Source organism: Phormidium tenue FACHB-1050, assembly GCF_014696925.1.
Lineage (GTDB): Bacteria > Cyanobacteriota > Cyanobacteriia > Pseudanabaenales > Pseudanabaenaceae > Pseudanabaena.
The window spans coordinates 1-56722 of the sequence record NZ_JACJQY010000028.1 but is presented as its reverse complement, the minus strand read 5'-3'; the positions used below and the strand labels follow the sequence as shown (position 1 = coordinate 56722).

Sequence of the window (56722 nt, the reverse complement as noted above, 5' to 3'; positions counted from 1 at the left end):
AGGCATAACTTCGGGTGGCGAGATGATATCAAATAGCTTACTTTCTTGAATGCTAAGTTGCCGATCGCATATTTGCTGATAAACCTGATCAAGATCATCAACGGTCATCGATAACAAAAATGGATTACCGCTAATCATCTGCTTGCCACGATCGCCAAATAATTTTGGCAACCAACTGCGATCATAAATGCCAATTTTTAGTCTGCCGCTGTAGCCCTCCACGCCATCAGGTTTGGCAGGTTTGTCAAAGCGAAAACCTAAAATATCACGATAAAAAATCAGCGATCGCGTCACATCTGACACAAATAAAGCAATGTAATCTATTTCCATAAATTTAAGAACGTAAGTGGCGGCGCTTCGCGCCGCCACTTACTTATTTTAAGAATGCAACTAATTCTTCTGCTTTTGACCATGCTGCACCACTTTTGAGAATTTCAGAAGCAAGACTGACACCTTCTGCCCAAGTACTCGCCGCACCACCAATTCGTAAAGCTAAGCCACTATTGAGGGCAACACAATCAGTTTGCGCTTGGCTTCCTTTACCTTGCAAAACAGCCCGTAAAATATCAGCATTTTCCTGAACATTACCACCCTTAAGGCTTTCGATTGGAGCAGGAGTTAATCCTAACTCTTGGGGAGCGATCGCCTCTTCCGTCACCACCCCATCACACAAAAATGAGATATCTGTCAGATCTCCTAAACCTGCTTCATCCATCCCTTCTCGACTATGGAGAACCACAGCTTGCTGGCGATCAAGTAAACGCAAAGCTTCAGCTACGGTATGCGTTAGTTGCTTATTGTAAACTCCTAAAACTTGAGCCGTAGGATGAAGAGGATTGACCAGTGGTCCAATCAAGTTAAATACAGTGCGAACTCCTAAACTACGACGAATTGCACCAACCGCTTTCATGGCAGGATGCCAACTTGGAGCAAATAGGAAGGTAATCCCCACCGCAGGTAAAGCTTCGTAAATTTTTTCTGTGGATGTACCAAGATGAATCCCGATCGCTTCCAAAACATCTGCCGAGCCAGAGCGACTCGAAACCGCCCGATTTCCATGCTTCGCTACGGGAATTCCTGCCGAGGCAACTACAAACGCAACAGAGGTAGAAATATTAAACGTCGATGCACCATCGCCACCCGTGCCACAAGTATCAATCAAAGGTTTAGTGCGATCAACAATATGACCAAATTGATCTTTAAACTTTTGCCCTTCACTCTGAGATTGCAGCACATTCGCCATGGCAGCTAATTCAGAAGCCTCAATCCCCTTAAATTGCAGAGCCGTCAAAATAGCCCCCGATAGCTCTGGGGCGATCGCTCCTTCTAGCCAACCCTGCATCAGCGCTTTAGCCTGTTCGCTCATCAGGGTTTGTCTATCCATAAGCTGCTTTAGCAGTTGTGACCAATTCTGTTCCATAATCTCTTCTCTACAGGTACTGTGTGTTGCTTAAAAGGATACAACGCTTTAGACTTTAGTGCTTTGCCCTGAGATAATCACTAGCAATTTGTGAGGGGTTTCCAGCGCCGAAGGCGCTGGAAACCCCCAAATCGGCTTTTAAAAAACCGATTTTTATAATGAGAATTTCTGGATAATCACCACAATATTTTTATTGAAAGTAGAGCTTTGCATCACTCTCAATAAAAATATTGTAGCTCCCTCGATTTCAGATTCATGAGTTTTCTGTTGACTATACCGCCTTATTCTTTTTATCAAATAGAACCATAAAAGTTTGGACAATCAATTTGAGATCGTACCAAATACTCCAATTTTTACGATACTCAATATCATAGTTAACCACTTCCCCAAAGGTTCTCACATTAGATCGTCCATTTACTTGCCACACACCAGTAATCCCTGGTCTAACATCTAGACGATTCCATTCTGTATAGCGCTCATCATGATACTCAACTTCCAATTCATAGGAGTTAATCTCATCAAAGGTAGGGGGGCGAGTTCCTACTAAGCTCATATCTCCAACTAATACATTCCAAAATTGTGGGAATTCATCGAGACTAGTCTTTCTTAGGAATTTACCAACTCTGGTTACTCGCGGGTCGTCGGCATTCTTAAAAAACTTACCACTTGTAGTTGTATCATCTCCACCAATAATAGGAACAGTTGAACTTGCCTCAACCTGGTTCTCCACCTTGATTTTAAGTTGCTCGGCATTCTTTACCATTGATCGAAACTTCCAAATTTTGAACGGCTTGCTCAATAGCCCACAACGAATTTGCCCAAACAAAACATTACCTTTACTCTCTAGCATAATCGCAAGAGCGATCGGGACAAATAGAATAGCAGTAAAACTTAGCCCAATTAAAGAACCAACTATATCAATGATTCTTTTAATGGGATTACGTACTGAAGGATGCACAGGCACGCTAGGATCGATGTCAATGAAAGGAAAAAGGAATTTGAGAATTGGATAGAAGATTCTTAGTATAGGAATCTTTCTGAGTAGTAGCTGAGTCCGAAATAGCAATAAACCAAACATCGTAATATTACTAACTTTGGTTCTTTGGATGGAATTAGAAAATCTAAACGTGTTACTAGTTGGCTCGACTATAAATAAATTACTAATTGAAGATAAGCCAATCAAAGCACTGACAGCATCACTAACGCTCCATAAGGCTAATTGAGTCTTGTTTGCTGTAGCCATTCGTAGGCAATTGGTTAAAGCGCCTAGCCCCGCACTATCCATAACTGTGGTGTGACTCATATCGATCACAACCTTTTTATAAGATTCATCGATATTACAAATAGATTGAAAATCAAGCAAAAATTCTCTAGCGGTAGAAAATACGAGCCGTTCAGGGCTAAATATAAATGCGACTTCGTCAAAGGTAACTATTGAAGCTTGTTTATAATCCCGATTTTGCTTAGTTTTATCACTAAGACTGTCACTAACTGGGATATAGACAGCTTCGGGATACAAATTCGCGATCGCCTTACTTCTCACCACAATGAGGTCAAGCACTCTTAATTTCATGAGTACCCACGCTGGCAAACCTATTTTTTGAAAGCGCGTTTTCGATTCGATAAAAACGACTTTACTCCCACACAGAAACTTCGCAATTAATAGATAAGGAAGAGAAAAACCTGAACCTGTAGAAATAACTAGATCTGGTTTATAGCGCGGTACGGCTCTAAAAGCTAGAACTAAATTACGAATAATATTTAGTAAATTATCTTTTATAGGAACGTATCCCCAATAACGATTACTATCTTCGATCTCACGCTCAGTGATACTGGTTCGTACTGATATCCATAGACGCTCGTTATAGTTTTCCCAAAAACCTTGGAGGCTTTGCATATAGCGAAAGTATCCTCCCGCAGCACAAACAAGCATCAACTTTTTTTGAGATTTATATCGATCTTTTAAATATTCACATAATTGAGCCTCGGATACTTTAGAGCTTACCGAGGATGTCTGTCGTAATTTGATAAATTTAACTAGATCCCCAGGGGATCTAGCGATCGGAATGCCTCGACGTTCAAAATCATCAGCAACTTCCATTTGATGATTATCAATAAATTCTCTAAACCTATGTAAACGAGGTACAAGAACATAAGGCGTGTCTTTATCTTCTAAAAGTTGGGCAATATCTTCATCACAGTGACTAATGATTAAGTTAGCGCTTTCTACAAAATTCAAAAATTCTTGCTCAGACAAATTTCGATAAGCTTTAGCCCCATCGGGTAAATGTGTTGAAGCCCCATATTGTACTAATACATCTTCGTTAATTAGTTGGTATTTTGACAACAATTCTATCCAATGCATTAGCGCATTAAATTGATATTGTTCTGTCCCAACTGTGATTAAAAGCATGTCTCAAGCCTTACTACATCAAAACTAAACAACTTTCAGCATTTCTAGTATTCTATACCTAGAGAGTTATAGTAACGCTAAAGTTGACTAGCTGAGTCTATCAAACATTACAATAACAAATAAAATAATTGTAAAAGTCTCAAGTTTATGCCAAAAGCTATTTGGAATGGTGTTGTTCTTGCAGAAAGCGATCGCTGCGAAGTGGTGGAGGGTAATCAGTATTTCCCTGCGGATTCACTGAATGTGGAATATTTTAAACCTAGTAATACTCATACAACTTGTGGTTGGAAGGGTGTTGCTAGCTATTACAGTATCGAAGTTAATGGCGAAACTAATAAGGATGCGGCGTGGTACTACCCTGAGCCAAAGGATGCGGCTAAGCAAATCAAAGGCTACATAGCCTTTTGGCGGGGTGTAAAAGTCCAGTCTTAGAAAACAAACGCGCCAAGCGCGTTTGTTTTTATTTGTTTAGAAGCCCTACGCGCTTGGCGCGTGGGGCTTTGTTTTTCATGAGTTAATAGCCTTGATATGAGCTTGGCGAGACGTAGGTGAGTTCACTCGATATATAGCGCTACGGGGTAAGACCCGCAAAATTTCTTCGGTTGTGGTTATACCCGCATTTAATTTATCGATCGCCGCAAGTCGGAATGAATTAAAGTCAATTTCATTAAGATAACGATTCATTTGGGTGATTGTACCTTCATAAATCATTTGCCGAAAAGCATCATCAATATCGATTAATTCAACAATAGCTTCACGCCCAATATAGCCAGTAAAAAAGCATTTCTCACAACCTTTACCTTTACGCCAATGACTGGGATCGATATCTTCGCGTTCTAGTCTCAGGGATTGCAGTTCCGCCAATGTAGGCTGATGGGGCGCGGAGCAATGCGGACAGTTTTTGCGAATTAGACGCTGAGCGACCACACCTAATAAAGCATCACTAATCAATCCTGGATCTGGGCCTAAATCCTTAAGTCGTGGGATGGCGCTAGCAGCATCGTTCGTATGCATTGTGGATAAGACTAAATGCCCTGTGAGCGCAGCCCGCACGACAGTTTCCGCAGTTTCGGGATCGCGGACTTCACCCACCATTACAATATCGGGATCTTGGCGTAAAATCGCTCGTAATCCTGCCGCAAAGGTCATGCCTGCGGGTTCACAAACTTGAGTTTGGGTGATATTTGGCAAGATATATTCAACGGGATCTTCAACGGTGATTACATTGACATGTTCTTGGGCGATCGCTTGCAAACTGGTGTAAAGAGTACTGGTTTTTCCTGAACCCGTAGGACCAGTCATGATGATCAATCCTTGGGGTTGCCGTAGCCAACTATCATAAATTTTGAGAGGGCGATCGCTAAATCCTAAACATTCCAAATGATTAGAAAAAGGGTTGTCACGGGGCAATAATCGAATTACAGCTTTTTCGCCACATACACAGGGTAAGGTACTCACCCGCATATCAAGATTTAGGTGTAGACTTTCATCACTGGTGTATTCTTTGCCAATGCGTCCGTCTTGAGGGCGACGACTATCGGCGATATCCATATCCGACATCACCTTGAGGGCAACAATCATCTTGCGGCTGATTTCGAGAGGTAGGGTTTTGATGTCGCGCAAAATACCATCAATGCGAAAGCGAACTCGTAAACCTGTAGGCGTTGGCTCTAGGTGAATGTCACTAGCACGATGCTGCAAAGCGATCGAAATTAAAGCGTTAATGCGGCGGGTCTGATCTACAGCTTGCGACAAATACAAATCGGTAACTTCACCAATATCTACCTGTTCAGCCTCCCCTGTGAGTGGATTAATCGCCTGTGCTGAATGAATCTGATTAGGATTAGGAATATTTTGATGACGAAACCATTTGCGATAGCTATCGGTAGTAATCTTGATCACTTTGATCTCGGTCAAGGTGCGATCGCTGATCAGCTTGATGTGGTCATCGTTTAGAGTTTTTGGGCTGCCAACATAAAAGCAATTACGCCATAGTAATAATGGAATTACAGGCTGCAATATACTACGGTCTTCAAATACTCGAAAGAAACGGTGAGTTAGATCTTGGTCAAGCCAATCCAAATTCACATTTCCTTCAATATTTACTAGAAATTGTAATGCTTCTTCGCAGGTTGCAATGTTGCCATGACGCAGTCTTTTCCAGACTGATTCCCCTACTGACTGCTCAGATGTTTGACTCATATTTTATAAGCTCTGTGTTAGAAGCTTTCCCTATTTTAATAATAAGGGCTTTGCCCTAATCACAAAATGGCAGCGCCATTTTGTGATCTTCAAACCATTACTGGGTTGGTTTTTTAATTCATTTGGTCGTATTTTTTATTGAACATTTTTTTAGCTTGATCGTAAATCTCGACTGTAATTGGCGAGAAACTATTATCTTGAGCATATTTTTCAATCTTTTTACGGGCGAAAGGACGCACAAAAAAAGGAATATCTTTTAGCTTAGCTTCAGCTTCAGCAGTCCATACAATCTTGTCGCTCATTGATTTTTATAGTCTATTTGGATTTTTAGTTTTACTTAAAGTTTAACCTAGCGATCCGCGATCGCCACTCTAAAAACCAAAAGGATAGTTGTGGCTTTGCCACAACTATCCTTTCATAACTAAATCTTCAAATCTATAGCAAAAAAAGAGTTAGCTAGTACAAACCAAAACCACAGAATCGAGTGGCGGCACGAAGCGCCACCACTCGATAGCAAAACTTGCTTTGCTATAGCTGTAGTCAAGTGTATTAGGCCAAATAGTGTGAGGCGGCGCGAAGCGCCGCCTCACACTATTTGGGTTTTATGTCCTAACAAGAATGGCGACAGCTATATAAGATTGAATCGAGATCCTTGTCTGCTTCCAAATTTGTCTTTTGAGTTATTGCCAAGTACCCAGAATCTCCAAGGTTTCATCGCACCAATCGATCCAACCTTTTTCAAAGTTAATCCCTCGTCGGAGTGTTAAATAGGCAAAACGAGACTCTTTAGGACAATCTTGAGGTGAACTAAAAAAGTTACGCTCGATCGCTTGATAAATTTCCAGTTGTTGTTGATGTAGTTGGCGATGATCTTTGATTTTTTGGGCGATCGCCTCTTCAGGGATTAAATACCCAGCATAAATTTTAAGCAAAAACTCATCTTTTACAGGTGCAACGTCACTAGATTGCAGTAGCCATATTTTTAGATGCGACAAACCTAAATCTGTAACTGAAAATATTTTTTTGTCTGGTCGTCCCTCTTGGGCGATCGCTTCGGCAGAGATAAGACTTTGCTGCTCTAGTTTGGTTAGCTCTCGATAAATCTGCTGGTGAGTAGCTTGCCAGAAAAATCCCACCGATCCATCAAATTGTTTGGCGAGGTCATAACCACTTTTCGGTTCCTGAACCAGTGAAACCAAGAGAGCGTAAGCAAGGGACATGTTTTTTGAAATTAACGATAATCAGGGTTGACATATGCACTTAGTTGAGTATACATTATTGAATATATTCAACTAAGTGCATATTAGCTTAGTTGAATACTACAGACAATTCAAAAAACAGGGCTTCGACTTCGCTCAGCCGACGGTACAAGCTGGCTGAGCGAAGTCGAAGCCCTCCACAAACTATTGAAGATTGCCATATCACTATCTTGTTACAGGAGACTCAAATCATGAACGCTTCTCGGGACGGACTTCACGTTATTTTTGGTACAGGTGCATTGGGCATGGCGATCGCCCATCAACTGATCGCGCAGGGCAAAAAAGTGCGAATGGTCAATCGCCATAATCAAGTACAGTTGCCTCAAGGAATAGTGCTAGAGATTGGTGATGCAACTAATCCCAGCTTTACGCAGAGAGTTTGCCAAGGTGCAGAGGTGATTTATCACTGTGCGGGGCCAAAGTATAACTTCAAAGCTTGGGTTCAGGAATTTCCACCATTGCAGCAAGGAATTCTCGCTGGGGCGATCGCTAGCGGCGCGAAGTTGATATATGGCGATAGTCTCTATGGCTACGGCAAGGTCAAAGAACCAATGCATGAAGATCTTCCCTATACAGCGCATACCAATAAGGGCAAAATGCGGGCGGCTCTTGCGGAAACCTTGATGTCGGCTCATCGTGAAGGCAAAGCCAAAGTAGCGATCGCCAGATCCTCTGATTTTTATGGTGAAGGTGTTCTCAATTCTGTATTTGGCGATCGCGTGTTTATTCCTGCAATTCAAGGCAAAACAGCAGAAGCGATCGGGAACTTGGATTTGCCCCATACCTATACCTATATCCGAGATTTTGCTAGAGCGATGATCATTTTGGGAGAGCGTGACGAGGCGATCGGGCAAGTCTGGCATGTGCCTAATGCACCAACAATCTCCACAAGGGAAATGTTGAATATTCTCTTTGAGGAATTGGAATTGCCAGCAAAAATGAATGGCATGGGCAAATTGATGATGCGAATCGGTGCTGTTTTTATTCCTGAAGCTGCGGAATCAATCGAGATGATGTATCAGTTTGAGAATCCCTTTGTTGTTGATAGTTCTAAGTTTGTCAGGGTCTTTGGTGATATTGCCACACCGCATCGTGAAGCAATTCGCCATACAATTGCGTGGTATCGCCAACATCTTTTGGCGCAAGACAGTTTAAAACAAGGTTTTAGAATGTATGAACAACCAAATCTCACAACTAATTAACAAACATAATTTAGGTCTGTTTGCCGATCGCATCGAATCAGAAATCAAGCCAGCTATTCATGTTTCCAAAGTGGATTTTCAAGAAGGCGTAATTGGTATTTCTCGCTTTGGTGGTTTACCTGATGTGCCAGCAGATTTTCAATGGGTGTTATGGCAAGAACGTCCGCTTAGCTTTTTAGCTCAGATCAACTGTGCGGACTTACAGGGCTTTGGTTCTGCAAAGGATCTACCGAATTCTGGAATGCTTTACTTCTTTTACGATGCGATCGAGCAACCTTGGGGGTTTGATCCAAGCGATCGGGGAAGTTCTGCAATTATTTATCATCCTTCCACTGACAATCTAATTCCGTCTTCATTGCCAGAAGGTGCAGACATCGACAATGGCTGGCTATTCTCTCCTTATGCTCTGCAATTTCGTGAAGTATTATCTCTACCTAGCTATGATTCTTTAGCATTTGAGCAAATGGCGATTCCTCAAGATAGTTTAGATAATTATCTAAACCTAATTGAAGATGTTGGCAAAGTGATGTCAGGAGATGCACCAATGCATCAGTTTTTTGGACATTCAGCGAATATTCAAGGAGATATGCAACTAGAATGCCAACTTACTTCCCAAGGGCTTAACTATGGTGATGCAAGTGAAAACAATGATCTGATTGCTAAAGACTTGGAGGCTAGTGCTTCTGATTGGGTGCTTCTACTTCAGTTAGATTCTGATGACGATGTAGAGATGATGTGGGGAGATATGGGAAGGCTCTATTTCTGGATTCGAGAATCATCACTTCCATCAAAACGATTTGATGAATTATGGACTATTCTCCAATGCTATTGATGAACTAAACCCAATTGATGAACCCATCACTATGACTATCATCGATCCTAATCAATTACCTAGCCGCACAGGTTCTAACTATCCCGATCGCTTCAAACCAGTAGTTTCTGGACGTGAAAAAAAGCGTTTAGGTGAGGCAACAGGACTAAAAAACTTTGGTGTAAATTTGACCACCCTGTCCCCAAAATCTCGATCTGCTCTGCGTCACTGGCACACCAAGCAAGATGAGTTTATCTATGTATTATCAGGAGAGCTAACCCTGATTACCGAAGCTGGAGAATCAATTTTACAAACGGGACAAGCGGCGGGATTTCCTGCGGGTGAGGCTAATGGGCATTGTCTCTATAACCATAGTGACGAAGTTGCTACTTATCTAGAAATAGGCGATCGCACTCCTGATGATTCCGCAACCTATCCCGATGATGATCTGATTGCGATCGCTTCAGAGCAAGGCTGGCAATTTACCCATAAGAATGGAATTCCTTATCTCTCTTAATCACTGATGTTACGTGGAACGCACATGATGAATCTCTTGCTGGTAGCGAAGCAGGGCAACCACGGGGGGATTGCCCCTACTCCAAAATTCAAAGATTCTCGTAGGGGCTGTGCCCCCGTGGTTGCCCCAAACCTATGCCATTATAGGAATTCCTTCCACGTAACATCAATTAATCAATAGAAATTTATTCATTGGAGAATATCATGACTACAACTACTCAAAGACAAACATCTTGGGCAAAGGCGATCGCGAAACCAGCTACAGAATTCCCGCTCACCCAACTCTCAACTATTTCTGGCAAGATTCCTGAATCTCTTAAAGGTTCTCTTTATCGTAATGGTCCTGCACGATTAGAACGTGGCGGATTAAAAGTGGGACATTGGTTTGATGGTGATGGTGCAATTCTTGCCGTACATTTTGCAGAAGGACAAGCTCGTGCTACCTATCGCTATGTGCAAACTGAAGGATATTTAGAAGAAGAACGCGCCAATAAATTAATTTATGGCAATTACGGCATGGTTGCCACTGGTTCGTGGCTACAACGTTTCGGTAAGTCATCTAAGAATGTGGCGAATACTTCCGTTTTAGCATTACCCGACAAGCTACTTGCCCTTTGGGAAGGGGGCTTACCCCATGCTTTAGACTTAGAGACTCTCGAAACCTATGGTTTAGAAAATCTAGAAGGACTGGAAAATCGGTTGCCTTATTCGGCTCATCCGAAGCGTGATCCTCTTACAGGCGAGATTTTCAATTTTGGACTTTCCTATGGAAAGAATGCGACGTTACATATTTACCGTAGCGATCGCACAGGTAAGCTGCTAAAAAAGAATCAGGTAACTTTGCATGGAATACCAATGATTCATGACTTTGTACTAGCTGGAGATTACCTGATCTTTTGCGTACCACCTTTGCGGATGAATCCATTTCCTGTATTGCTAAACTTACAGAGTTACAGCGAGTCATTGCAATGGAAGCCCCAAGAAGGGACTGAAATTTTAGTATTCAATCGTCATAATCTTGAATTGGTTAGTCGTAACGTTGCTGAGCATTGGTTTCAATGGCATTTTGGTAATGGCTATAGTGATCGCGATGGCAATGTAGTCTTTGATTTAATCCGCTATCCTGATTTCACCACCAATCAATTTCTTAAAGAAGTTGCCTCTGGACAAACTAAAACCAAAGCCAAAGGCACTCTCTGGCAAATGCGACTCGATCCGCAAACAGGTGAATTTCTCGAAGCTTCGCAATTGCTAGATCGCGGTTCTGAGTTTCCTAGTGTGGCTCCTGCTGAAGTTGGTCAAAACTCTCGCTACACCTATCTCTCAATTCAGCGTCCTGATGCGGTGATTAATCAAGAGCTATTTGGAGCGATCGCTCGTTACGATTACCAAACGCATACTCTCATCGAAGCTGATCTGGGTGCAAATTGCTATCCGATGGAGCCATTATTTGCCCCTGATTCCAGCAATCCCGATCGCGGTTATGTAATTACAGTTGTGTTTGATGGCGATCGCCAATGTTCAGAAGTATGGGTATTTGATAGCGATCGCCTAGATTCCGAACCGATTTGTCGTTTAGCTCTGCCCAGTATTGTGCCAATGGGCTTTCATGGTACTTGGCGATCGTAGCAAGCAAAAAAAGAGGTGCAAAGCACCTCTTTTTTTGCTTAGTATATAGAAGCGGTGGCGACGCGAAGCGCCGCCACCGCTTCTTAGGTTTTAAGAGTAGCTATAGCTACTCTTGGCGTTGCCAATTTTGACGATAGATTAGCTCTAACTGATTGCCAAACTTCATAAATAGCTTGCTTTGCTGATCTTGGAGAGCCAAAAATAAACGGTGAAATGCCGAAGCAAAAATGGCAATAATTAGCCCTGCCGCAGTCGTAATTAACGCTTCAGCAATACCTTCGGTTAGTGAACCCGACTTCGCATTAGCCGCAACATCACCAATTTTCAGAGAACCAAAGGAAGCAATCAGCCCTGTTACAGTTCCTAGCAGCCCCAACAAAGGCGCGAGTGTAATTGCTGCTTCTAGTAATTTTTCACCCTTGAGCATTCCTGATAGTTCTTCATCAGCCTTACTTTCAAGCGCGAGGCGAAAAAGCTCAGGTTCAGGATTTTCTAAAGCTAGAGGAGCATGTAAAAACCTTGCCACAGGGACTTTTAAGGACTGCTCAGCCGCCACTGCGGCGAGTTTTAAATCTTGACGAGCGATCGCCAAAATATTCTCAGCAGTTTTTTGTTCTTGCTTAATGATGTCGAACCAAAAAATTAGCCTCTCCATGATCCCAGCCAAAGCAAACACTGATAGCGCTATGAGTGGGTACATGATCGGCCCACCCGCCTTGATCAACTCAATCACTGGGGTTCGACTCCTTTTCTTCACGTTCACGGCTGAGTTGATTGATGAGAGACAGCACCTTCACACCACGTTCAAAGGAGCGATCTTCATGGAAGACAACTTCAGGCACACGGCGCAAGGCTAGTCTTTGACCAACTTCACGTTTGATAAACCCCGTAGCTGAGGCTAAGGCTTCCATAGTTTGCTGTCTTGCTTCTTCAGTACCGTAAATACTGACAAAAATTTTCACATGTTGGAGATCGCCTGATAGTTCGGCATCGGTGACACTGACCATGCCCATACCTACGCGATCGTCTTTAATATCTTTGAGCAACATATTGCTGACTTCTCGCTTAATTAATTCAGCAACACGCGCAACTCGTCTTGTAGTAGCCATAGATTTGTACTTATCACAGTAAACTTTAAACTTTAATTTTTGAAATTGCGCCCTTTACCCCTCCCTAGCCCTCCCCTTGCAAAGGGGAGGGAACAAAATTTCTAGTCTTCCCCCTTGGCAAGGGGGAATTAAAGGGGGTTTTGGGACTTGTGTATACAGAGTAGCCCCATAGTAGAGGGGCTAGAGGTGAGGGCTTAGAACCTCTGATCATAGACTGTCGTAATGCCGACAATCTTGGCAGGGACCACTAGGATTGATCGCACAGCGAATATATGGCGATCGCGCATTGTATTTGCAACTAACCTTGCCAATCACATAACCAAACCCATCAATGCAGGTCATATCGGCGGGTGGCAAGGCTTTTAGGCTTAGGGTTATAGGAGTTGCATTTACTGTTGTATTTACAGCCGAATTTATTTGCCGATAGTGAGCTTGGGTACGATGAAGTATCCACAGAGACAAGATTGGTGGCGCTACACCCACTAATAAGATGATGACGATATCTAACATATTGCTGAACATGGTGATATTTCAACATGTGGCGAAGTTGCGGCTCGGAATCGAATCTGGGTGAGAAGAGCTTCTAAGCGATGTCTAGTCCTAGCATAGCTCTTAATACTAGTGATACGCCAATAAATCCACTAACGATCGCGGTAATCATGGCGATCGCGGTTACTGGTTGTTTAAGTAATGGAATAATTGGGGCAATCACCACAGACAAAACGCCGCCAATGATGAGGACTAAAAATTGGGGATAGCGGAGCAAATTTTGGATAAAGTTTTTCATAGGTTTTCGGATCTACAAGATGGACAGCGATCAAATGGTGTACATCTTGTTGGATATAGGGCGAAGTTTTAATTTTTTGGTAGTTTAGTTAAATACATTATCCGACAAAAGCTTTGATATAAGTAGGTCATCAAAAGAAACCTGTAAATGAACAGCTCCCCGACTTTTTCTGAGCAAGCAAGGACTATTTGCAACTTTGCAAAATAAAGTCAGGAATCTTAGACCATCGCTTTTTAAGTTTTCTTCTTATGTATAGCGTTTATCAGTCTAGTGAAGTACGGGTTTGTTTCCCCGCCTTCGGCGGGGAAACAAACCTTTGTACCTCGCTTACTTGAAAAACGCTATATAGCTTTAACATTGCAAATTCCTTTATATAGCAAAGCAAGTTTTGCTTAGGACATAAAACCCAAGAAGCGCCGCTACTCGCTTCTTGGGTTTTGGTTTGTACTAGCTAACTCTTTTTTTGCTATAAATCAAATTAAAAATTTACGTTTCCAGAAAAATCCATGCAAAGAAAATCCATTAGCGATCGCCGATCAATTATTAGCATTCTCTTAGGTGTGGCGCTGACCTTATCAGAAGTTGGCATAAATTCTATCTATGTGGTTGCACAAAATCTTGATCAAAAAACTGCCAGTACATCTGCTAGCTCAGTAGATGCAATATTACAAAAAGCTGAGCGTCTATTTGATCAGGGAAAGTATCAGGATGCTCTGACACAATATCAACAGGGCTTGAATATTTATCGTCAACAAGGCGATCGCTTAGGAGAAGCCATTACCCTAACGTGGATCGGGGCAGTGCAGATCGGCTTAAGACAGGAAAAACAAGCACTCAACACTTTACTCGAAGCCAACTTAATTTTACAAAGGGGCTTGCAAAACTCGACTGTCTCAGACAAGCAACTCTATCGCAAAGCTGAAGGGGAAAATCAGTATCAATTTGGTCGAGCCTATCTCAATCTGGAAGAATACGCCAATGGGTTAAAGATTCTGGAGAATTCCCTATCAATTCGGAGAGAAGTAGGCGATCGCTACCGTGAGGGCAAAACTCTTACGGCGATCGCTATTTATTACGTTAAAAAATCTGATTTTCCAAAAGCGTTAGAATATTTAGAAAAAGCGCTCCAAATCAATCAGACTGAGAAAAATCAAGCTGCTGAAGCTCAGAACCTATTTTTTTTAGCTTCTGTCTATGGGCTTCTCGGTCAGAAAGATAAAGCATTAGCATTTACACAACAAAGTGCGATCGCCTATCAGGCTCTCGGCAACCTCTTAGGACAAGCCAATGTCCTAAATCTAGAGGCAAATATTTTAAGTTTATCGTTGAACTATACAAAGGTTGTGCAGTTAAACCTCAAAGCTCTTGAGCTAGTGCGTCAGACTGGCGATCGCGCTCTCGAAGCTGAGCAATTAAATGCTGTTGCGGTATCCTATCGAAATCTTAGTGAATATACCAAAGCGATTGAGTTCTTATTGCAAGCCGAAAAGATTTATCAGGCTTTGGGCGATCGCACTGGTGAAGCAAGCAACTTAAAAAATATTGCAGAAATTCGTCTTGCTCAAGGTCAGAACCGTGAAGCCTTGGCTCTCTTCAGTCAAGCAAAGGCAATTTATCAAGATTTGACCAATGTTCCCAATCCTAAACCTAGCGATCAGCAAACTTTAGCCAGTATTCTCGTTGATGAAGGTAGCCTCTATACCTTACTTAGCCAATATCCTAAGGCTATAAGTACATTGCAAGAAGCAAAATCTATTTATCGCTCCGTAGGCAATAAGTTGGGCGAAGGTGTGGCAGCAATGTATTTAGCAGGAGTCTATCTGCAATTGGGTGAGACAGAAAAAGTTACAGAAATTTTGAAACTGCTACCATCCCTAACCCAAAACTCGCCACAACTACAACAGATGGGACAGATTTTGCTGACCATGTTTAGCAACAATCCTGACTCATCCAATCCTCAAAGCCAATTAAACTCAGCGCTGAGTTTACTAGAATTTTTTAAACAATCAGGCAATCGCACCACAGAAGCAGGTATGCTTTCGCAGATTGGTGCTTTGTATTCGGAGCTAAAACAACCAGACAAAGCGATCGCCTCTCACCAACAAGCGTTAGATATCTATCGGGCGATCGGAGATCTCTCAGGTGTAGGAAATTCACTTTATAGTCTGGGCTTAGTCTATGCGTTATCAAATCAGAGCGATAAAGCCTTTACCGCCTTTCAAACTTCACTCCAATTTGCTCGTAAGGTCGGCAATCGCAATCAGGAAAGCAAACTCATCGGCAATTTGGGCTTACTAGTCCAACGTCAATACCCTGAACTAGCGATCGCCTTTTACAAACAATCCGTGAATATCACTGAAGCAATTCGTAAAGAATTACAGGTACTAGAGATCGAGCAGCAAAAGTCCTATCAGCAAACAGTTGCGGGAAACTATCGGACTTTAGCAGATTTACTATTACAAAAAGGGCGCGTAATGGAAGCGTTACAAGTTCTTGATTTGCTCAAAGTCCAAGAGTTACAAGACTATTTGCAAAATGTGAAAGGAAATGAGCGCACTGCTCAAGGAGTGTACATGTTTCCTGAAGAAGATGTGCAAACTAAAGCGATCGCCAGTCAGCCATTACAATCTTCGCAAACTCTGATTGATAGCAATCAAAAAATCGCCCAGCAGTTAAGTAAAATCCCTCAAGCACAACTCAATCAAGTTCCCGAATACTTACAAAAATTGCCTCAAGGTCACGCACTGCTATATCCTCTGATTTTAGACGATCGTTTAGAACTAATTCTATTTATCCCCGATAAAACACCAATTCATCGATCTGTGGCGATTAAAGAAGCAGATGTCACCCAATTAGTGATGGATTTTAAAGTAGGACTACGCGATCCTAACTCTCTAGATGTAATCGAACCTGCAACCAAACTCTACAATTTACTCATTAAGCCAATCGAAGCCGATCTAGCTAATACAAATACTATTCTCTATTCCCCTGATGGACTACTACGCTATGTCCCGATCGCATCTCTCTATGATGGCAACCAATGGCTAGTGGAGAAGTATCGTGTCAACAATTTGGTTTCCTACAGTCTGAGTGATTTCACGCCAAAAACACCAAAGCCACTAAGTATTTTTGCAGGGGCATTTGGCGGCGCACAAAACACTACCAAGTTTGGTCAGATTGGACTACCTGCCACAGTTACCGAAGTTCAATCTATTTTTGAGGCTCTACCCAATACAACCAAGCTAGTAGCCAATGATTTCAGTCGTAAAGCAACTGAATCTCAAATGCAAAATAAAAATATTGTCCATTTGGCGACCCATGCCGAGTTTAACTCTGGTAAGCCTGAAGATTCATTCCTAATTTTTGGCAATGGCGATAAGGTTCTGCTCAGCGAAATGAAGGATTTACCAATGTCCAATGTCGATTTGATTGTTCTCAGTGCTTGCCAGACAGGTGTGGGGAAGTTAGGCAATGGCATCGAGGTTTTAGGCTTTGGCTATCAGGTGCAAAGGGCTGGCGCAAAGGCGGCGATCGCTTCTCTTTGGCAAGTTAGCGATGAGGGTACACAAGCTTTAATGCAGGCCTTTTACAATGATGTGAAAAAAGGCGATCGTTCTAAGGCTGAGTCTTTACGCCAAGCGCAAATTGCCACAATTCGCTCTAAAAATTTCTCACATCCTTACTATTGGTCAGCATTTATTTTGATCAGCAATAGTTTATAGCAATTCTCACATAGATGAAAGCGACACTTCGCTTCGCTTTCATCTATGTGAATCTCTGTATTCTTGATTTATAGCTGCCGTCGATTGTGTTAGGACATAAAACCAAAACACAAAATGGCTAAGCCATTTTGTGTTTTTAAACCCCTTACTGGGTTTGGTTTTATACCAATTCACAAAAGTGTGGCAACACTTTTGTGAATTGGTATAAAACCAAAGATCGGCGGTGAGGCGCTTTGCGCCTCACCGCCGATCTTTGGTGCAAATCAAAACCCGTAAAGTTGCGCTTCTGTGGGGGGGCGCAACTTTACGGGTTTTGATTTGCACAGGTACTTATCGTTGAAACTTTTTCAGCACATTAGCCAGATCATCAATTCGTACAGGCTTGCTAATAAAATCATCCATCCCAACCAAAATGCAATTCTCGCGATCTTCTGCCATTGCATTCGCAGTCATCGCTACGATTTTTATCTCGTTAAGGGGCAATGTATCTTTCTCGATTAATCGGATGCGGCGAGTTGTTTCCAACCCATCCATCTCTGGCATCTGCAAATCCATAAAAATTAGATCGTAAGGTTTGAGTTCTATTGCTTTTAAAACCTCTAATCCATTGATAGCACAATCGGCTTGATAACCAAGTTTTGCTAAAAGCCGCAAAGCAATCATTTGATTAAAGGTATTATCTTCAACCAATAAAATTCGCAAAGAAGTGGAAGTTGCTGGTATACTCCCATCTTCTATCATTACTACAGTAGGTTGCTCAAAATCTATTTGCCGATCTGGTTTAATTTCTTGACTAGATAATTGTGTAACTGCAATATCAAACTGAAAAATTGTACCTTTATCCAGCGTGCTATTTACGGTAATATGACCGCCCATAAAATGAGCAAACTGTTGACTGATTACTAATCCCAACCCAGTTCCAGTTTGCGTTGCTCGACCTGAAGCAGTCTGGACAAACGCTTCAAACAGCTTGTCAATCTCTTCTGGTGCAATCCCTAGCCCAGAATCTTCTACTTCAAAATGGATAACAACTTTTGAAGAGACCTCTTCTAGATTCACCTGAGAGACCCGAAGGAGGACATACCCCTTATTTGTGAACTTGATCGCATTTCCCAACAGATTTAATAAAATTTGGCGAATTTTTCTTTCATCCGCTTTGATATACTGAGGGCAATTTGGATGTATGGCAAAAATCAACTGTAAATTTTTATCCTTTGCCTTAATTTGCAACATTTCTTGCAGATTATTTAGAAATAGATAAAAATCAAACTTGGTTTCCTCAAGTACAATCTTTCCAGCTTCAATCTTGGACATCTCTAAAACATCATCAATTAAGTTCAATAGATGTTCACTGCTGTGGCTAATGATACTAACGTATTCCCCAAGAGTCTGAGTCAAAGAATTCTCATGATGCATCAACTGAGTACATCCCAAAATTGCATTGAGAGGAGTCCTCAATTCATGACTCATTCTCGCTAAGAAATTACTTTTAGCCTGACTTGCGACTTTTGCTCTCTCTGCTTCTAACTTGAGAGACTGTTGTGAGAATTCTAGAGCAGCTAGCATAAGTGTGCCTCTCAAATCTAAAGCAGCTTCAGTTTCTACTTCAGTCCAAGGCAAAGACTTAGCTTTGACAGTTTCTTTCCATAGCTCAAATGATCTACGAGGTGATGGCTCAGCATCGTCGTCATCTATATCTAGCAGCTTACTTGGATCGCCAGCCCAGTTAACTGTTTGGATTACTTCTTCTCGGAACCAAATAATATGATAGGAGCTATAATTAAGAGAGATGGAAATAGACAACAATCCACTAGCGCAATCTTTAGCCTGCAAAGCCTCTGGATAGATCTCACTTAAGTAGGTAGTATAAAAGATATCTTGAGATTTAGTCTCTATCCATTTAGTTAATCCAACAATAAACTCACGAGATGGACATATCCCAATCTCAGAGATGTTTTCGCCAAGGCAAACAACCGCCCCTTGGGCATTAACTAAACTCAATAAGCTATCGGGATCTTGGGTAAAAGTATAGTTGATTGATTGGCGATCGCTTAAGATATTTTGCTTTAATTTAGACTGAAGTATGCTAATTTTCTCTTGAGCTTTCTTAATTTGCTGCTCATGTTTGTTAACAATTTCTACAGACATAATTTGCCCTAAAAATTCACAGACTTTTCTGTTCTCATAGTCAATATATCTGGGAGTATAATGATGACAAACAATCAATCCCCACAGCTTTCCTGAACCTATCAATGAAATACTAAAAGAAGCTGCAACTCCCATCTTTTGCAAGTACTTGATATGAAACTTAGAGACACTTCTGAGGGTGCTGTGACTCAAATCAAGATTTGCTTGCGTAAGTGGATTATAGAGAGGAGTGATAGGCACAGGTTGATAGTTGACATCGACGATAAGTCTAAGCCAGTTTTTACAATAAAGGGCCCGCGGAATTTCAGGAATATCTGAGGAGGGGTAATGCAAGCCAAGAAAAGATTCCAAATGCTCAGCTTTGTTTTCAGCAATTACTACACCACTATTGTCCGAGTCAAATTTATAGATGAGTACGCGATCAAATTGAGTAATCTTACGTATCTCTTGCACCAATAGATTTGCCATTTCAGGAAAATCTTTAGCACTACGAATATTAGCCGCAGCAATTTTCGATAAATGGTAAAACTCTAGATTAGAGTCAACATCTTGCGACAAATTCTCTAGCTCCAGAATCAGTAGACCTTCAGAGCGATGGATTACTCCTTGATGATGATGCTTCTTACTTCTAATTTGTGAGGTTAACTTAATTGGATTAAATACTTCTATATCTTTTTGAGAAAGACAAGACTGGAGTTTCTCAATTTGAGCTTGTGGAAATAGAATTGTTAAAGGCTGATTAAGTAAAGAATTAGCAGACAAGCCAAAGAATTTAGCTGTATTTTCACTGACCTGCACAATTCTGAAGTCTGATTCATCAATGCAAATTAGAACTCCATGGGGTTGAATATGTCCGAGCAAATGAATCTGCTCGCGATCGCAATCTTTGTATCCTGTCAATTCAGAAGTATTAGAAGCCTTAGAAAATATTGATTGTGCTGTTTTCATTCTCCACTCTCGCCGCGTAACTTGCTTCACATGAATAAAGTTCAACAATATTTTGGTGTTTCAAGCAAATGCTTTTAACTCCCCCTGAAAATGTCTTACAAAATCCAGACAATCAATTAAGTATCACCAATAAATTGGCTATTTGGTGTATCTCAGACTTCATTTTGCTGTGGGCAAATGAAGTCTCAAAACTCTTATTGGGATTGTTTTTTGTTTTCCAATGAGTACCTACTTATTGGAAAACCCCTATGACATGTACCACTTAAATTAATACATTTAATATACCTTGTGTACAGCCACTGAAAATATGCCTAATGTAATCTATGTGTGAGCCTATTAATATTCTTTGGCAAGTAGCTCACAATGCCAATACACAATATAGGTAGTCCTAAAAAGTAAAGGATTTATATGGTAAAGATGGGCGGAGCTTCGCGCCGTCCTTAGCACTACCCGCAATTAGTGGGTTTTGAATCGGCACAGCGACTTTGCTAGTTTTTTAATTTTTTTTCTAAAACCCATAGACAAAATATCTCACATAGAGTTATGATTGCTAATCATGACTAAAAACAGAAACTAAGAGAAATAAGTCAAGTGCATACTTCCTTAAGTCTGAGTCATGCATTGGTATAGCGATCTAAAGAAACTTAAAAGTCTTTAACCTATAACAACCAACCCAAGAGATTGTGTTTCTCACGTCTAGTATCTAGGCTAGACATCTTCTGTAAGTCGTCTCGAAGTCCATTAAACAGCCTTCAAAACTCATACTTCTTACTAAGATCGAAACCGATCTCTTTTGAGCCTGTCAAAAATCGGCAGAATACATCTGCGCGAAAATTTGAAAGTCAAGCAAGCGGAGCTAATTTTAATGACTGTCGGAATTCTCGGCACAAAACTTGGGATGACCCAAGTATTCGATTCGGATGGCAACGCTGTTCCTGTAACAGTTGTTCTTGCTGGTCCCTGTACAATTACCCAAGTTAAAACTGAAACTAAAGAAGGCTACAAAGCTATTCAAGTCGGTTACGGTAAGACTCGTGAAAAACTCCTCAGCAAGCCAGAGTTAGGACATTTGAAAGTGTCAGGTGCTGAGCCTGTAAAACACCTCCGTGAATATCGCCTCGATAACGTTAGTGATTTCACAATCGGTCAGACTCTAGACGTAAGTCAATTCAAGGATGGCGACATCGTTGATGTGATTGGAACTAGCATCGGTAAAGGTTTCGCTGGTTATCAAAAGCGCCACAACTTTGGTCGCGGTCCGATGGCTCACGGTTCTAAAAACCACAGACAACCTGGTTCGACTGGAGCAGGTACTACCCCAGGTCGTGTTTACCCTGGTAAGCGGATGGCTGGTCGTCTTGGCGGTAAGCAAATCACCGTGAAGAAGCTAACTATAGTCAAAGTCGATGCAGCGAACAATGTGTTGCTAATTAAGGGAGCAGTCCCTGGCAAGCCTGGCGCATTGCTTAACGTCATTCCTACCGTAGTTATCGGCAAGGCTAAATAAAGGCGCAAGTAAAGGCGCGAAATAAAGACTAAGTAGTTTGTTCGTGAGATCGAGAGAATATAAGTTATGCCTACAGTAATAGATTGGACAGGGAATGAGGTTGGTGAAGTAAGCCTAGAACTGCGCGTTGCTAAAGAAGCAAGCGCAAAAGGCTTGGTTCATCGCGCCCTTGTCAGACAGTTAGCCAATGCCCGCCAAGGCACAGCCAGCAGTAAGACTCGCGCCGAAGTTCGTGGTGGTGGTCGTAAGCCTTTTAGACAAAAGGGTACGGGTCGCGCCCGTGCAGGTTCGACAAGATCGCCTTTGACCCGTGGTGGTGGTGCAATTTTTGGACCTAAGCCTAGAGATTACGAAACCAAGATGAACCGCAAGGAGCGTCGTCTTGCCCTTCGTACCGCATTTATCGGTCGTACAGCCGATTTGATTATCGTTGAAGATTTTGCCATAAACCTTACTCAGCCTAAGACCAAGGAACTATGTCAAGCTCTTGAGCGTTGGGGTGTGACTGTTGGCAAAAAGACGCTGATTATCACCGATCGCAAAGATGAAAACATTGTTCTTTCTGCACGTAATATTCAGAACCTACAATTGCTTGCGGCTGATCAGCTCAACATGTTCGACATTTTAAACTCTGAAAAAATTGTGGCAACTCGCTCGGCGATCGCCAGAATTCATGAAGTGTACGGTGGCGATGCAAAGTTAGCAACAGAGATCGTTACGGTCGAAGATGCAGAATAACGGAATCTAAGTAGAAGAAAGAAACACCATGGCTAAGATCCCTACCGAATTCGATCCCCGTCGCTTGCCCGATATCATTCGTCGCCCTCTGCTCAATGAAAAGGCAACCCGACAACTTGAAAGCAACAAATACACATTTGATGTTTTTCATGATGCTACTAAACCTGAGATCAAGGCAGCTATCGAAAGCCTTTTCTCAGTTACGGTCAAAAAAGTGAACACCCATAACCCACCCGCGCAAGCGCGTCGGATTGGTAAGTTTGCAGGCAAACGCGCTCAAATCAAAAGAGCGATCGTCACCCTTGCCGAAGGCAGCAAAATTGATTTGTTCCCCGATGTATAAGCACTAGCTTAAAAAAACCAGAGAACTGTTCTTTAACAAAACCAGACAATTATGGGCGTTCGTGCATATAAACCGTATACCGCAAGTACCAGACAAACTGTTGTCTCGGACTTCTCGGAAATCACTAAATCAGAACCCGAAAAGTCTTTAACAAGCCACGTCCATCGTAAAAGAGGACGCAATAACCGTGGTGTTATCACCAGCCGCAGACGCGGTGGTGGTCATAAGAGACTCTATCGGATTATTGATTTCAAACGCAATAAACGCGACATTATCGCCGAAGTAATTGCGATCGAGTACGATCCCAACCGCACTTCTCGTATTGCACTGTTGCAATACGAAGACGGCGAAAAGAGATACATCCTTGCTCCCAAAGGAATCGCTGTTGGTAACAAGATTCAAGCAGGTACAAGCAATGTACCTTTTGAAATCGGTAACGCAATGCCATTGGTAAACATCCCTCTTGGTACGATTGTTCACAATGTGGAACTCGTCCCTGGTAAAGGTGGGCAAATTGTGCGCTCAGCTGGTGCTGGTGCTCAAATTGCAGCTAAGGAAGGTGATTTCGTCACCCTCAAGCTTCCTTCTAGTGAAGTTCGTTTGATTCGCAAAGATTGTTTCGCCACCATCGGACAAGTTGGCAACCTCGATCACAGCAATACCAGTCTTGGTAAAGCAGGTCGCAGCCGTTGGTTGAACCGTCGTCCTAAAGTCCGTGGTATGGTCATGAACCCCGTCGATCACCCCCATGGTGGTGGTGAAGGTTGCGCCCCCATTGGTCGCAGTGGTCCTGTTACGCCTTGGGGTAAACCAACCTTGGGTTACAAGACTCGCAAGAAGGGTAAACTCAGTGATGCCCTTATTGTTCGTCGCCGTCGCAAGTCCTCGAAGCGCGGTAAGGGCGGACGTAACGCCTAATTTTTTGCTAAGCGACTGCCAATCAGTCGCCTAGCGCGAAGATTTATTTAGAGAATAAAAAATTATGACGCGATCGCTAAAAAAAGGTCCCTTTGTTGCCGATCACTTATTGACCAAAATTGAAAAGCTCAACGCCAAAGGCGAAAAGCAAGTTATCAAAACATGGTCACGCGCTTCCACCATTCTTCCTCAAATGATCGGGCATACCATTGCTTGTCACAACGGAAAACAGCACGTTCCTGTATATGTCACGGAGCAAATGGTAGGACACAAACTCGGTGAGTTTGCCCCTACTCGCACCTTCCGCGGCCATGCCAAGAGCGACAAAAAGGCTAAGAGATAGGTAGACAGGTAGTTAAAAATGATCCTCGCCCAAAACGAAATCCCTGCCGTAGCCAAATATATTCGGATGTCACCCCATAAGGTGCGTCGAGTACTAGACCAAATCCGTGGTCGTAGCTACCGCGAAGCATTGATGATTCTTGAGTTCATGCCTTATCGCTCCTGCGAACCAATTACGAAAGTATTGCGTTCTGCTGTAGCTAATGCTGAACATAACGCAGGACTAGATCCCGCATCTTTAGTAGTTAACCAAGCCTTCGCCGATATGGGACCTAGCCTCAAGCGCTTCCGTCCCCGCGCTCAAGGTCGTGCTTACCAAATCCGTAAGCCAACGTGCCACATTACGATCACCGTCAAACCATCGGAGGAAGAATAGGTATGGGTCAGAAGATTCACCCAACAGGGTTACGCCTCGGCATCACCAAGTCCCATCTTTCTCGTTGGTACGCTGATGTCAATCGCTACGGTGTCTTGGCTGAAGAAGACAGCAAAATCCGTAAGTTTATTGAAAAAACTTTGAGTAATGCTGGTATCGCTGAAATCCTGATTGATCGCAAAGCTGATCAAGTAGATCTCGAAATTCGCACAGCTCGTCCTGGAGTTGTTGTTGGTCGTGGTGGCGCTGGTATCGAGCAATTGCGCGTCGGACTAGTCAAGTATCTCGAACAAGACGGTTCCCTGAAAAAGACAGGTACTAGCCAAGTTCGGATTAACGTCACCGAAGTAACCAGAGTTGATGCGGAAGCGCCTCTCATCGCTGAATACATCGCTCAGCAAATCGAACGTCGTGTTTCCTTCCGTCGTGTTGTTCGTCAAGCTATTCAAAGAGCGCAACGTGCAGGCATCGAAGGCATCAAGGTGCAAATCAGTGGTCGTCTTAACGGTGCTGAAATTGCGAGAACTGAATGGGTTCGTGAAGGTCGTGTTCCTTTGCATACATTGCGAGCGGACATCGACTACAGCTACAAAACTTCCAGAACTATTTATGGTGTCATTGGCATCAAAGTCTGGATCTTTAAAGGCGAAATCATTCAAGGCGAAGAAGCTCCTGCTCCAGCCGCTCAACCCCGTCGTCGCCAGCAACGTCGTCCTCAATTTGAGGATCGTTCTAGCGCTGAAGGATAAATTTCTGTCACCCTTAAGTTTTGAACCATGTTAAGTCCTAAACGTACAAAATTTCGTAAGCAGCAACGCGGTCGGATGGCAGGTCCCGCTACCAGAGGAACTGAAATCAACTTTGGTGATTATGCCATGCAGGCTTTAGAACCTTCTTGGATTACCGCCCGTCAAATCGAAGCTGCCCGTCGTGCCATGAACCGCTACATCCGTCGCGGTGGCAAGATTTGGATTCGCATTTTCCCAGACAAGCCCGTAACAATGCGTCCTGCTGAAACCCGTATGGGTTCTGGTAAAGGTGCTCCCGAGTTTTGGGTATCAGTGGTCAAGCCCGGTCGCATCATGTTTGAAGTTGCTGGCGTAGCCGAAGAAACTGCAAGAGAAGCTATTCGTCTTGCCGCAGCCAAAATGCCGATCAAAACCAGATTTGTTATCCGTGAGAAGGAGTAAAGATATGGCACTCCCAAAAGTCCAAGAAACTAGAGAGCTATCTGATGATGAGTTGCAAGCTCAGATCTTGACCGTCAAGAAAGAGCTATTTGATCTGCGCTTCAAGCAGGCTACTAGACAACCTGTCCAGCCACATCAGTTCCAACATGCTAAGCATCGTTTGTCTCAACTGATGACCGTCGAACGCGAACGTCAGTCCAGAGCTTAAGAAAGCTATTTACAAAACATAGGAATTTTAGCAATGGCAGTTAAAGAAAAAGTTGGCGTTGTCGTCAGCGACAAAATGCAAAAAACGGTGGTGGTTGCGGTTGAAAATCGTACCTCTCATCCCAAATATGGAAAAATCGTGGTCAAAACTACCAAGTTTAAAGCCCACGATGAAGAAGATAAAACCCGTGAAGGCGATCGCGTCAAAATTCGGGAAACCCGTCCCCTCAGCCGTACAAAGCGATGGGAAGTTGTAGAGATTCTCTCATCTAGCTCGGAAGCATAAGTCATGATTCAACAAGAGTCTTATCTAAACGTTGCGGATAATAGCGGGGCTAAGAAGCTGCTATGTATTCGCGTCCTAGCTGGTGGTAATCGCGCCTTTGGCGGAGTTGGTGATGTCATCATCGCTACTGTCAAAGACGCTGCTCCCAATATGCCAGTCAAAAAATCTGATGTTGTCCGCGCCGTGATTGTTCGTACTAAAGCATCCATCAACCGTGAAAGCGGCATGAGAATTCGCTTTGACGACAATGCCGCTGTAATCATTAACCAAGACGGCAACCCCAAAGGAACCCGCGTATTTGGTCCAGTTGCGCGTGAGTTGCGGGATAAAAATTTCACTAAAATTATCTCCCTAGCGCCAGAGGTACTGTAATGTCATTCAAGTCAAAACCTGCCTATCGCGGCAACCGCAAGTCTTTTAAGATTCATGTCAAAAAAGATGATGTGGTTCAAGTAATTTCAGGAAGCTCTAAAGGGACTGTAGCAAAGGTGTTACAGGTTTTCCCTAAAGACAGCACCATCATCGTTGAAGGTGTGAATGTTAAGACTAAGCATGTCAAGCCTCAAGCTGATGGCGAGTCTGGACAAATCATCACTCGCGAGTTCCCGATCCACAGTTCTAAAGTGTTGTTATATTCCGAAAAGGAAAAGACCGCTAGTCGTTCTTGCTTCACCTTTACGGATGATGGCAAGAAAGTAAGAATGTTGAAAAAGACTGGCGAAATCGTTGATTCCGTTAAGACTGAAAAGAAATAATTCTACACAACCTGACCAAGCCCAGGAAAAATCATCGAGGAAGATAAAATGCTGACACCGTTTGCCGAAGTCTATGCCAAACAAGCTGTTCCTAAATTAATGGAGCAGTTCAAGTACACCAACATCCATCAAGTTCCCAGATTTGAGAAAGTTGTGATCAACCGTGGTCTAGGTGAAGCTGCACAAAATGCAAAATCCCTAGAAGCGTCTTTAACCGAAATTGCCACGATCGCTGGTCAAAAGCCCGTGGTAACTAGAGCTAAAAAAGCGATCGCTGGTTTCAAATTGCGTCAAGGAATGCCCGTCGGCATGATGGTCACCCTCCGCCGCGACAAGATGAATAACTTCTTGGATCGTCTAATCAACTTCTCCTTGCCTCGCATCCGTGACTTTCGCGGTGTTAGCCCCAAGAGCTTTGATGGACGTGGTAACTATACCCTCGGTGTTCGCGAGCAACTTATCTTCCCCGAAATCAGCTACGACAGTATTGAGCAAATTCGGGGGCTTGATATTTCCATCATTACCACTGCCAACACGGACGAAGAAGGACGTGCGCTCCTGAAAGCAGTTGGTATGCCCTTTAGAGAATCATAAGTAGATCGAATTAGGAGATAAGGATGGCTACCAACGACACCATCTCGGACATGCTTACCCGCATTCGCAATGCAACACTTGCAAAGCACCAGACAACTTCCATTCCTGCTACAAGAATGACGTTGAGCATAGCCCGAGTGATGAAACAAGAAGGTTTTATCGCAGATTTTGAAGAAACAGGCGAAAGTATCGACCGCGCTTTGGTCGTCGCCCTCAAGTATGAAGGCAAAAATCGTCAATCGATTATTAAGCGCCTCAAGCGCGTTAGCAAACCTGGTTTACGGGTTTACTCGAACTCCAAAGAATTACCCCGTGTATTAGGTGGGATCGGCATTGCGATCATCTCCACCTCTAAAGGGATCATGACCGATCGCGAAGCCCGTAAACAGGGTGTCGGCGGTGAAGTCCTTTGCTATATCTGGTAATTCAGATCCTCAAGATCTGGTAATTCAGGCTGTTAACTCAGCACATAACATTACAAGCAACGGAAAACAGACATGTCTCGTATTGGAAAACGTCCCATTCCTCTTCCCCCTAAAGTTGCGGTCTCGATCGTTGGGCAAGAGGTAACCGTCAAAGGACCTAAAGGAGAACTTAAACGGGTGTTGCCACCCACTGTGGAAGTTCTGCAAGAAGAAAACAACTTAGTTGTTAATCGTGCCAATGAATCTCGTCCTGCAAGGCAACAGCACGGACTTTTCCGCACCCTCGTTGCCAACATGGTCGAAGGTGTGTCCACTGGCTTTCAGCGTAAGTTGGAAATTCAAGGTGTTGGTTATCGGGCTAACTTGAACGGCAGCAATATTGTTCTGACCGTTGGCTACAGCCACACTGTTGATATTATTCCTCCTACAGGAGTTTCCCTCGCAGTTGAAGATGCCTCTGGCAAGAAAGTACCTCAAGGCACATTTATTGTTGTAGAAGGTATTGACAAAGAAATCGTTGGTAACTTAGCAGCCAAAATTCGTGCTGTACGTCCTCCTGAAGTATACAAAGGCAAGGGTATTCGTTACTTTGGCGAATTCGTCAGACGTAAGGCTGGTAAGACTGGTAAGAAGTAAAGCTAAGCTTTTTCTAGCTTCTTTATTTAATCTTCTTAATTTTTGTAATTTTCATATATAAAAAACATGAGTGCTAATAGTCGTAGACAAGCAACCATAAGCCGCCATAAGCGAATTCGTAAGGGGATGACAGGTACACCCGAACGTCCTCGCCTTGCAATTTATCGCTCTAACAATCATATTGTGGCGCAGGTAATTGATGATGTGGCTCAACATACTCTCGTTGCTGCTTCAACCCTCGAATCAGATGTTCGTGAGAGCCTCAGCACTACAGCCAATTCTGAAGCTTCGGCTAAGGTTGGTGCGTTGATTGCTGAAAGAGCGATCGCACAGGGAATTACCAAGGTTGTATTCGACCGTGGTGGCAACCTCTATCATGGAAGAGTCCAAGCTCTCGCTGAAGCTGCTCGCGAAGCAGGTCTCGATTTCTAAATCATCCAGCAGTGAATCAGTAGATAGAAATAAATATGGCTAAGAATAGAGAATCAAGACCAGGTGGTGGTCGCGACAGTGGCAGCGGCGACAGTGGCGATAACCGCGATGAAAAACGCAAAGGTAAGCGCGATAGTAAAAAGAGTGATCGCGCTCGTACCGAGAAAGAATCTGAATGGCAAGAACGGGTAGTCCAAATCCGTCGAGTCACTAAGGTTGTCAAGGGCGGTAAAAAACTCAGCTTCCGTGCGATCGTGGTCGTCGGTAATGAGAAGGGTCAAGTCGGTGTTGGTGTTGGCAAAGCTGCTGATGTTATTAACGCCGTCAAGAAAGGTGTTGCCGATGCTAGAAAGCACGCGATCGACGTACCTTTGACCAAGAGCAATTCCATCCCTCATCCAACTAACGGAATTGGCGGTGGCGCTAAAGTGATGATTCGTCCTGCATCTCCAGGTACTGGGGTAATCGCTGGTGGCGCTGTCAGAACTGTACTAGAACTAGCTGGAGTCAAAAACATTTTGGCTAAGCAACTCGGTTCTAGCAGCCCTCTCAACAATGCTCGAGCCGCAATTAACGCACTTTCAACCCTGCGTACCTTTGGTGAAGTTGCCAGAGCGCGTGGTATTACCCTTGAACAGTTATTTAATTAATGCAATAACGGTGCTAAGCGCCGTTATTGTCAAAAGTGAAAAGGAAAAACTATGAGAATTGACGATCTTCAGCCTCAAGAAGGCTCACAGCATCGCAAACGTCGTTTAGGACGTGGTATTGCCGCAGGGCAAGGTGCTAGCGGTGGTTTCGGTATGCGTGGTCAAAAATCTCGTTCAGGTCGCCCCACCAGACCTGGTTTTGAAGGTGGTCAAATCCCCCTTTACAGACGAGTACCCAAACTTAAGCATTTCACAATTGTTAATCCTAAACATTTCACAATTGTTAATCTTGATCAATTAAGCGAATTACCTAAAGGTACGGTAGTAACCCTTGAATCCTTAATGGATGCAGGCATTATTACTCAAAATGATGGTGTATTGCGCGTATTGGGTAGAGGTGATGTGAGTGTAGCGCTTACAGTTCGCGCTCATTCGATTACCACATCTGCCAAGGCTAAAATCGAAGCTGCTGGCGGCACTGTAGAAGTTGCCTAGTCAAAAAGAGAATATGTGGCGGAGCGCTAAGCGTTTCGCCACATATTCTCTTTTGTTGTTTTTGGACAATGGGCTTCAGCCCCTTGTGACTCGACATCGCTTTACAATATTTAAATATCTTAGGTTAGGCGATCGCTGCCTAACCCAATCAATAGCTTGAGGTAAGTGTAGTTATGGTTGTCAGTAAAGGAAAGAACCCGACAGCACAAGAAACTTTTATGCAAATGGCTCAAGCCGCAGGGCTAAGAGGTCGTTTGTTAGTTACTGTTGGTGTTTTGATATTAGTTAGACTTGGCATCTATTTGCCATTACCAGGGGTTGATCGTCTCCGCTTTACAGAAATTGTCAGAAATAATGCGGTAGTTAATTTCTTGGATATTTTTTCTGGTGGTGGCTTGTCACTGCTCGGTATTTTTGCCCTTGGGATTCTGCCATTTATCAATGCCTCGATCATCATGCAATTGATGACTTCGGCGCTCCCAAGTTTAGAAAATCTTCAAAAAAATGAAGGTGAAGCTGGACGCAGAAAGATTTCCCAATACACGCGCTATGTCGCTTTTGTGTGGGGTGTGATCCAAAGTTGGGGACTTGGGGTTTGGGTGCAGAACTCTGGCGTACTTTCTGAAGCTACATCTAACTGGATCACAGTTGGTGACGGTCGCGTAATTATGTCTAGCTTTATCTTTCAAACAACAGTAGCTTTGGCTGCTGGCTCAATGTTTGTGATGTGGGCTGGTGAACTGATTACCGAGAAAGGCGTTGGTAATGGTGCATCTTTACTGATTTTTATTAGTATTGTCGCCAATTTGCCATCTTCTTTGGGAGATACGATCGCGCTAGCTCAAAAAGATAGCTCACGGGTTGGTGGCGTAATCTTGCTGCTGTTTATTTTCTTGGTCATGATCATTGGCATTGTGTTTGTGCAGGAAGGAACGCGGCGGATTCCCATTATTTCGGCACGCCGACAAGTGGGGCGCAAGCTTTATCGCGAGCAAGCTTCTTACTTGCCATTACGCTTAAATCAGGGCGGTGTGATGCCAATTATTTTTGCTTCATCGGTGATGATTTTGCCAGCCTATCTCAGCCAAAGCATTAATAATGAGGTGTTTGTGGCGATCGCGACTTGGATTTCTCCTAGTGGTGCTGGTCACATTCCTGTGTATATGTTGCTAATTCTAGGATTTAGCTTCTTTTACTCGACCTTAGTTCTTAATCCTGTGGAATTGTCACAGAACCTCAAGAAGATGGGCAGCAGTATTCCCACCGTGCGCCCAGGGACGGCAACTTCGGATTATATCAGCCGTATTTTGAATCGATTGACTTTGCTTGGTTCAATTTTCTTGTGCGGCATTGCGATTATTCCTAGTGCTTTGGAAAAAGCTACTGGTGTATCAACCTTTAGTGGCATTGGTGCAACTTCTTTACTGATCTTGGTTGGTGTGGCGATCGAAACCTCGAAGCAAATTCAAACCTATGTGATTTCTCAACGTTATGAAGGCATGGTGAAACAGTAATGCCTAGAGTGATTTTGATGGGGCCACCTGGAGCAGGTAAAGGTACGCAGGGCGAAATTTTGGCTGAAGCTTGGCAAGTGCCCAAAATTGCACCTGGTGATATTTTTCGTGCTGAAATTAAGCAAGGGACTGAGCTAGGACTGAAAGTTAAGTCTTTTAGTGATTCTGGGCGACTTGTGCCTGATGAGGTTGTAATTGAGGTGATTGAGTCACGCTTGAGACAGCCTGATACTCAAGTTGGTTGGATTCTTGATGGCTTTCCGCGCACAGTAGCCCAAGCTGAGGCTCTTGATGCGCTATTAGCGGAGATTAACCAACCCTATGATGCAGTGGTAAATCTGGATGTGCCAGATCAGTTTTTAGTCGATCGCTTGTTAGCAAGGGCGATCGACCAAGGACGTGCTGATGATAATGAGGAAGTCATCAAAAATCGATTGGAAGAGTACAATGCCAAAACTCGACCTTTGCTAGAATTTTATGGAAAGCATGTTACTCAAATTGATGGCACACCGTCGATGCCAGAAGTAACTGAGACAATCAAAAAATTCTTTGCATAGATACGGTGATATTTGATCAAGTGATGCTTCACCAAATATCTATCCTCTGTTGCAAGTGCTTTGCGCTCACAACAAATACATAAAGAACTAATACTAAATTTGGGAGAGTTTGTTTGTCAAAAGAAGATTCTATTGAAATGGAAGGGACGGTAACTGAGTCTCTTCCTAACGCTATGTTTCGGGTTGCTCTCGATAATGGCTTTAATGTACTTGCTCACATTTCGGGTAAGATTCGTCGGAACTATATCAAGATTTTGCCAGGCGATCGCGTTAAGGTGGAGCTAACGCCCTATGACCTTACTAAAGGACGCATTACCTACCGTCTCAAAAATCAAGGCGGCGGCAAGAAATAAAACAAACAAAAGAGGCAACTTTACTTAGTAAAGTTGCCTCTTTTGTTTTAGATATGAACTTGCGATCGCGCTTATTATGCTTCTTGCTAGTAATGGGAAAGATTAGCGATCGCCATATCAGACAATAGCTTAACTACATCTGCTTTTAAAGCTTTATGCCATAGTTTTTAGAGAACCGACTATAATCTTAGTAAGATTTCAGGAAGTCATTATGATTGTTGAAACTAGCTATGCACTGACAACACCAAATTTGAATGTATTGCTCGATCGCGTTGTTAATGATCGTGAAATTATTTACATCAAAAGTCAAAATGGTGAAAATGTTGCTCTGATTGCTGCTGATGAGTTACAAAGCTTGTTAGAAACTATGCATCTTTTGCGATCACCTAAGAATGCAGAACGTTTGTTAAATGCTATTAGTCGCGCTAGAGCGAATGTAGAAGATTCTCAAACACCTGATGATTTGCGAAAGGAGTTAGGGCTTGTCAAAGAGTAATTCTCCATTGAATAGAGAATCTATTTTCGATCAAGATTTTCGTACAGATTTAACCCATTGGATTTCTGTTGATCGTAAGGTTGCTTTGAGGGTAATGGATTTAGTCGATGCGGTCATGCGCGATCCTTTTAACGGAATTGGGAAGCCTGAACCTTTAAAATATCTTGGTTCTGGTATTTGGTCACGTCGTATTACTCAAGAGCATCGCTTGGTTTATCTAGTTGAGCAAAATTACATTAAATTTTTGCAATGTAGATATCACTATTGAATTAGAAAAGTCCGCCTCATTATGCTTCTTGAAAGTAGTGATATAAATTAGCGATCGCCACAACAGACGATTGTTTAACTACCTCTACATTTAAAGCTACCAAATTGTCTGAATATTCTATAAGTTTTAGATCTCAATATCCTTGGGGAAGTTTGCCCACATTTCTTTTCTAGTTGGAGCGAGATCTTCTTCAGTGAGATTAATATCTGCATTTGCCCATAAGCCTTTGATGTTTTTGCTGGGGGCTTTAGAGATTGTTTTGGCTTGCAAAAATTCGGCAAATTCTAATAATGCTTGCTGTTTCTCAACAGGTAAGGTTTTGATGACTGCGATTAAGGTTTCTTCGATTTTAGGTAATGTTTGCATAATTTTATTTTTCGGTTGTTTGATAAATAAATTATTGAAAGTAGTGATATAAATTAGCGTTCGCCACATCAAACAATTAAAAGTGTAGGGGCAATTCATGAATTGCCCCTACGTTTCAGGGTTTTTCTTAACCCGTTTTTTCTTTTCGACTTTGAGCAGTGGCGCACTTAGGGCTTCATAGAGGCTAAATAAATACTCAATGCGGTTTAGTTCGCTAACGAAGGGTTGGGGACGATAGCAAAGGTCTACGGCTTTGTCTAGGGTTTGATGTGCTTTTACCAAGTCGGGCGGCATGGTGAGAGGATCGTAGAGATCGGCGAGGCTGCTATCGGGATATTTTGCCCTTGTGTCTAATACTGCTTGCGCGGCAGTTTCCACTTTTTGCCTTTGTTTGTCGTTTGCGTTTTCAGGAAATGGATAGTTGTTGTAAACGATTGTACTTGAATAATCAAAACGACTTTCTAATCTTCCACAGACATACTTCATCCAAGTCATGTGCATTTCAGATGTGAGAACACCAAAAATATAAGGCGTTGCATCAGGTATAAGCTGAAGTTTGTTACTGGCGATAATATGAGACTTCAAAAAGCCGATTGGGATATATTTTCTTCTCTCAGAAGAAACTTCTGGAATTGCAAGATAATCTTTCTGAGGTTGCCTATTTTCTCCAAAAAGCGTTGGGAAATCTGCCAGTTTTCGAGTTGCGTCTCTATTGCTTTGACTACGAGTTTTTTTAACTTCTTCAACTCTTTGAGCAATACCCTTAAATCGTTTGAGGTCTTGAGGCTGGATATCAATAAGCCAAAAACAATAACGTGAATATCCATTAATAAACTCATGCCCACCTGTGTAAGGTCTTATCCATTTTTCGGCTTCTGGTTCATTTTTTAAAAACTCATCTTTTTCAGATTCAGTCAAAATCAAATGTCCGCCATCATTTGGCATACTACCAAAATTAATATTTGGGACATTAGAAATAGGAGTTTTACGGCTTAAAATTACTAGATCGCTACCTTCCACTAAATAGGGATTTATATTCTTAACTTTCTTCTCTGACGGTTCACTTTTAATGTCTATGTAATCGAAAATCCTTTTATTTTCAACATCATACAACCCAAAGCCAATAATCACACAATGCACAGCAGCATTGGCTTTAGCTTCATTACTCCAACTAAAAGTCCGATGAGCAAAATGAATCTTGATTTTATATTTGCTATAAAGTTCTTGCCAAAGAATTCCGACTTGCTCACCTTGCGAAATAGAACTTGTACTAACAAAAGCGATATGAATATTTGTTTCTTGGATAAAATGAGCCGCCTTGACATACCAAGCTGCAACATAATCTAAAACCCCTGCACCTTTCACACCTGCAAATATTTCTTGCATATCTGCCTTTTGTTGAGTATCTTGAAAAGCTTTCCCAACAAATGGAGGATTACCTAAAATGAAATTTAACTTCTCCTTTGCAACAACCGACTCCCAATCAATCCGCAACGAATTACCATGCACAATCTTCGCCGCCTTCTTCAAAGGCAAACGCACAAAATACTGTCCAAACTCATTACTAACCTTGATATTCATCTGATGATCGATCAACCACATCGCCACCTCAGCAACCCGCACCGCAAACTCATCATATTCAATCCCCGCAAACTGATCCACATCCACTTGAATAATTGAGCTAACATCCGTCACCAACTGCCCACCCTTATTCAACTCCAATAAAATCAAAATCTCTAAATCGCGCAACTCCCGATAAGTGATAATCAAGAAATTACCGCAACCACAAGCAGGATCGAGAAAATGCAGATTCGCAATCTTCTGATGTAACTCGTTTAACCTGTTGCGATTACCCTTTACTTTCTCAAATTCAGTATAAAGATCATCCAAAAAAAGCGGCTTAATCAACTTTTGGATATTCTTCTCAGAAGTGTAATGCGCCCCCAAATTACGCCGTTCCGTCTGATTCATCACCGCCTGAAACATCGACCCAAAAATTGCAGGCGAAATCTTACCCCAATCAAACGCGCAAGCCTCTAGCAACATCTCGCGCATCTGCTTATCAAACGCCGCAGGTTGCACAGTCTCCTCAAATAACTTCCCATTCACATAGGGAAACTGCGCCAAATTCTCATCTAAATTTTTTAAGCGGCGTTCATTGGGTGTATTCAAAATATGAAAAATCGAAGCAATGTGCATCGCCAAATCGCTACCATCTTCCTTAGTATGCAGATCGATATATTCCCAAAAAATCCCCTTGTTAAAAATCCCCGTATCATCGGCAAACATACAAAACAACAGCCTGACTAGATACACCTCTAAGTCATGCCCCGTATAGCCAATCTCCTTAAGGCGATCATGTAGTTTTCCCATCAACTCCGCCGCCGCAATATTGACAGGATCTTCATCCTTATAAACCCGTTTCTCATATCCCGCCATAAAGCCGAATAGATGCACATGGTTGACAAAATCCTTTAGCTCAAACTCTGCATTAACATCTGTATCTAAATCATAGAGCCTGAATTTGTGAAAATCCGACACCAAAATATACTTGGGTAACTCATGCTCCTTTAAATTGGGAAAATAATCCTTAGCCTGTTGTGTCGCCTTATCTAAGTCCTTGCCCCTAGACTTATGCTCCACCAAAATCGTCCCCTTCCACAACAAATCAATAAAGCCTTGTTTGTTATCCGCTTTTTTAATAGGCAACTCAAAACTCCCCACCCGCCGCCGTGAAATGCCAAACACATTAAAAAATTCGTTCCAGAAAGATTGAGATTCTGACTTCTCTGAAGTCTCATTTTCCCATTCCTTAGAAAAGGCGATCGCCCTTTGCTTAATCTCATTCCAACTTAAAGGCATATGGACAAATGTTAAGGCATAATTTTAGGTAATATTTATACTAGCATTTGTTTTCTAAAACTACCTATAATTAACTTGGGGAGAGGAAACAATAGGAAAAAGGCGATCGCCTACGTTCTTTAATCTAAGAGCAAAAAAACAAGAATTTGAAAAACATAGGAAACTACGATGATTGCCACACCACTCAGTAAACCTACTAACTTAACTTCCACTGCGATCGCTGAGCAAGTTAGACCACTTGCCGAAAATCGCGTGATCTTGAATAACATTAGCTGGGATACATTTGAGCGATTACTTGCTGATATTGGCGATCGCCGTAAAACCTTATTTCATTTCATCAACGGTACTTTAGAAATTATGTCACCCCTCTCGCTCCATGAAGGTAGTAATCGGTTTATTGATGATTTAATTCGAGCATTTTCTGATGAATTAGCAATTGATTTGCGAAAGCTTGGCTCTTTGCTGATGAAGATCCCCGATCTCAAGCTAGGAGCAGAGCCAGATTCTTGTTACTACATCCAAAATGAGCCAATAATTCGTGGTAAAGAAGTAATTATCGTAGGACAAGATCCAGCACCCGACTTAGTTTTAGAAGTGGATATTACCAATCCAAGCGATCGCCGTTTACCAATTTATGCTTTGCTAGCTGTGCCTGAAGTCTGGCGCTATGATGGCTATAGCTTAGAATTTCTTGCCTTAGAAAATGGAGCGTATCAGCCAATAGCAAAGAGTTTATCTTTTCCTGATTTGCCAGCCGCGATAATTGTGGAATATGTGCAGAAGCGTCTAACTTTAGGAGAAAGTGGAACCTTAAGGGAATTTCGTAAATGGGTAAGAGAAAATGTAGTGCGGGATGAGGTGATTTAGGCGATTTCACATGAGACAAATCCCAAAAGTGTTGCCATACTTTCGGGAATAGGTATTAACTATTGGTAGGCGCGAAGCGCCCACCAATAGTTAACTGTATTGGCGTTTGTGATAGGACTGCAATTGGTAAATATGATAAAACAATTGCCAAAAATATTTTTCGGTTAATCCACAGGTAGAAGCACCTCGCAAAACAACATTGGAATACCAATCATTGGGAGCAAGTTCACGAGATAGCTTATTGACTACGCTATAGGTTCTGACATTGGTGTAAACAGTTTGACCAACAGTAACTGTAATCAGTTCATGCTGATAGCCACCCCTTGATACATCTTCACGAATATCAAGCTGCTCGCTTAGACGCATCGGTAAACAATACAAAACGCCTTCTACATAAGAATTTGCATCTTTGACAATATCTAAGCAGCCACAATCACGATGGGGCGATCGATAATAAAAACCAAGCTTATATCCACTCAAACGCGCCACACCTACAACATAATGATGGGCTGTCTCCCCAAGCGATCGCTTCAAATCCACAGGACACATACAGGAACCGTAAGCGAAATAATAAAACATCGGTTCTGATTGACCACATAACTCCAGATCAGAATTTTCTGAAGTCTGTAACTGTTGTATTTGCTGTGATTTGAGCGGATCTACCATATCTGTAAGTTAGGCAAAAGCTTTTTAGTATTCTGGGATACCTGCCAAAAGTATAAGGCTTTGTGTATGCTCATCAGAGTTAACAATTAGATGAATTTTTTGAGCTAAAAAGACTCTATTGCTAATTGATCTAATAAAGTATGTCGCACCTAATTTAAAAAAAATATGCCCGAATATACAAAAAAAGATCTAGAACCAGAATCTTTGTTAGATGATCAAGAGCAAAAAGCCCAGTTATCCACAAAGCCCAAATTATCCGAATTAGCTTTAGTTTTTGCCAAGCTTGGCGCGATCGCCTTTGGGGGCCCAGCCGCCCATGTTGCTCAAATTGAGTTGGAAGTGGTGCAGAATCGTCGATGGTTGAGTCGTGAGAAATTACTAGATTTATTGAGTATTAGTAACTTAATCCCAGGACCTAATTCGACTGAATTGGTAATTCATGTGGGATTAGAACAGGCTGGAATATTAGGAGCGATCGTCGCAGGAGCGAGTTTTATTATTCCTGCAATGTTATTAGTATGGGGATTAGCAATTGTTTATGTTCAGTATCAAACTATTCCCACAGTTGGATGGTTGTTGTATGGAGTTAAGCCCGTAATTATCGCGATTATTGCTCAAGCATTATGGAAATTAGGGCGATCGGGACTAAAAAATGCCGCAACTTGGAGCGCAGGAATTTTGGTATTGGCTTTATATTTTCTCGGAGTCAACGAAGTTGCTTTGATGATCGGTGCAGGTATCGCCGTAACCCTAGTTCGTAACCTTAACTTCCTCAAAAATCCTAAATCCCTCCCTAGCATTCTTTTTCCTTTTTCTTTTTTCCCGTTTCCCTTAAGCACTGTTGCTACCGAAATCGCGCCTAAACCTTGGACTGCTGTATTTTTAAGCTTTCTAAAAATTGGTTCAGTTCTCTATGGTAGTGGTTATGTGCTATTAGCCTTTGTTCAGCAGGAATTTGTCGATCGCAATCATTGGTTGACTTCGCAACAGTTATTAGATGCGATCGCGATTGGACAGTTTACCCCCGGTCCCGTACTAACTACCGCAACATTTATCGGTTATCTATTGGCAGGAAATTTGGGGGCGATCGCTGCTACGATTGGCATCTTTTTACCAGCTTTTATTTTAGTTCCTCTGATTAATCCCTTTGTCTCCAAATTACGCAAATCTCCTTGGACAGCAGGTTTTCTTGATGGAGTTAATGCTGCTTCCATTGGTTTGATGGCGGCTGTAGCTTGGGAGTTAGGTCGCGGTACTTTAATTGATATTTGGACAATAGTGGTAGCGATCGCTAGTTTAGGGATTTTACTCAAATTCCCTAAAGTTAATTCGGCTTGGTTAGTAATTGCAGGAGGTGCGATTGGCTGGCTGCTTAAATTTAAGGCAATTTAATCAAGAGCTTTCAAAGCTATACTAAACGTTGCTGTTATGGAGTGCTGAAAAGGCTGAAATATTAGCAGCGAAGTTACGTGAACTTGGCGTTGATCCTGACACTTTGACTTAAATTAATTTCAAAACTCAATCACATTCTTCTCATTCGTACTAGTACCAGAGAGATCAAGATAATTAACCTCTATCTGTTTACGAATTTCGGCTTTACGCTGCCTTGCTTCATTAACTTTGGCTTGACATTCATAGCCAAAGGCGGGATTAGCAATCACATCAATACTTTGATATTTGCTTAACCAGTCCTTTTCATGCTTCTCACACATGATGTATTGAATCTTAGCGATCGCAGTTCTCACCACGATTTGTGGACGTAATAAACCAATACGCGAATTTTCATCGAGCCAAAGCAGATGCTGCAATTGCTGGGCAACTTCTTCTTGCTCAGCACAGAGAATCTGTAGTTGCTGCACTAAATGATCAGGATAGGGCTCTTCAGCAGCGAGAGAAGTTTTGTTTTCTTGAAGCAGATTGAGAATTGTTTGCCAAAGATAGCGATGATTCGATTGCGTAAATTCAATATTCTCTTCTTCGGCTATCTCTTGATATAGATAAGCGCGATGTTGGGGGAAATGCAGATAGATTTGCAAAAGTTGAGTTTCGGCAATATGTAGCGAATTTGTGGTCGTTGTCAACGAAGGAGCAGGTTTATTGCTATTCCAGCGCGTATTCCGTAATTGGCGGCGCAGGTCTTGCTCTAGTCGCAGAGCTAGATAGGAATTACCTTGAGATAGTTTCTGAGCAGAAGTATGGATATAATGGGTGCGAAAGAAGGAATCAACGGGTAGATTATTGAGTAATTGCGCGATCGCTTGACTACTCTTTTGAAAACGATCAGCTTGATTAAGATCTTGCCCTGTAAGTATTTGATCGATCTGCCAATCAAGAAATAATGGTGCGTTTGTCAGTAAATCTCGATAAGCTTCAGCACTATGTTGTTTGAGATATTCATCGGCATCCTTGCCATCGGGCATCGTCAACACTCGCAACTGCACTGTGCCATTAAAAACTAATTCCTTAAAACCTGCGATCGCTTTTTCTGCCGCCGTAATCCCTGCCTTATCCGCATCAAAATTTAAAATTACATTTTTTGATTCGCTATAGCGTAATAACTGCTTCATTTGATCGGCATTAAGCGCTACTCCCATTGTGGCGATCGCCTGTTCGATTCCCGCTTGATGTAAAGCGATCGCATCAAAATAACCCTCTACGACAATCGCCTGATCAGACTTAGATATAGCATCTCGCGCCTTATCCATCCCAAACAGAACCGTACCCTTACTAAAGAGTTCCGTTTCAGGAGAGTTTAAATATTTTGGTTCTTCATCACCAAGCGATCGCCCACCAAAGGCAATCACGCGCCCACGAGTATCGTGAATGGGAATCATTAAGCGATCGCGAAAGCGATCATAAAATCCATTCCCCGTTTTGCGAGGAACGATTAATCCTGCTTCTTCCACTAAACTGACAGGAATCTGTTTTTGCTGCACCAGATATCCCATTAAGGTTTCCCAACCCGCAGGCGCATAACCCAGTTGAAATTTCTGGATTGTCTCTTTGCTCATTTGTCTCTTTTCGACAAGATAGGCAAGAGCCTGCCTTCCCTGTGGTGCATAGAGCGCATGTTGATAAAAACTTGTCGTCAAAGCCATCACTTCATAGAGGCGATCGCGATGGGAGATTTGACGCTGAATTTCCTTTGCTTTTTCGGGTTCGACAGTTTGAATAGGAACGTTATAACGTTTCGCTAAATCCAAAACTACGTCAGAGAACGATCGCTTATCGATCTCCATCAAAAACTTAACCGCCCCACCTGCTGCCCCACAGTTAAAGCAGTGATACATCTGCCGTGATGGGTTCACCGTCAGCGCTGTAGCGTTTGTGCCATTGTGAAAAGGGCAAGCTCCCCGAAAATTCGCCCCACTTTTGCGTAGCACAACACGCTCGGAGACGATATCTACGATGTCTGCCCTTTGACTTACTTGGTCAATGGTGTCTTTGTGGATTTGGAACTGTGCAGACATAATCGCGATCGCTTATTTGTAAACCGCAGTATGCTCAATATATTTTATATCAACCACTATCAAAAAAGTAGAACCTATTTAAAAAGCGCGAGTTTGAGATCCCCGACTTTTTTTGTGAATTTGTAAGTTGCCTTTGCTTGCCTAGAAAAAGTCGGGGATCTGTGCATTTACAGGTTTCTTGTCATCCAAAACTAGTGGACTGTTTCTTCTAAAATGGTGCAAGATCTGAGTTAAGCAAATACTAAGCAGGGGGGCGTGGATTGAACTTTTGCTGGGAGACAAAACAGTAAAAGCATTGCTTTGCGATGCTTTATCAATCAATACATACAAGCAAGAAAATCTGATTTTAACTTTACTGAGTCAAGGTTTCGTCCGATGAATACGAGTTCATTATGGCGATGCTCATCGGGTTTCCATAGGCGATCGCGGGTAGCGTCAAACAACATATGCACACCTTGAAACACAAAGCGCTCATCAATTCCTTTGATATTGAGAATACCTTTCATCCTGAAAATATCAACGCCTTGCTCTCTTAATAGGTCGCTAATCCAAGCATTGACTTTAGGTAAATAGAGTTCACCCTCTTCAACGATCGCCACAGATTTCACCGTGTCGTCATGCTCATGGGCATCTTCGCCAAGAAACTCAGGATCGATTTGCAAAGCCCGATCTAGCTGAAATGCACCAACACCTAAAACTGCATCCATTTCAATCTCTGAGTTTTGCGTGCGATAGATTTTACACATTAAGTTCATGGATTTAATGCGTTGTTCTAGTTCTAATAGTTCTGTTTCACTGACCAAATCAGTTTTGTTGAGCAGAATAATATCCGCAAAAGCAATTTGTTCCTGAGCTTCTTCCGCATCCCAATGCTGAGAGATATGTTTAGCATCAACGACGGTGACTACTGCATCTAGCTTTGTTTTGGCACTGACATCTTCATCAACAAAGAAGGTTTGAATTACGGGGGCAGGGTCAGCGAGTCCCGTAGTTTCAATGACTAGATGATCGAACTTGTCACGGCGGCGCATTAAGTTTGTAATAATCCGAATCAAGTCACCGCGCACAGTGCAGCAAATACAACCATTATTCATCTCAAAGATTTCTTCATCGGCATTGACCACTAATTTGTGATCGATGCCCACTTCGCCAAATTCATTGACGATGACAGCAACTTTTTTACCATGTTCATGGGTGAGAATGCGATTAAGTAATGTGGTTTTTCCTGCGCCGAGGTAGCCTGTGAGGACGGTGACGGGAATTTGTGTGTTGGTGATCATTGATTTTTTTAGGATTTGTTAGGAAAGTCAAGTTAAGGAGCAAATCTAGAAAGTAAACACAGTTCTCAATGTGCCGACAGTGATGGTGCTATTGTTGCTGTTGTTATTGGGATTGAAGATAAACTGTAAGTCTGGAGTGATGCTGATATTGTTAGAGATAGGGAAGCGATAGAACAGTTCCACATTGGTTTGAGTAGCATTACCCACTTGGTTCTCAATGAAAGGTTGTCCAACCGCGATCGCTGCCATCGCCCCTTCCTTAAACAAATCAGGAAAAGCAAAACCCGCAGACCAAGTCTGGGGACTTAGAGAGTCATTGGCTGTAGTTGTATAGCTAGGAAGTGCGGCAGAAATGGCAGTACCGCGATTACTGATATTGCCGAATCCATAGCGTCCGAAAACGGCTACAGCTTTATTAAATGCCCACTCAAGATTTACGCCGCCTGTGTTGTAGTCCAGATTATTTACCGAGGCGCGAGTATATTGCAGACGAATTGCAAAGGGACTAGCATCTTCAGCATTTTTCGGCGCAAACTCTAGCTCAACTGTACCTTGATAGGGATCGCCAAATAAGCCACGATTGATCGTTCCGTCAGAGGTCGGAAGACTCGCATTCTGAGCGACATAACCTGCTCTTAGAGTGAAAGCACTACCACCAAAATTCCAAGCGATCGCGGCTCCAGCACCATCATTCACAGGCAAAATCAAAGGATTATTGATAAACATCCCACTGGAAAAGTCTGCCGACTCATCATTGGCAAAACTATTGGCATCCAGATGATCATTCAGTGACATATTTGTGCCAATTGAAGCTTGAATATCTTTACCAATCGGGAAATCGTATCGTAAGCGATTGAGTGTTGCCGTAGTGCCAACGCCACTGTAATCAAATTTAGAACTATTCCCAAATCCTGTGAACCCTAATAAGCTCTCAGGAGCCTCAAGAGAATTGCCTAGTCCTGTGCCACCATTGCCAAGCTCGATACGTGTGAGCAGTAAATCTTCACCTGTGAAACTCGTCTTAAAGTTCAGACGTACTCGGCTGATCACAGTTGTATTGACCTTACCAGCATTGGTAGTCGGTGTTCCTGTTGAGTCCAAAAGGAAATTAGAGCCTGAAGTTCCTGCCGAAACAGCCGCGATCGCTTGACCTTCTAGTTTCGTGGTAGTAGAGAACTGCTGTGCTTCCAATTTGGCGGTTTTAGCATCTAGGGCATCCACCCGACCGCGCAATGTGGCTAGTTCGGCGGCAAATTCCTCTTGCAGTTTTTGTAATGTGGCAAGATCTTCTTTCCCAACTTTATCGGCAAGCCCTGCGGAAATAATCTCATTGATTTTATCTAAACAAGCATTTAGCCCCGCCGCAAATTCATAACGACTGGTGGCTTGATTACCGCGAAAGGTGCGATCGGGATATCCTGCGATACAGCCATAGCGTTCTACTAAGGATTGCAGAGCCGTAAAAGCCCAATCGGTGGGTCTTACATCGCTTAGTTGCGAAACTGATGTAACGTTCTGTCCAATGACATCTTTGTTTGGAGGGATAGATTGAGCCGACACACTGGATACGGCACTAGGTAGAATCCCGATCGCAGAAATAGCGATCGCTTTTGATATGGATTTGGAAAATTGCTTGAACATAATTTTTCAGAATTTTAGAGACATTGTTTGATTTTAAAAATGATAATCATTATCATATTTGGATCATAACATTCTTGACCACATACTGTTCTCAAGTTTTTCCAAAGCCTTTACTTTTGCCATACCGCACTGTACGAAATTTTACGATGTCAGTATTAGGGCTATAGATGGTATAAGTCGCTTGGTTAGGAGTACCGCCAACATTACCAACACCGATCGCAAGGCGATCGCTAGTATTAAAAGTCTCCAAAGCCTCTGCACCATCAAGGGTTAACACATGGGAATTGAGGGAACCATCCTTAATCTGATAGCGAAAGGTTTGCCCAGAACGTCCGCAAAATAGACGATTAGCATTACTCCGTGCAATTCGATCTAAAAGTAGTAAAGGTGAACTTTCAGGCGTGAGTTCTTCAAACACACTCAAACTACTGCCATGTACTAATAGACAATCAAATTCCATGAAGGCAAAATGGAGATTGCTAATCCATTCCACAGTTTCTTTGGAAATACTGTCCCAAAGAGCTTTTACCCCAGCCGCGCCATATTTTTCTACCAAAGGATTTGGCTCAAGATCGGGAACGAATCCATGCAGCATCATTACTTGCTCTTCCCACCAGCCTTTACAAACCTGCGGCACTAGCTCACCAATACGGGGATTGCGAATCCTCTCTACGACCTTCTCACTAGCAGTAGTCGCATTAATCACATCACCAAGAATATACAATTCGGTAACTTTCGGAACCTGTCGCTTAATATCTTCTAGCACTGCTTCGTAAGCCGTGAGATTAGCTTCGATACCGCTTAAAATTGCCCAATATGACATCTACACACCTCTCTCGCATAAATGAGAAGCATCATCAGCACGTTCGGCAAATTCTAAACCCTTAGCTAAGCGCCATGCAAAAATTGGTGGTAAACCTCTCTCAATAATTGCTGCACAGGTTTTTTGATAGTCATATTCCACTTCCCGCAAGGTAACGCGATCGCTATCGGTGTCATAGATCACATAGGTGGCATTGGGGCGACCATGACGCGGCTCACCGACTGAGCCAACATTGACGATTCGTTTTAAGGGTGCATTAAATTCACGCATTTCTGCTTCTGGAACCTCTGTACCAGTTCTCACCAAGAGGCGTAATTTACCTGCATCTAAGGTTCGCACATAAGGCACATGAGTATGTCCACAAAAGAGCATATCGGCTCCCGTCGAGAGAACTCTCTCTAGGGCAATAAATCCATCTAGTTCTGGCAAAAGATATTCATGCTGACTTTGCGGACTGCCATGCACAAAAGCGAGATTGTCATGCTTAATCACTTTCGGTAAAGCAGCTAGATATTCCTTTGTCTCAGGATATATATGCTCATTTGTCCATTCATGGGCAAGCCGCCCGCGCTTTTCGGCAAGCATCGATGGATAGCTACATTCACAGGAATTCAATCCTTCTACAATATCCTCATCCCAGCATCCCTGTGTCGTGGGAATATCGAGCGATCGCACCATTTCCACGACGTTACTGGGAAAAGGTCCATAACCAACGAGATCGCCTAAGCAGAAGATTTTTTCGGCTTTTTGATGGTCAATATCTCTCAAAACTGCATCAAGGGCTTCATAGTTGCCATGAATGCAAGACATTACAGCGATTTTCATTTTGTGATTTATTCCGTTAGGTAGGTAAAGTTGGTCAGGCTTTGCCTGACCAACTTTTATAGGATTTACGCTGCCATTTGGCTTGATTGTTGGCGCGATTGTTTGATTTGATTTTGATAATGGAGCATGATTTCTTCGGACAGGCAGCAATCGATAATGCACTGCGCGATCGCCTTACCATCGAGATTGCGCCCAACGACTTCAATTCCACTAAAGCGTTCAGGGCGACCATCCAACCAAAGCGGGACATCAAGGGGTAAATAGAGGCTATCTTCCATACCTGCGACAAAATCAAGATGAAAAGCTCTACCGTCAAACAGATCAAAAATCCCTTTCACTCGCGTCACTTCTCCATAAGCACCTTGGGTGATTTCGTACCATAAGACATTCAAACTTGAAGGATCAAAAACCTGTCCTGTAAAGGGCGATCGCCAGATCTGCAAATCATGTAAATCTAAATTATATTTGACTTCTATTACTTCATTCGCCCAGTCATGCCATTCAGAACTGGTTAACTCAGAGGGAACAAGGGCAATCCGTCTACAAGCATGGCGATCGGCAAGAGTATCTAGCAGCATATCGCCCGATCGCAAATCTAAGTGAAAGCCCAACTCTATAAAAGCGATCGCGCCCTGCTCTACTTTTTCAATCAGTTCTAATTCCTGCCCATCGGCGAAAATTTGCACATGGGGAAATTCTGCGATAAGACAAGTTGGATCGATGGGAACATTACCAGCACTAGGACAGAAATAAACAACTGGTGCAGATATTTGCTCAATTTGCTGAAAGATCCAACCAGTTTTGCCAATTCCCACTGCTCCTGCGATCGCCAATACTTGAGCAGATAGATCTTTCTGAGTTAATGCTTTGACGACAGGCATAGACATTTAGCAATAAAGTGATAATGATTATCATTCTATACAATCTTACTACATTGTTTGCCAAATCAAAGGTGAGATCTGTTATATTCGTGATTCGAGAATATAGAATAAATGCAAGTTTAGACAAAGTTAATTTATGCTCAAGCCTCAAGATATCGTCATACTGCTTAAGGTTTACTGCGTAAATTCAGGGTGGACTTATGCAGAGTTAGCGGAAAGTTTGAAAACTAGCACTTCGGTTGTCCATGATTCTCTTCAGCGTTGTGAGGAATGTCATTTATATAATGTGAAAAAAAGAATTGTACTCAAAGGAGCTTTAGAGGAATTTTTAGTTCATGGACTGAAATATGTTTTTGCGGCGAAAGTAGGTAGTCCAGTTCGCGGTGTACCTACGGCACATTCGGCGGAACCGCTAAAAAGTCTATTGATGATCAGCGATAACAGTGTATATGTTTGGGCTTCTCCTCAAGGAAAAATCAAAGGTTTGGGAATTAAGCCCCTATACCGTTCTGTGCCAGAGGTTGTAGATCAGGATTCTCGGTTTTATGAAATGTTGTGTTTGGTGGATGGTTTGCGAATAGGTCAAGTGAGAGAGCAGGAGTTAGCCGCTTTGGAATTGAAAAAGAGGTTTCATGGGTAATCCTCTAATCCATAATCTAGATCGAGTTTCAGCAATTTTAGCTTCTCCCCGACCCCTCGTTAACGGATTTCCAATTCTTGACGAACATTTGCGATGGCATGGCTGCGATTTATTTATCATGGGAGGTCTAGCTGCTTTGCGTGTGGGACCAACAGCAAGAAATATTTCTGGCGCAAGAATGGCAAGCGATCGCATTGTGCCAGCACTGACTAAATCTACGATTAGGTCAACTAATTCATAGAATAAATTTTCAGCCAATCAACAAAAGCTAAGTCTAGATTGCAAGATTTCTAATCGCTCAATTTTTTTTGACTTTTTCTTTTTCTAGATGCTTGTTTAACATTGGTTTCCTTGCTCAATTGTAAAAGCAAATGATGACAGCGAAATTTGTCGGGATAAGTTTTATCTTCTGGAACTACACGCTGATGATCTGAAATCTTGTGATCACGTCCTATAAAATCGGGATGATCTGATAAAGTACAGGGAACTGATGTTGCAATATTTTTAAATGCTGTTGCAGGATTTCCTTGAAGCAAATATCCAAGCATTGCTCCTTCACTTGAAAAAGGGGAGTATTGGCAGGTAAGAAAGTTACTTGTAATCTCATTAACATATTCATTAACAGAGATGTCTGAGCGCAATACTTTAGCCTCCAAAGGATACTTTATTTTGGGGTTTGCAAACCATACAAATGCTAAATCGTATTGTCTAGGTCGATATGCTCCCCGTAGCTCCATCTCGTATGACTCATGTTGTAAAATAAAAGGCTCAAATCCTTGCATACCTTTACGAATATATAAATCGAGAATTTGAGTAAGTTCTCGTTCTAGTTGATCATCTGACTGTAATACGTCAACTCTTGACAAAATTTCTTGGAAACATAGGTTATAGCCTTGCCAAATTAAATTTAAAAGAATTGAGGTAGCAGCAGGATTCCATATTTTAGCCAACTCGACAAAATCGGGATTATCAGGATACCTTGCTTCACCTATCGTTTGGGATGCTGTTCTTCTCCTACTCATAATGTTATAGAGCTACCACTTCTATTTCTCTAATCAACTCTTTCCTTCCAAGCATTATATCTGCGGCAACTTCATCCGCATCACGCAAAGCCATAGAACGAGTCCAGTAACGAATTTTGTCTGGTTTAACCAAATATATTGTTGGTACTTGCTCACCATTCCAAGTAGTTGAGGTATATATTCTGGCTACACGTTGATAAAAAATTCCTCCATTATCAGAATTAGGTTGCTCCATAAATAACTTATTCAGTTGCTCTAATCTACTGAGTAAGTGTTGAGAATTAATAGTTTCTATCTTGATCCCGTCATGAATCGACTTATTTAGATATATTGCTACTAACCTAACAGGGAGATGATAATTTGTTGCTTCCTGAAAAATAGTTGCACAAACCTTCTTATCCTGTCCAAATCCACCTTTAATTACACGAAAAAAATATTCGCAATATTCTTTAAGTTCTGGTTCTTCGTTATTATCAAGTAAAGCTTGCCCAAAACGTTGGGTTTTCAGTCTTCCTGGAGAAAATTTATCCCCTTTAAAGTCTGCCAGTGTGTAGTTTATAAGATCATTAATTAATACATATTCACTATCTTTAAGAGCAAATAATTCACCCGCAATTCTGTCAATATCATTATAAGTTTTGACAATATCTAAATCTAATCCTTCTCTTTGTACAATTGGTACACTTAACAAGTTCCCCACAGTAACTTTTGGGCGCTCAGAAGCGAAAGAAGCATTTAATAGAAATAAGTAATATACTGCTATTCTACTGTTATAAATTAGACACGCAGTCTTAAGGAGATCTGCATGATCATTAGGTATATGCACACTCACACAAGTTTCAGAACAAATCACACCTCGATGACTATGTTCATCAGGTTCAATAATAGCAGCTTGAAATCGCTTACTTGAAGCCTGCCAACTCTGTTTGAGAATAAGCTGTGGAATTTCAAACGCTGAGAAATCCGTTGAATCTCTTGAGTGAGTCATTGGATCGTTATTAATAGGTATATCTTCAGCATTTAGCTTCAGAAAAGTATTTTGAGGGAACTTGGCTTTCCATATTCTTCTTCTTCCAAGTAGTTCTTCTTGATACTTTTTCCTATCTCCTGGAATTACACCTTGCCGCGTTTTTACAAGACCTTTTTTTTCATACTTAGATAAGCTTTCATGTCTAGCTAAATGTTGTATCAGATTTAAATCTCGCCTACCTCCCCACATTAAGACAGTCCATACCAAAGGTTGCCATATAGCTTCTTGTAAATATATGGTGTTAATATCTTGTGGCTCAATTTTTATATAGTAGTTATCTTCATTGCTACAATTAGGCTTAGGGCATATATAAACAGTTGAATGTTCGATATCAGGCTTTTGTACAGAAAGAGTAATAATACAAGCTGGAGAAATTGCATTTTTAAAAATCTCAAAGCGTAAAATTGCTAGATTAATAATCTCTTCCACACAAAATTCTGAAAACAAATTATTCCTAAACTCCTTTGCAGTACCTAGTTGACTCAAAATCAGTATGAATACAGGTTGCATCATCGATATCTGCCCACCTAGCTTGGTCAAAACAGCCGCTTTGGGTAAAAATAGCGGACCAATATTTTTGTCAGGAACAAACCACCGACCTTTATCTCTTTTTTGCCATTCAGACGCTAAGGGTGTAAGCGTCCCATTGCCCCAAGGTGCATTACCCAAAACCAAGTCATAAGTTTCAGCATCTTGATCGGTACGAAATCCTTCTATGTCTTCTGCGAAAAAATCTGAATGAATTAGTCTTTGATTCCTTAACCGAGGAAACCGAACTTGATTTTCCCAATATTTCAGAGGATCAATACTATCTATCATCGTCATATAGAGACTAAACGATGCAACCCTAACCGCTTCTTTATCAATATCAACACCAAATATATTGTTGACAAGTAAATTCCTTAAAACGTTTGCTGGAATTCCTTCATTATCATGAGCTAATTCCCATCGGTAAATCAATCTCTGGAAAGCTTTTACCAAAAAGATGCCAGAACCACAAGCAGGATCTAAAATTTTGAGATCCCATTCTGTTTCATCCCAAGGAAGAGCACCATCTAAGATAAAATCAACAATATATTCTGGAGTATAGTGAACACCTTCTCCTGCTTTTTTATTAACAAACTCTTCGTAAATACTGCTAATAAAGTCAAGGGGAATGACATCAAAAGAATAGAACTTCCATAAGCAAAGTTGCCCATCTTGCATCTTCAGATCGCCTCTGACGAAATCTGCAAGCTTTTTTAGATATCGGTTTTCTTCTACTCTAATTTTTTGTATTTCTTCTTGCCATTCAGCCTCACGTTCTTCTTCTGTTTCGCCTTTCCCAGGAAATAGATCGCCATTAAACTTGTCATTCAGCCAACGAAAAAGATGGTAAGTATCATCAAAATTATCAAGAATCTCAGATAATTCCCTATAAGATTTAGATAAAACTCCTTGTGAATGTAAATCTTGCAAAATCCTCTCATTCAGAACAGGTTCACCTTTAGAATCTTGTTTCTGAAATAGGAACTGGATAAAAATAATCCTTGCTAATAAATCATGGATAGTTTCAACATCCAAACCATCGGTCTCAAGCTGTTGTCGAACTTGTTTGAGATTATCCAATAGCATTTGGTCAGCAGCACCGCTTCTCTTAAAGCGATTTTCATGATTCTGGAAAAAATTCCCAGAAACTAATTCAACCCATTGCAGAGCATTTGCTGCTTGGTCAGAAGGGTTAGCTTGTTCAGAAAGATGAGCCTTAGTTACAGTTGCAACCGCTTTAAGTTCTCCTTTTTCTGTTGGAGGTTCACAGCACGACCAGACTCGAATTAAGCTAGGTTCTATTGTAATTAGCGATCGCGCCCGACTAAAGCTCCACGCTAATCTATGTACTTCTTTAATTACTGCTGAAGAGATAGGTCTATTAAACTGGCAGACGATAGCAATTGGCGCTTCTGTTTCATCACCATCTGGGTTAGCTGCTAATACACTAACTTTTACACCTTTGGCATCTTTTGGGAATTCCCGCTTGATTTTCTCCCCGATTTTTTCTTTAGCTAATTGAGCATAAACCTTTGGACCAGATCCACTAGGTTCCCAGATCTGATCAGGTTTCGGCCAATAAAGTTTTTTGTGAGCTAGTTCTAGCATCCCAGACTGCGACATAATTCCAAACCAATTGCACTCAAGATCAACTTAAATTAAATAATCAATGAGCTATTTCTTAAAAATTCAAGATTTAGTTTAGCTATCTAGATTAAAGCTATTTTACAAAGATAATATCACTTTAAATGTAAATTCTAATCAAATGTATTATAAACTTGTCAAAAGATAATACATTAATGCTGCCCTTCAACTTATGGCTCTTATAGAAGGTTTTACACGAACAGAGACACTAGCTCTTACTGAAACTACATCAAATCGACTCCAGTATTTAGAGATGAAAGAGCTTGTAATACCTCAAAGGATTGGCAAGTCTCGAAAGCCTACCGTTATCTATACTTGGGAACAAATTCTGGAAATTCGGGCAATCAAGCACCTTCGGCAAGAAATATCACTTCAGACCGTCCGCAAAATAGTAGAATTTCTGAACAAAAGTGGATTTGACGATAATTTAAGGTACAAACAGCTTGTTGTAGTAGATGATGAAGTATTTTGGATTCAGCAAGACTGGCAAGATTTTCCAGAAAAAATGCCTTCTGCGATGAAGGTTGGAGGTAGAAGTAACAAAGGTGTAGGGCAATACACTTTACTTGTATTGCCAGCACTGACAGAAATCGTTAATGAGGTTTGGGAAGCTGCTACAAAATCATCAGTTATTAATTTTGACAGCTTTAAACAAAGAGCAAAAGTTCAGTATACTCAAGAGCTTATGATTTCATAAGGCGTAGTTAGGGCGTAGTTAGTTGTTTTATTGATATTCCTAATAAACACTTATGCTGGTTTGAGCGTCTAACTCATCGCCGCCGCAAAATTGTCCAGACAGAAATCGCTGTGTCGGGCAGAGATGTTACGAAGTTGACGGGCAGCAGGGTTTTGTGGGGTAATATCGTAGCGATCACATTGTGCCAGCACTGACAAAATCAACAATTAGGTCATTCATTAGTTGTTAAATGTTCATACTGGAACTTCTGTAAAAAAACAACTTCTTGCACCAGTGTGACAGGCGATATCGCCAATCTGCTCGATTTTGACGAGAATTACATCGCGATCGCAATCGTAGTAGAGCTTTTTGAGCTTTTGAATATGCCCTGAAGTTGCGCCTTTATGCCATAGCTCTTGACGAGATCGACTCCAATAATGCACTTCACCAGTTGAAATTGTTAATTCCAGCGCATGACGATTCATCCATGCCATCATCAAAATTGTTCCATCTTGATGATCTTGAGCGATCGCAGGGATTAATCCTCCCGCATCATATTTCAAATTTTCAATCCAGTTATCAGACATTCTTTAGATTTTATATTGTTAAAACAAACTATACCAAGCATTCCTGTAATTGCCTCTGAAGCATTTGGGCATCAAGATTTCTGCCAATAAGAACTAATTGATTATCAATAGGTTTCTTCCGATGGTCATAATTTAATTCGTAGCGCTTTCCACTTAGCTGAAAAATAAACCGCAAGTCTTGAGATACAAAACTAAGAACACCCTTAGCTCGAAATACATCGTTAGGCATTACCTTGTCGAGGAAATGGGTGAACTTGTCTAGATCAAATCGGCGATCGCTTTGAAACGAGACAGAGATAAATCCATCATTGGCTAAATGATCAGAGTTGTGATGATGATGTTCATGGTGTTCGTGATGCTCATGTTGATGAATCTCATCCTCTTTCTCTACTTGTTGATAAACACTAGTTTGGGCTAGATCTACATCTAGGATTAGGGGTAATGGAACTTCTCCATATTGCGATCGCAAAATTCGCGCTTTGGATTTCTTCTTGCGGAGGTACTCTTCTAGCTCTTCAACTTGCTCTTCAGGAACTAAATCAGTTTTGTTCAACAGCACAATATCGCCATATTCCACCTGACTCAGTGCTGCCTCACTTTTAAAATGTTCGGAAGTAAAAGTCTCTACATCTATCACTGTGAGAATGGAATCAAGGCGCGTAAAATGCTTTAGCTCTGTTCCCAAAAAAGTTAAGGCGATCGGCAGAGGATCAGCAACGCCAGTTGTCTCGATCACCATATAATCAATTCGCTCTTGCCGTTCTAAAACGTTATATACCGCATCAACTAAGCTGTCATTGATCGTGCAGCAAATACAACCATTGCTTAGCTCCACCATGCCATCTTCAATATCAACAAGTAACTGCCCATCAATGTTAATGTCGCCAAATTCATTCACTAAAACCGCCACTTTCAAATCCTGACGGTTTTTAAGGATTTGATTGAGAAGTGTCGTTTTGCCACTGCCGAGGAATCCCGTAACAATTGTCACAGGCATTCCCCGTTTAGGAATATCAAGTTGAAGAGTTTGCATTTTTTTTGAAATAGTGAGTTTATAACTTGCTTAAACTGTAATTTTTACAGCGATCACCTGTACCACATCAGCATAAGTAATATCGGAAATTGCTTTGTGAATCCGAATGATCCGATGTGGGCTAGTCATAATCGCGATCGCCGTCTGAATGGGCGGACATCCAGAATCTTGGCATTGTAATTGACTAAGAGAAATAACCGTTTGGTGATCAATCCGCAAGATTTCATATAGCCAATCCTTGACCTGCTGCGACTGTTCGGCACTAACGGCAGGTTTTTTGGGGAACAGATCGATGGACATGGGACGAAAATATGGCGCTAAGGTAATTTGATTATATACTTAGAATGATAATCATTATCACTCTAATCCTACATTTAGTTGCAAACAAAAAATATGCTAGAAGTTAAGCATTTAGCAGTCAGCTATCACGATGTCAAAGCCGTGGAGGATGTCAGCTTTGCGATCGCTTCTGGGCAGATGGTGGCGGTGATTGGTCCTAATGGTGCTGGCAAAAGTACGATTTTTAAGGCAATTCTGGGATTAGTACCTGCTAGTAATGGTCATGTGCGCTATCGATCGCGGGCTTTGTATCGACAACTGCGGACTGTTGCTTATGTACCGCAGCGATCGCAGGTGGATTGGGATTTTCCTGTGACGGTTTGGGGCGCGGTGATGATGGCGCGTACCCGTCATCGTAATTGGCTAGGCTGGATCAAAAAGACAGGCTGTCACTGCGAGAGCATTGTCAAATCTGCACTTCAGCGTGTTGGTATGTGGGAACTACGCGATCGCCAAATTGGTGAGTTATCAGGCGGTCAACAACAGAGAGTATTTCTAGCAAGGGCGATCGCCCAAGAAGCAGAATTACTGTTTTTCGATGAGCCATTTGTGGGTGTCGATAAGAAAACGGAGGCGGTAATTTTTGATGTATTTGCCGAATTAAAATCCCAAAGCAAAATTCTGTTAGTAATCACTCACGATCTTGGTTCCAATTTAGATAATTACGATCGCCTATTGCTAATGAATAAAGAACTAATTGCCGATGGCGATCGCGATACTGTGATTACCACCCAGAATATTAAACGCGCCTATGGCGATAGCGTGATTTTGATGCAAAAAGAACTCATCTAACTTAAACGGCGCGAAGCGCCGTTTAAGTTCATATTTTAGGAATAAAAATTATGTTGAATTGGTTAATAGAGCCTTTGGGCTTTGAGTTTATGCGAAATGCGATCGCGATTGGTATTCTCATTGGGATTCTATCGGCAGTAATTGGAAGTTATCTGATCGTGCAGCACATGGGGCTTTTAGGTGATGTTGTCGCCCATGCAGTCTTGCCAGGACTGGCGATCGCCTTTTACATTGGCATGGATATTTTTCTGGGGGCATTCATCGCAGGTACGATTAGCACCTTTGTCGTGGCTTGGATTCAGACCCATTCCAAAATTAAAGTTGATACGGCGATGGCGCTGGTGTTTTCTGGATTTTTAGCATTGGGTGTCATGTTAATTACTACCCTTAAAAGCAAATTAGATCTGCATAGTTTTCTATTTGGCGATATTTTGGGAGTGACCACTGCTGACCTATGGCGAACGTTGATTATTGCGATCGCTGTCTTAGCTTGTGTAATCATCTTCTACCGTGAATTAATCTTCTACTGCTTCGATCCATTAGCATCCAAAGCAATGGGATTACCTGTCCATTTCATTCACTTTGGACTGATGGCAGGCATCACCCTCACGATTATTGCTAGTATGCAATTGGTCGGCGTGGTGTTAGTGGTTTCACTCCTCACTGGACCCGCTGCCACAGCCTACCTATTAGTGAAGGAATTACACCTAATGATGTTGCTAGGAGCCTTGTTTGGTGTTATTGCTAGTGTTAGCGGTATGTACATTAGCTATTATCAAAACGTTCCTTCGGGCAGTGCGATCGTTTTGATTATTTCAGGGCTTTTCCTATTAGCTCTATTATTCAGTCCTTCGCAGGGAATTTTAACGAAGAAAGCGATCGTGAAAAGAACGAAAAGTTTATTTCATAAGCTATAGCACTTTACAAGCAAGCGAGGTACAGAGTTTTGTTTCTCCGCCTTCAGCGGAGAAACAAAACTGATTTTGGTGTGTTTCCAGCGCCCTCGGCGCTGGAAACACACCAAAATCAGTTTCATAATGAGAATTGCTGGTGGGGCAAACTCATACTTAATACCAATTCACGAAAGTGTGTCAACACTTTTGCGAATTAAAAACTAAACCTTGTAAGGGTTTTAAAATCACAAAATGGCGTAGCCATTTTATGATTTGGTATAACTAGACTGATAAGCGCTAGCTATAGCCACCTGTATCAAGGACAAATCAAAATACAAGTTGTATGGTCTTATTTTTCTTGTTTTTCAGAGATGGCGGTGACGAGATTTGACGATATAGCAAAGCAAGTTTTGCTTAGGACATAAAGCCCAAGAATCGAGGGGCGGCGCGAATCGCCGCCCCTCGATTCTTGGGCTTTAGTTTGTATTAGCTAACTCTTTTTTTTTGCTATAGCAATCCTAAATGAGTTGTGGAAAAATAGAGAAGAAGAAATCAAAGAAAAGACTTGGAAGAATTAACTGAATTTATAGAGAGTAACCCCAAGAGCAA

The 56722-nt window shown here is 42.0% G+C and carries 61 protein-coding genes (1 of these 61 cut by a window edge); 36 read left to right on the top strand and 25 right to left on the bottom strand.

Translation table 11 applies throughout. From position 1 onward, the window contains the following. The 3 genes from H6G05_RS16370 to H6G05_RS16360 form a co-directional block, all read right to left on the bottom strand. Positions 1-330: the 5' portion of a VOC family protein gene (locus H6G05_RS16370; protein WP_190579398.1), read on the bottom strand. It extends 78 nt beyond the left edge of the window; 330 of the gene's 408 nt are visible here — the first part of the coding sequence; its start codon is at positions 328-330; its stop codon lies off the left edge, out of view. A gap of 43 nt (positions 331-373) precedes the next feature. After that, the gene (gene trpD, locus H6G05_RS16365; RefSeq protein ID WP_190579396.1) at positions 374-1420 is read right to left on the bottom strand and encodes an anthranilate phosphoribosyltransferase; all 1047 of its coding nucleotides are present in this window, start codon (positions 1418-1420) and stop codon (positions 374-376) included. A gap of 271 nt (positions 1421-1691) precedes the next feature. Next, the gene (locus H6G05_RS16360; protein ID WP_190579394.1) at positions 1692-3833 is read right to left on the bottom strand and encodes a sugar transferase; all 2142 of its coding nucleotides are present in this window, start codon (positions 3831-3833) and stop codon (positions 1692-1694) included. 147 nt (positions 3834-3980) lie between these two features. Between H6G05_RS16360 and H6G05_RS16355 the strand changes: the two genes are divergently transcribed. Further along, positions 3981-4265 (top strand): DUF427 domain-containing protein, encoded by a 285-nt coding sequence (locus tag H6G05_RS16355; RefSeq protein ID WP_190579392.1) that lies wholly within the window; start codon positions 3981-3983, stop codon positions 4263-4265. A 75-nt stretch (positions 4266-4340) separates the two neighbouring features. On the opposite strand, the gene H6G05_RS16350 is transcribed toward H6G05_RS16355, so the two are convergent. The 3 genes from H6G05_RS16350 to H6G05_RS16340 all read right to left on the bottom strand — a co-directional run bounded on the left by H6G05_RS16350 (position 4341) and on the right by H6G05_RS16340 (position 7255). After that, positions 4341-6035, bottom strand: a complete 1695-nt coding sequence (locus tag H6G05_RS16350) for a GspE/PulE family protein (RefSeq protein WP_190579390.1) — start codon at positions 6033-6035, stop codon at positions 4341-4343. Between the two features lie 113 nt (positions 6036-6148). After that, the gene (locus H6G05_RS16345) at positions 6149-6337 is read right to left on the bottom strand and encodes a PCP reductase family protein (RefSeq protein WP_190579388.1); all 189 of its coding nucleotides are present in this window, start codon (positions 6335-6337) and stop codon (positions 6149-6151) included. 378 nt (positions 6338-6715) lie between these two features. Beyond that, positions 6716-7255, bottom strand: coding sequence for a PadR family transcriptional regulator (locus H6G05_RS16340; RefSeq protein ID WP_190579386.1), 540 nt, complete (start codon positions 7253-7255; stop codon positions 6716-6718). A 230-nt stretch (positions 7256-7485) separates the two neighbouring features. Here H6G05_RS16340 and H6G05_RS16335 point away from each other — a divergent pair, with 230 nt between their 5' ends. From H6G05_RS16335 to H6G05_RS16320, 4 genes are all read left to right on the top strand, one after another. Further along, a complete protein-coding gene (locus H6G05_RS16335; protein WP_190579384.1) occupies positions 7486-8496 on the top strand; it encodes an NAD-dependent epimerase/dehydratase family protein in 1011 nt (336 codons plus the stop codon). Then, a complete protein-coding gene (locus H6G05_RS16330) occupies positions 8468-9328 on the top strand; it encodes a YwqG family protein (protein WP_190579382.1) in 861 nt (286 codons plus the stop codon). The genes H6G05_RS16335 and H6G05_RS16330 overlap by 29 nt, the downstream gene beginning before the upstream one ends. Beyond that, complete coding sequence (locus tag H6G05_RS16325; protein WP_277874767.1) at positions 9297-9824, top strand: cupin domain-containing protein; 528 nt, start codon at positions 9297-9299, stop codon at positions 9822-9824. The genes H6G05_RS16330 and H6G05_RS16325 overlap by 32 nt, the downstream gene beginning before the upstream one ends. Before the next feature lie 203 nt (positions 9825-10027). Further along, positions 10028-11452 (top strand): carotenoid oxygenase family protein, encoded by a 1425-nt coding sequence (locus tag H6G05_RS16320; protein ID WP_190579380.1) that lies wholly within the window; start codon positions 10028-10030, stop codon positions 11450-11452. Between the two features lie 106 nt (positions 11453-11558). Here H6G05_RS16320 and H6G05_RS16315 read toward each other — a convergent pair whose 3' ends face one another. The 4 genes from H6G05_RS16315 to H6G05_RS16300 form a co-directional block, all read right to left on the bottom strand. Beyond that, positions 11559-12152 carry a MotA/TolQ/ExbB proton channel family protein gene (locus H6G05_RS16315; RefSeq protein WP_199310595.1) on the bottom strand — a complete coding sequence of 198 codons (594 nt, stop codon included), beginning with the start codon at positions 12150-12152 and terminating at the stop codon, positions 11559-11561. Positions 12153-12177: 25 nt separating this feature from the next. After that, complete coding sequence (rbfA, locus tag H6G05_RS16310; protein ID WP_094528551.1) at positions 12178-12561, bottom strand: 30S ribosome-binding factor RbfA; 384 nt, start codon at positions 12559-12561, stop codon at positions 12178-12180. Positions 12562-12768: 207 nt separating this feature from the next. Beyond that, entirely contained in the window at positions 12769-13083 is a 315-nt protein-coding gene (locus H6G05_RS16305) for a DUF6464 family protein (RefSeq protein ID WP_199310593.1), read from the bottom strand. Between the two features lie 61 nt (positions 13084-13144). Further along, positions 13145-13348 (bottom strand): DUF751 family protein, encoded by a 204-nt coding sequence (locus H6G05_RS16300; RefSeq protein WP_190579376.1) that lies wholly within the window; start codon positions 13346-13348, stop codon positions 13145-13147. A gap of 506 nt (positions 13349-13854) precedes the next feature. On the opposite strand from H6G05_RS16300, the gene H6G05_RS16295 reads away from it, so the two are divergent. Further along, positions 13855-17070: a CHAT domain-containing protein gene (locus H6G05_RS16295; protein WP_190579374.1), complete on the top strand. Its 3216-nt coding sequence runs from the start codon at positions 13855-13857 to the stop codon at positions 17068-17070. Between the two features lie 330 nt (positions 17071-17400). On the opposite strand, the gene H6G05_RS16290 is transcribed toward H6G05_RS16295, so the two are convergent. Beyond that, a complete protein-coding gene (locus tag H6G05_RS16290) occupies positions 17401-20166 on the bottom strand; it encodes an ATP-binding protein (RefSeq protein WP_190579372.1) in 2766 nt (921 codons plus the stop codon). 865 nt (positions 20167-21031) lie between these two features. Between H6G05_RS16290 and rplC the strand changes: the two genes are divergently transcribed. The 23 genes from rplC (at position 21032) to H6G05_RS16175 (ending at position 33248) form a co-directional block, all read left to right on the top strand. Further along, positions 21032-21673, top strand: a complete 642-nt coding sequence (gene rplC / locus H6G05_RS16285) for a 50S ribosomal protein L3 (RefSeq protein ID WP_190579370.1) — start codon at positions 21032-21034, stop codon at positions 21671-21673. 66 nt (positions 21674-21739) lie between these two features. Continuing rightward, positions 21740-22411, top strand: a complete 672-nt coding sequence (gene rplD, locus H6G05_RS16280) for a 50S ribosomal protein L4 (RefSeq protein WP_190579368.1) — start codon at positions 21740-21742, stop codon at positions 22409-22411. 28 nt (positions 22412-22439) lie between these two features. Continuing rightward, complete coding sequence (locus H6G05_RS16275) at positions 22440-22754, top strand: 50S ribosomal protein L23 (protein ID WP_094530955.1); 315 nt, start codon at positions 22440-22442, stop codon at positions 22752-22754. A 51-nt stretch (positions 22755-22805) separates the two neighbouring features. Continuing rightward, the gene (rplB, locus tag H6G05_RS16270) at positions 22806-23672 is read left to right on the top strand and encodes a 50S ribosomal protein L2 (protein WP_094530958.1); all 867 of its coding nucleotides are present in this window, start codon (positions 22806-22808) and stop codon (positions 23670-23672) included. A 64-nt stretch (positions 23673-23736) separates the two neighbouring features. Beyond that, positions 23737-24015, top strand: coding sequence for a 30S ribosomal protein S19 (rpsS, locus tag H6G05_RS16265; protein ID WP_190352277.1), 279 nt, complete (start codon positions 23737-23739; stop codon positions 24013-24015). Between the two features lie 18 nt (positions 24016-24033). Then, positions 24034-24390 carry a 50S ribosomal protein L22 gene (rplV, locus tag H6G05_RS16260; RefSeq protein WP_009625485.1) on the top strand — a complete coding sequence of 119 codons (357 nt, stop codon included), beginning with the start codon at positions 24034-24036 and terminating at the stop codon, positions 24388-24390. Between the two features lie 2 nt (positions 24391-24392). Beyond that, a complete protein-coding gene (gene rpsC, locus H6G05_RS16255; protein WP_094530963.1) occupies positions 24393-25139 on the top strand; it encodes a 30S ribosomal protein S3 in 747 nt (248 codons plus the stop codon). 27 nt (positions 25140-25166) lie between these two features. Next, positions 25167-25580 carry a 50S ribosomal protein L16 gene (gene rplP, locus H6G05_RS16250; protein WP_094530965.1) on the top strand — a complete coding sequence of 138 codons (414 nt, stop codon included), beginning with the start codon at positions 25167-25169 and terminating at the stop codon, positions 25578-25580. Positions 25581-25584: 4 nt separating this feature from the next. Beyond that, positions 25585-25788: a 50S ribosomal protein L29 gene (gene rpmC / locus H6G05_RS16245; RefSeq protein ID WP_094530967.1), complete on the top strand. Its 204-nt coding sequence runs from the start codon at positions 25585-25587 to the stop codon at positions 25786-25788. A gap of 33 nt (positions 25789-25821) precedes the next feature. Next, the gene (rpsQ, locus tag H6G05_RS16240) at positions 25822-26073 is read left to right on the top strand and encodes a 30S ribosomal protein S17 (protein ID WP_094530969.1); all 252 of its coding nucleotides are present in this window, start codon (positions 25822-25824) and stop codon (positions 26071-26073) included. Between the two features lie 3 nt (positions 26074-26076). Further along, positions 26077-26445 (top strand): 50S ribosomal protein L14, encoded by a 369-nt coding sequence (gene rplN, locus H6G05_RS16235; protein ID WP_009625480.1) that lies wholly within the window; start codon positions 26077-26079, stop codon positions 26443-26445. Beyond that, entirely contained in the window at positions 26445-26828 is a 384-nt protein-coding gene (gene rplX / locus H6G05_RS16230; protein ID WP_190579366.1) for a 50S ribosomal protein L24, read from the top strand. The genes rplN and rplX overlap by 1 nt, the downstream gene beginning before the upstream one ends. A gap of 48 nt (positions 26829-26876) precedes the next feature. Further along, the gene (rplE, locus tag H6G05_RS16225) at positions 26877-27422 is read left to right on the top strand and encodes a 50S ribosomal protein L5 (RefSeq protein ID WP_190579364.1); all 546 of its coding nucleotides are present in this window, start codon (positions 26877-26879) and stop codon (positions 27420-27422) included. Positions 27423-27445: 23 nt separating this feature from the next. Beyond that, complete coding sequence (gene rpsH / locus H6G05_RS16220; protein ID WP_094530978.1) at positions 27446-27847, top strand: 30S ribosomal protein S8; 402 nt, start codon at positions 27446-27448, stop codon at positions 27845-27847. 72 nt (positions 27848-27919) lie between these two features. Then, positions 27920-28483: a 50S ribosomal protein L6 gene (gene rplF, locus H6G05_RS16215; RefSeq protein WP_094530980.1), complete on the top strand. Its 564-nt coding sequence runs from the start codon at positions 27920-27922 to the stop codon at positions 28481-28483. Positions 28484-28549: 66 nt separating this feature from the next. After that, a complete protein-coding gene (rplR, locus tag H6G05_RS16210; protein WP_190579362.1) occupies positions 28550-28915 on the top strand; it encodes a 50S ribosomal protein L18 in 366 nt (121 codons plus the stop codon). A gap of 35 nt (positions 28916-28950) precedes the next feature. Continuing rightward, positions 28951-29565, top strand: a complete 615-nt coding sequence (gene rpsE, locus H6G05_RS16205; RefSeq protein WP_190579360.1) for a 30S ribosomal protein S5 — start codon at positions 28951-28953, stop codon at positions 29563-29565. 51 nt (positions 29566-29616) lie between these two features. Beyond that, positions 29617-30060, top strand: a complete 444-nt coding sequence (rplO, locus tag H6G05_RS16200; protein WP_094530987.1) for a 50S ribosomal protein L15 — start codon at positions 29617-29619, stop codon at positions 30058-30060. Positions 30061-30233: 173 nt separating this feature from the next. After that, complete coding sequence (gene secY, locus H6G05_RS16195) at positions 30234-31574, top strand: preprotein translocase subunit SecY (protein ID WP_094530989.1); 1341 nt, start codon at positions 30234-30236, stop codon at positions 31572-31574. Beyond that, entirely contained in the window at positions 31574-32131 is a 558-nt protein-coding gene (locus H6G05_RS16190; protein WP_190579359.1) for an adenylate kinase, read from the top strand. The genes secY and H6G05_RS16190 overlap by 1 nt, the downstream gene beginning before the upstream one ends. A gap of 113 nt (positions 32132-32244) precedes the next feature. Beyond that, a complete protein-coding gene (gene infA, locus H6G05_RS16185; protein WP_094530993.1) occupies positions 32245-32484 on the top strand; it encodes a translation initiation factor IF-1 in 240 nt (79 codons plus the stop codon). Positions 32485-32695: 211 nt separating this feature from the next. After that, the gene (locus tag H6G05_RS16180) at positions 32696-32980 is read left to right on the top strand and encodes a type II toxin-antitoxin system Phd/YefM family antitoxin (RefSeq protein WP_142598930.1); all 285 of its coding nucleotides are present in this window, start codon (positions 32696-32698) and stop codon (positions 32978-32980) included. Between the two features lie 7 nt (positions 32981-32987). Continuing rightward, on the top strand, positions 32988-33248 hold the full coding sequence (locus H6G05_RS16175) for a Txe/YoeB family addiction module toxin (protein ID WP_199310591.1): 261 nt from the start codon (positions 32988-32990) through the stop codon (positions 33246-33248). 126 nt (positions 33249-33374) lie between these two features. On the opposite strand, the gene H6G05_RS16170 is transcribed toward H6G05_RS16175, so the two are convergent. Further along, positions 33375-33614: a DUF2281 domain-containing protein gene (locus H6G05_RS16170; RefSeq protein WP_190579356.1), complete on the bottom strand. Its 240-nt coding sequence runs from the start codon at positions 33612-33614 to the stop codon at positions 33375-33377. A gap of 108 nt (positions 33615-33722) precedes the next feature. Further along, positions 33723-36476 (bottom strand): class I SAM-dependent DNA methyltransferase, encoded by a 2754-nt coding sequence (locus tag H6G05_RS16165; RefSeq protein ID WP_190579354.1) that lies wholly within the window; start codon positions 36474-36476, stop codon positions 33723-33725. Between the two features lie 168 nt (positions 36477-36644). Here H6G05_RS16165 and H6G05_RS16160 point away from each other — a divergent pair, with 168 nt between their 5' ends. Further along, complete coding sequence (locus tag H6G05_RS16160; protein WP_190579353.1) at positions 36645-37343, top strand: Uma2 family endonuclease; 699 nt, start codon at positions 36645-36647, stop codon at positions 37341-37343. Positions 37344-37433: 90 nt separating this feature from the next. On the opposite strand, the gene H6G05_RS16155 is transcribed toward H6G05_RS16160, so the two are convergent. Continuing rightward, a complete protein-coding gene (locus H6G05_RS16155; RefSeq protein WP_322096379.1) occupies positions 37434-37922 on the bottom strand; it encodes a gamma-glutamylcyclotransferase in 489 nt (162 codons plus the stop codon). Between the two features lie 252 nt (positions 37923-38174). Here H6G05_RS16155 and H6G05_RS16150 point away from each other — a divergent pair, with 252 nt between their 5' ends. Then, positions 38175-39401 carry a chromate transporter gene (locus H6G05_RS16150; RefSeq protein ID WP_190579349.1) on the top strand — a complete coding sequence of 409 codons (1227 nt, stop codon included), beginning with the start codon at positions 38175-38177 and terminating at the stop codon, positions 39399-39401. 119 nt (positions 39402-39520) lie between these two features. Here H6G05_RS16150 and dnaG read toward each other — a convergent pair whose 3' ends face one another. The 6 genes from dnaG to H6G05_RS16120 form a co-directional block, all read right to left on the bottom strand. Beyond that, a complete protein-coding gene (dnaG, locus tag H6G05_RS16145; protein ID WP_190579347.1) occupies positions 39521-41479 on the bottom strand; it encodes a DNA primase in 1959 nt (652 codons plus the stop codon). Positions 41480-41796: 317 nt separating this feature from the next. Then, positions 41797-42759, bottom strand: a complete 963-nt coding sequence (locus H6G05_RS16140) for a CobW family GTP-binding protein (RefSeq protein ID WP_190579345.1) — start codon at positions 42757-42759, stop codon at positions 41797-41799. A 45-nt stretch (positions 42760-42804) separates the two neighbouring features. Continuing rightward, positions 42805-44400 (bottom strand): iron uptake porin, encoded by a 1596-nt coding sequence (locus H6G05_RS16135; RefSeq protein ID WP_190579343.1) that lies wholly within the window; start codon positions 44398-44400, stop codon positions 42805-42807. Between the two features lie 91 nt (positions 44401-44491). Further along, on the bottom strand, positions 44492-45223 hold the full coding sequence (locus tag H6G05_RS16130; protein ID WP_190579341.1) for a metallophosphatase: 732 nt from the start codon (positions 45221-45223) through the stop codon (positions 44492-44494). Next, the gene (locus H6G05_RS16125; protein WP_190579339.1) at positions 45224-46048 is read right to left on the bottom strand and encodes a metallophosphoesterase family protein; all 825 of its coding nucleotides are present in this window, start codon (positions 46046-46048) and stop codon (positions 45224-45226) included. A gap of 65 nt (positions 46049-46113) precedes the next feature. Continuing rightward, on the bottom strand, positions 46114-46929 hold the full coding sequence (locus H6G05_RS16120) for a GTP-binding protein (protein ID WP_190579337.1): 816 nt from the start codon (positions 46927-46929) through the stop codon (positions 46114-46116). 136 nt (positions 46930-47065) lie between these two features. On the opposite strand from H6G05_RS16120, the gene H6G05_RS16115 reads away from it, so the two are divergent. Together H6G05_RS16115 and H6G05_RS16110 are read left to right on the top strand one after the other, a co-directional pair. Continuing rightward, positions 47066-47569 (top strand): hypothetical protein, encoded by a 504-nt coding sequence (locus tag H6G05_RS16115; RefSeq protein ID WP_190579335.1) that lies wholly within the window; start codon positions 47066-47068, stop codon positions 47567-47569. After that, on the top strand, positions 47562-47810 hold the full coding sequence (locus H6G05_RS16110) for a hypothetical protein (RefSeq protein ID WP_242025577.1): 249 nt from the start codon (positions 47562-47564) through the stop codon (positions 47808-47810). The genes H6G05_RS16115 and H6G05_RS16110 overlap by 8 nt, the downstream gene beginning before the upstream one ends. Positions 47811-47859: 49 nt before the next feature. On the opposite strand, the gene H6G05_RS16105 is transcribed toward H6G05_RS16110, so the two are convergent. After that, positions 47860-48591: a hypothetical protein gene (locus H6G05_RS16105; RefSeq protein WP_190579333.1), complete on the bottom strand. Its 732-nt coding sequence runs from the start codon at positions 48589-48591 to the stop codon at positions 47860-47862. Positions 48592-48595: 4 nt separating this feature from the next. Continuing rightward, positions 48596-51772: an HsdM family class I SAM-dependent methyltransferase gene (locus H6G05_RS16100; RefSeq protein ID WP_190579331.1), complete on the bottom strand. Its 3177-nt coding sequence runs from the start codon at positions 51770-51772 to the stop codon at positions 48596-48598. Between the two features lie 193 nt (positions 51773-51965). Between H6G05_RS16100 and H6G05_RS16095 the strand changes: the two genes are divergently transcribed. Further along, a complete protein-coding gene (locus H6G05_RS16095; protein WP_190579329.1) occupies positions 51966-52490 on the top strand; it encodes a MerR family transcriptional regulator in 525 nt (174 codons plus the stop codon). Positions 52491-52723: 233 nt separating this feature from the next. Here the strand turns inward: H6G05_RS16095 and hisI are convergent, their stop codons facing one another. From hisI to H6G05_RS16080, 3 genes are read right to left on the bottom strand one after another with little or no spacing between them, the layout of a single operon-like run. Next, positions 52724-53056 (bottom strand): phosphoribosyl-AMP cyclohydrolase, encoded by a 333-nt coding sequence (gene hisI, locus H6G05_RS16090; RefSeq protein ID WP_190579327.1) that lies wholly within the window; start codon positions 53054-53056, stop codon positions 52724-52726. A gap of 28 nt (positions 53057-53084) precedes the next feature. Continuing rightward, positions 53085-54089 carry a CobW family GTP-binding protein gene (locus H6G05_RS16085; RefSeq protein WP_190579325.1) on the bottom strand — a complete coding sequence of 335 codons (1005 nt, stop codon included), beginning with the start codon at positions 54087-54089 and terminating at the stop codon, positions 53085-53087. Between the two features lie 30 nt (positions 54090-54119). Further along, complete coding sequence (locus H6G05_RS16080) at positions 54120-54389, bottom strand: hypothetical protein (protein WP_190579323.1); 270 nt, start codon at positions 54387-54389, stop codon at positions 54120-54122. 93 nt (positions 54390-54482) lie between these two features. Here H6G05_RS16080 and H6G05_RS16075 point away from each other — a divergent pair, with 93 nt between their 5' ends. Both H6G05_RS16075 and H6G05_RS16070 read left to right on the top strand, forming a co-directional pair. Beyond that, positions 54483-55220 carry a metal ABC transporter ATP-binding protein gene (locus H6G05_RS16075; RefSeq protein ID WP_190579321.1) on the top strand — a complete coding sequence of 246 codons (738 nt, stop codon included), beginning with the start codon at positions 54483-54485 and terminating at the stop codon, positions 55218-55220. 50 nt (positions 55221-55270) lie between these two features. Further along, a complete protein-coding gene (locus H6G05_RS16070) occupies positions 55271-56137 on the top strand; it encodes a metal ABC transporter permease (RefSeq protein WP_190579319.1) in 867 nt (288 codons plus the stop codon). Positions 56138-56722: the final 585 nt, after the last annotated feature.

What these genes read in the sequence shown, in the direction of transcription:
- rplN (WP_009625480.1), top strand. Translation starts at nt 26,077, where the DNA reads ATGATTCAACAAGAGTCTTATCTAAACGTTGCGGATAATAGCGGGGCT.
- rpsS (WP_190352277.1), top strand. Translation starts at nt 23,737, where the DNA reads ATGACGCGATCGCTAAAAAAAGGTCCCTTTGTTGCCGATCACTTATTG.
- H6G05_RS16300 (WP_190579376.1), bottom strand. Translation starts at nt 13,348, where the DNA reads ATGAAAAACTTTATCCAAAATTTGCTCCGCTATCCCCAATTTTTAGTC.
- H6G05_RS16340 (WP_190579386.1), bottom strand. Translation starts at nt 7,255, where the DNA reads ATGTCCCTTGCTTACGCTCTCTTGGTTTCACTGGTTCAGGAACCGAAA.
- H6G05_RS16135 (WP_190579343.1), bottom strand. Translation starts at nt 44,400, where the DNA reads ATGTTCAAGCAATTTTCCAAATCCATATCAAAAGCGATCGCTATTTCT.
- rbfA (WP_094528551.1), bottom strand. Translation starts at nt 12,561, where the DNA reads ATGGCTACTACAAGACGAGTTGCGCGTGTTGCTGAATTAATTAAGCGA.
- rplB (WP_094530958.1), top strand. Translation starts at nt 22,806, where the DNA reads ATGGGCGTTCGTGCATATAAACCGTATACCGCAAGTACCAGACAAACT.
- H6G05_RS16140 (WP_190579345.1), bottom strand. Translation starts at nt 42,759, where the DNA reads ATGATCACCAACACACAAATTCCCGTCACCGTCCTCACAGGCTACCTC.
- rpsQ (WP_094530969.1), top strand. Translation starts at nt 25,822, where the DNA reads ATGGCAGTTAAAGAAAAAGTTGGCGTTGTCGTCAGCGACAAAATGCAA.
- H6G05_RS16150 (WP_190579349.1), top strand. Translation starts at nt 38,175, where the DNA reads ATGCCCGAATATACAAAAAAAGATCTAGAACCAGAATCTTTGTTAGAT.
- H6G05_RS16155 (WP_322096379.1), bottom strand. Translation starts at nt 37,922, where the DNA reads ATGTTTTATTATTTCGCTTACGGTTCCTGTATGTGTCCTGTGGATTTG.
- rpsE (WP_190579360.1), top strand. Translation starts at nt 28,951, where the DNA reads ATGGCTAAGAATAGAGAATCAAGACCAGGTGGTGGTCGCGACAGTGGC.
- H6G05_RS16165 (WP_190579354.1), bottom strand. Translation starts at nt 36,476, where the DNA reads ATGCCTTTAAGTTGGAATGAGATTAAGCAAAGGGCGATCGCCTTTTCT.
- rpmC (WP_094530967.1), top strand. Translation starts at nt 25,585, where the DNA reads ATGGCACTCCCAAAAGTCCAAGAAACTAGAGAGCTATCTGATGATGAG.
- H6G05_RS16100 (WP_190579331.1), bottom strand. Translation starts at nt 51,772, where the DNA reads ATGTCGCAGTCTGGGATGCTAGAACTAGCTCACAAAAAACTTTATTGG.
- H6G05_RS16320 (WP_190579380.1), top strand. Translation starts at nt 10,028, where the DNA reads ATGACTACAACTACTCAAAGACAAACATCTTGGGCAAAGGCGATCGCG.
- H6G05_RS16315 (WP_199310595.1), bottom strand. Translation starts at nt 12,152, where the DNA reads ATGTACCCACTCATAGCGCTATCAGTGTTTGCTTTGGCTGGGATCATG.
- H6G05_RS16105 (WP_190579333.1), bottom strand. Translation starts at nt 48,591, where the DNA reads ATGAGTAGGAGAAGAACAGCATCCCAAACGATAGGTGAAGCAAGGTAT.
- H6G05_RS16275 (WP_094530955.1), top strand. Translation starts at nt 22,440, where the DNA reads ATGGCTAAGATCCCTACCGAATTCGATCCCCGTCGCTTGCCCGATATC.
- H6G05_RS16075 (WP_190579321.1), top strand. Translation starts at nt 54,483, where the DNA reads ATGCTAGAAGTTAAGCATTTAGCAGTCAGCTATCACGATGTCAAAGCC.
- H6G05_RS16115 (WP_190579335.1), top strand. Translation starts at nt 47,066, where the DNA reads ATGCTCAAGCCTCAAGATATCGTCATACTGCTTAAGGTTTACTGCGTA.
- H6G05_RS16290 (WP_190579372.1), bottom strand. Translation starts at nt 20,166, where the DNA reads ATGAAAACAGCACAATCAATATTTTCTAAGGCTTCTAATACTTCTGAA.
- rplE (WP_190579364.1), top strand. Translation starts at nt 26,877, where the DNA reads ATGCTGACACCGTTTGCCGAAGTCTATGCCAAACAAGCTGTTCCTAAA.
- H6G05_RS16170 (WP_190579356.1), bottom strand. Translation starts at nt 33,614, where the DNA reads ATGCAAACATTACCTAAAATCGAAGAAACCTTAATCGCAGTCATCAAA.
- H6G05_RS16095 (WP_190579329.1), top strand. Translation starts at nt 51,966, where the DNA reads ATGGCTCTTATAGAAGGTTTTACACGAACAGAGACACTAGCTCTTACT.
- H6G05_RS16130 (WP_190579341.1), bottom strand. Translation starts at nt 45,223, where the DNA reads ATGTCATATTGGGCAATTTTAAGCGGTATCGAAGCTAATCTCACGGCT.
- rplR (WP_190579362.1), top strand. Translation starts at nt 28,550, where the DNA reads ATGAGTGCTAATAGTCGTAGACAAGCAACCATAAGCCGCCATAAGCGA.
- H6G05_RS16160 (WP_190579353.1), top strand. Translation starts at nt 36,645, where the DNA reads ATGATTGCCACACCACTCAGTAAACCTACTAACTTAACTTCCACTGCG.
- H6G05_RS16110 (WP_242025577.1), top strand. Translation starts at nt 47,562, where the DNA reads ATGGGTAATCCTCTAATCCATAATCTAGATCGAGTTTCAGCAATTTTA.
- rpsC (WP_094530963.1), top strand. Translation starts at nt 24,393, where the DNA reads ATGGGTCAGAAGATTCACCCAACAGGGTTACGCCTCGGCATCACCAAG.
- H6G05_RS16345 (WP_190579388.1), bottom strand. Translation starts at nt 6,337, where the DNA reads ATGAGCGACAAGATTGTATGGACTGCTGAAGCTGAAGCTAAGCTAAAA.
- hisI (WP_190579327.1), bottom strand. Translation starts at nt 53,056, where the DNA reads ATGTCTGATAACTGGATTGAAAATTTGAAATATGATGCGGGAGGATTA.
- H6G05_RS16180 (WP_142598930.1), top strand. Translation starts at nt 32,696, where the DNA reads ATGATTGTTGAAACTAGCTATGCACTGACAACACCAAATTTGAATGTA.
- H6G05_RS16360 (WP_190579394.1), bottom strand. Translation starts at nt 3,833, where the DNA reads ATGCTTTTAATCACAGTTGGGACAGAACAATATCAATTTAATGCGCTA.
- rplF (WP_094530980.1), top strand. Translation starts at nt 27,920, where the DNA reads ATGTCTCGTATTGGAAAACGTCCCATTCCTCTTCCCCCTAAAGTTGCG.
- H6G05_RS16080 (WP_190579323.1), bottom strand. Translation starts at nt 54,389, where the DNA reads ATGTCCATCGATCTGTTCCCCAAAAAACCTGCCGTTAGTGCCGAACAG.
- rplV (WP_009625485.1), top strand. Translation starts at nt 24,034, where the DNA reads ATGATCCTCGCCCAAAACGAAATCCCTGCCGTAGCCAAATATATTCGG.
- H6G05_RS16330 (WP_190579382.1), top strand. Translation starts at nt 8,468, where the DNA reads ATGAACAACCAAATCTCACAACTAATTAACAAACATAATTTAGGTCTG.
- rplP (WP_094530965.1), top strand. Translation starts at nt 25,167, where the DNA reads ATGTTAAGTCCTAAACGTACAAAATTTCGTAAGCAGCAACGCGGTCGG.
- rplD (WP_190579368.1), top strand. Translation starts at nt 21,740, where the DNA reads ATGCCTACAGTAATAGATTGGACAGGGAATGAGGTTGGTGAAGTAAGC.
- dnaG (WP_190579347.1), bottom strand. Translation starts at nt 41,479, where the DNA reads ATGTCTGCACAGTTCCAAATCCACAAAGACACCATTGACCAAGTAAGT.
- H6G05_RS16305 (WP_199310593.1), bottom strand. Translation starts at nt 13,083, where the DNA reads ATGTTCAGCAATATGTTAGATATCGTCATCATCTTATTAGTGGGTGTA.
- secY (WP_094530989.1), top strand. Translation starts at nt 30,234, where the DNA reads ATGGTTGTCAGTAAAGGAAAGAACCCGACAGCACAAGAAACTTTTATG.
- H6G05_RS16190 (WP_190579359.1), top strand. Translation starts at nt 31,574, where the DNA reads ATGCCTAGAGTGATTTTGATGGGGCCACCTGGAGCAGGTAAAGGTACG.
- H6G05_RS16120 (WP_190579337.1), bottom strand. Translation starts at nt 46,929, where the DNA reads ATGCCTGTCGTCAAAGCATTAACTCAGAAAGATCTATCTGCTCAAGTA.
- rplX (WP_190579366.1), top strand. Translation starts at nt 26,445, where the DNA reads ATGTCATTCAAGTCAAAACCTGCCTATCGCGGCAACCGCAAGTCTTTT.
- rpsH (WP_094530978.1), top strand. Translation starts at nt 27,446, where the DNA reads ATGGCTACCAACGACACCATCTCGGACATGCTTACCCGCATTCGCAAT.
- H6G05_RS16125 (WP_190579339.1), bottom strand. Translation starts at nt 46,048, where the DNA reads ATGAAAATCGCTGTAATGTCTTGCATTCATGGCAACTATGAAGCCCTT.
- rplC (WP_190579370.1), top strand. Translation starts at nt 21,032, where the DNA reads ATGACTGTCGGAATTCTCGGCACAAAACTTGGGATGACCCAAGTATTC.
- H6G05_RS16070 (WP_190579319.1), top strand. Translation starts at nt 55,271, where the DNA reads ATGTTGAATTGGTTAATAGAGCCTTTGGGCTTTGAGTTTATGCGAAAT.
- H6G05_RS16295 (WP_190579374.1), top strand. Translation starts at nt 13,855, where the DNA reads ATGCAAAGAAAATCCATTAGCGATCGCCGATCAATTATTAGCATTCTC.
- H6G05_RS16355 (WP_190579392.1), top strand. Translation starts at nt 3,981, where the DNA reads ATGCCAAAAGCTATTTGGAATGGTGTTGTTCTTGCAGAAAGCGATCGC.
- H6G05_RS16085 (WP_190579325.1), bottom strand. Translation starts at nt 54,089, where the DNA reads ATGCAAACTCTTCAACTTGATATTCCTAAACGGGGAATGCCTGTGACA.
- H6G05_RS16335 (WP_190579384.1), top strand. Translation starts at nt 7,486, where the DNA reads ATGAACGCTTCTCGGGACGGACTTCACGTTATTTTTGGTACAGGTGCA.
- rplO (WP_094530987.1), top strand. Translation starts at nt 29,617, where the DNA reads ATGAGAATTGACGATCTTCAGCCTCAAGAAGGCTCACAGCATCGCAAA.
- trpD (WP_190579396.1), bottom strand. Translation starts at nt 1,420, where the DNA reads ATGGAACAGAATTGGTCACAACTGCTAAAGCAGCTTATGGATAGACAA.
- H6G05_RS16325 (WP_277874767.1), top strand. Translation starts at nt 9,297, where the DNA reads ATGAATTATGGACTATTCTCCAATGCTATTGATGAACTAAACCCAATT.
- H6G05_RS16350 (WP_190579390.1), bottom strand. Translation starts at nt 6,035, where the DNA reads ATGAGTCAAACATCTGAGCAGTCAGTAGGGGAATCAGTCTGGAAAAGA.